This window comes from Comamonas odontotermitis (assembly GCF_014207855.1).
Lineage (GTDB): Bacteria > Pseudomonadota > Gammaproteobacteria > Burkholderiales > Burkholderiaceae_C > Comamonas > Comamonas odontotermitis_A.
This window is the reverse complement of record NZ_JACHKZ010000010.1, coordinates 1-55031: the sequence shown is the minus strand read 5'-3', so window position 1 is coordinate 55031 and position 55031 is coordinate 1. Positions and strand designations below refer to the sequence as shown.

Genomic DNA, 55031 nt, shown 5'->3' with positions numbered 1-55031 from the left:
CCCATATGCCCAGGCATATGGGTTTTTTCTTTGGCGCCCCGCCACCCGAAAGCGTCATTCAAAAGCCAGCCCAGGGCTTTACCCGGGGCCAATTTCCAGCACAATGCAGGGTGATTTTTTCATCGTGAGACTGCCAACGTGCCGCGCCCATTGCCGCCACTGCCCTGGCTGGAGCCAGACGATCCATTTCCCCCAGTGGAGCAAGCCTGGGGAGCCCATACCCCCCACCCTGGCCTGCTGGCTGCAGGCGGCAGGCTCGACAGTGCCCGTCTGCAACAAGCCTACCGGCACGGCATCTTTCCCTGGTTCAGCGGAGATTCGCCAATCCTCTGGTGGTCCACCGATCCGCGCATGGTATTGCAGCCCGCGCACTTCCGTCTGCACCGCTCACTCAGGCAAGCCCTGCGCAAAGCGGAGGCAACACCAGGTTTTGCGCTGCGCATCGACAGCGATTTCCCCGCTGTGATTCGCGCCTGCAGCCAGATCAGCCGGGATGGCCAGGACGGCACCTGGATCGTGGACGACATCCAGTCCGCTTACACCCAGCTTCACCATGATGGTTTTGCCCACAGCGTTGAAGTGTGGATGAACGAAGAGCTGGTAGCGGGGCTGTATTGTGTAGCCATCGGCCGCGCCGTATTTGGCGAATCCATGTTCACCACCATCAGCAATGGCTCCAAGATCGCCCTTGCCGCGCTGGTGGCGCTGTGCCGGCGCGAGGGGGTGACAATGATCGATTGCCAGCAGAACACTGGCCATCTGGCCTTCATGGGCGCAGCCGAAATCCCCCGCGCGCAATTTGTGGCTCACGTTGCAGAGCAGGTGCAGCAACCCGCAATGCGCTGGGAGTTTGCAGCCAGCGATTGGGCTGACATAATCCCACTATCTGAAATGACATTTCCACATACGGCACATACGGATGAGTAGGCTCAACGAACTTCCGTTGCATTCGCTGCAGTTCTATGCAACGGCACCCTACCCCTGCAGCTACCTGAGCGAGCGCATGGCCCGTTCGCAGGTGGCCACGCCCAGCCATGCGATTCAGAACGATGTGTATTCGGAGCTGATCCAGCAGGGCTTTCGCCGCAGCGGCCTGTTCACCTACCGTCCGTACTGCGACGGCTGCCAGGCCTGCGTGCCGCTGCGCGTAGCAGCACTTGATTTCAAGCCCAAGCGCCACCAGCGCCGTGCCCTCAAGGAGCACCAGAACCTGGAAGTTCGCGTACTTCCCCTGGGTTTTCTGCGCGAGCACTATGAGCTGTATCTGCGCTACCAGGCTGCACGCCATACCGGCGGTGGCATGGACGAAGACAGTGTCGAGCAGTACTCGCAATTCATGCTGCAAAGCCGCGTCAACAGCCGTCTGGTGGAATTTCGCCTGCCCGGTGCCCAGCCGCAGCAGCCCGGCCCGCTCAAGATGGTGTCGATCATCGACATCCTCAATGACGGCCTCTCAGCCGTCTACACCTTCTACGAGCCCGAGCCCCACACCAGCTACGGCACCTACAACGTGCTGTGGCAGATTGCGCAATGCCGCACCATGGGCCTGCCCTACCTGTACCTGGGCTACTGGATCGAAGAGAGCCGCAAGATGCAATACAAGGCCGATTACCAGCCCTATGAGGTCTATGTGGATCAGCGCTGGCAACCTGCCAGTTTTGCTATACATTCTGCAGCTTGATGCGCTTGCCCCTCAAGCACCACATTCTCTTTTTGCTTTTCGCCATTACACCGCCACCCAACGCATGACCAAACCACACCACGACACCGCCGCCAAACCCAGCGTGCAAGTGCTAGAGCGCATGTTCACACTGCTGGATGTGCTCGCCTCGCGCGAGGAAGCGGTGTCGCTGAAAGAGCTGAGCGAAATCACCGGCCTGCACCCGTCCACCACGCACCGCATCCTCAATGACCTGACCATTGGCCGCTTCGTCGACCGCCCCGAATCGGGCAGCTATCGCCTGGGCATGCGGCTTCTGGAGCTGGGCAACCTCGTGAAAGCCCGCATCAACGTGCGCGAAGTGGCCCTGCTGCCCATGCGCCGTCTGCATCTGGCCACGCAGCAGGCCATCAATCTGAGCATGCGCCAGGGTGACGAGATCGTGTATGTGGAGCGCAGCTTTTCTGAACGCTCGGGCATGCAGGTGGTGCGCGCCATTGGCGGCCATGCGCCGCTGCATCTCACCTCCACAGGCAAGCTGTTTCTGGCAGCCGAAGAGCCCGAGCGTGTTCGCGCCTACGCCATGCGCACGGGCCTGGCCGGCAATACCAAGAACAGCATCACCAATCTGGCTGTGCTGGAGCGCGAACTCTCCAAAACCCGCCAATACGGCCTTGCGCGCGACAATGAAGAGTTGGAGCTGGGCGTGCGCTGCATGGCAGCAGGCATTTACGACGACCAGGGCCGCCTCGTTGCCGGCCTGTCCGTTTCCGCCCCCGCAGACCGGCTGGACGACAACTGGACGAGCAAGCTGCAGGCCACCGCCACTGAAATCTCTGCCGCACTGGGTTTTGAAGAGCGCAAGTCGGCGGTAGCCCGCTGAACCATCTGCGCCACCTCGTTCTGCCCTCTTTATGAAAAAAACCTGCCAATGGCAGGTTTTTTTATAAGCCGTTGATGGCCGGCGTACAGACAAGCAGTGGTAATCCGTAGCAATCAGTGCTTGGCCAGCAATCGTCCGCCCGAGCCTTCGACCCAGTGGCGCACACGCTCGGCGTCCGCCAGACGGCTGAAGCGGCCAGCAGAATCCAGGAACACCATGATCAGCTTGCGGCCAGCCACCTGGGCTTGCAGCACCAGACAGCGACCGGCTTCAGAGATGTAGCCCGTCTTTTGCAGGCCGATGTTCCAATCGGGGTTGTGAACGAGGCGGTTGGTATTGTTGAACTGCACCGTTCGCTCGCCCACTTCCACCTGGTAAGACGGCGAGGTGGTCAGCTCACGCAGCAAAGGATCGGAGTGCGCCACATTCACCAGAGTTGCCAGATCGTGCGCGCTGGATTGGTTGGAGCTGGACAGCCCCGTGGGCTCCACATAGCGGGTATCGGCCATGCCCAGCATCTTTGCCTTCATGTTCATCTGGCCCACAAACGAAGACATGCCACCAGGAAAAGTGCGCCCCAGCGCATGGGCAGCGCGGTTTTCGCTGGACATCAGCGCCAGGTGCAGCAGCTCGCCACGCATCAAGGTCGTGCCAACGCGCAGGCGCGAGCTGCTGTGCTTTTCAGTATCCACGTCGTCTTGCGTGATGGTGATCTCTTCATCCATCGGCAAGTTCGCCTGGGAAATGATCAGCCCCGTCATCAGCTTGGTGAGCGAGGCAATTGGCAGCACGGCATGGTCATTTTTGGACAGCAGCACTTCATGCGTATCCTGATCCAGCACCAGCGCCACGCTGGACTTGAGCGCCAGCGGATCCATGACATCATGCAGCCCGGCCATCTGGCCGAAGGATTGGCGCGCTGGAGCAGCTTCCACAGCGACCAGGGCCGCCGCTGCTGCAGCGGCGCGTGCGTGGCGCCTGCCCCCCTTATCAGCCTTATCTGCCTTGCCAGCCTTGGCCACCACCGTCTTGCCCTTGGTACCCTTGCCCGCTGATTTGTCCGCTACTTTTTTGGAAGAGCCTTTGGAGGCAACTGCCTCCTTGTGCGCGCGACCATTGCGCTCGCCCTTTTGGGCAGCAGCCGCCTGCTTCTTGCCAGCCTTGGCTTCTACATGGACCTTGGCAGGGGCAGCTTTCTTTTTGGTAGCAGCATAGGCATGCGGCATACCGACGCCAATTGCCAACGCACAGATTGCAAAAATGTGTGAAAAACGACGCAAAACACTGCGGTTGGATGGCGCCATTATTCTGCTCCCTACAAAAACGATAGCTGAAGATAAAATTCGGAATCTAAAAAGTCGCGCAATTTCATTAACTTACGCGACTCTTCAATTATTTAAGTGAAATTATATTCCGAAGCCTCATCCTTGTGCAGCTACCTTCTCCGTAGGATTTTGTAACTTATTGAGCGCGGCGATGTAAGCCTTCGCCGACGCGACCACGATATCGGGGTCGGCGCCCACGCCATTGACGATACGACCGCCCTGCTGCAAGCGCACGGTCACCTCGCCCTGGCTCTCGGTGGAGCCGCTGATGGCGTTGACCGCATACAGCACCATTTCAGCGCCACTCTTGGCCTGCGACTCAATCGCCTTCATCGAGGCATCCACCGGGCCGTTGCCGGTGGATTCGCCCTTCACTTCCTTGCCATGGGCCATCAGCACCACGGTCGCCTTGGGCTGCTCGCCCGTCTCGCTCGCCTGCGCCAGCGAAACGAAGCGGAAGGCTTCGGAATCGCCATGTGTACCTTCGGTGTTGACCAGTGCCAGAATGTCCTCGTCGAAGATTTCGCTCTTGCGGTCGGCCAGATCCTTGAAGCGCGCAAAGGCGGCATTGATGTCGCTCTCGCTCTCCATCACCACACCCAGCTCCTGCAGGCGTTGCTTGAAGGCATTGCGGCCAGACAACTTGCCCAGCACGATCTTGTTGGCGCTCCAGCCCACGTCTTCCGCACGCATGATCTCGTAGGTGTCACGCGCCTTCAGCACTCCGTCCTGGTGAATGCCCGAGGCATGGGCAAACGCATTGGCGCCCACCACGGCCTTATTGGGTTGCACGACGAAGCCGGTGGTCTGGCTCACCATCTTGCTGGCGGCAACAATGTGCTGCGTGTCGATATTGACATCCAGACCAAAGTAGTCACGGCGCGTCTTGACGGCCATCACCACTTCTTCGAGCGAGCAATTGCCCGCGCGCTCACCCAGGCCATTGATGGTGCATTCCACCTGGCGCGCGCCGCCAATCTTGACGCCGGCCAACGAATTGGCAACGGCCATGCCCAGATCGTTATGGCAATGCACCGACCAGACAGCCTTGTCGCTGTTGGGAATGCGCTCGCGCAGGTTCTTGATGAAGTTGCCGTACAGCTCAGGGATGGCGTAGCCCACCGTGTCGGGCACATTGATGGTGGTGGCGCCTTCGGCAATCACCGCCTCGATCACGCGGCAGAGAAAATCCGGGTCGCTGCGGTAGCCGTCTTCGGGGCTGAATTCGATGTCTCCCACCAGGTTGCGGGCAAAGCGTACCGACATCCGGGCCTGCTCGAACACTTCGTCGGGCGACATGCGCAGCTTTTTCTCCATGTGCAGCGGGCTGGTTGCAATGAAGGTGTGGATACGTGCGCGGTTGGCAGGCTTGAGCGCTTCTGCGGCGCGGGCGATGTCACGGTCGTTGGCACGGGCCAGCGAGCACACGGTGGAATCCTTGATGATCGACGCGATGCTCTGCACGCAATCGAAATCACCGTTGGAGCTAGCCGCAAAGCCCGCTTCGATCACGTCCACCTTCAGGCGTTCCAACTGGCGGGCAATGCGCAGCTTCTCGTCCTTGGTCATCGAAGCGCCTGGCGACTGTTCGCCGTCACGCAAGGTGGTGTCAAAAATAATCAGTTGATCGCTCATCGTGTTCTCCATGGCATGGGTTTGCAGGCAGCGCTTTTGGCACCACCTCTGTTATTCAATGCGCAGCACGCCCGCAGCCGGGCTCAACCCGACAGTGTACGTGCTTTGCCTGCATTTGCTTACGCGGCAACCGTGTCGCCCGCTGGCGTATTCACACGGGTGACAGCGCCGCTGCGCGCCAGGGCGCTCATCACGGCGCGGAAGGCCGCCTGGGTAATGTTGCTGTCCATGCCTGCGCCATACAGGGTCTGGCTCTCGTTCACCCGCAACTCTACATAGGCTGCGGCCTTGGCATTGGCACCGTTCTGGCCTCCTGCGCTACCAGCGAAAGCGCCACCAGCTACGGAATGCATAGCGTGCTCACTGTAATCCAGCACCCGTACCGGCACGCCGGTAGCGCTGCTGATGGCGTGAACAAAGGCATCGATGGGGCCGTTGCCTTGTCCTTGCACCGCAATGGACTGGCCCGCAATCTGTACCCTGCCGGATACCCGCACCTCGCCCTCGTTGCTGCCTGCAGGCTCCACGCGGCATTGGGCGACGGCATAGTTGGCATCCAGCTGGTATTCGCGCTCAAAGATCTGCCACAAGTCCTTCGCCGTGAATTCAGTGCCCGTCACATCCATGGCGCGTTGCACCACCTGGCTGAACTCAATCTGCAGGCGGCGCGGCATAGTAAGGCCATATTCCTCTTCGAGCAGATACGAGATACCGCCCTTGCCCGACTGGCTGTTGACGCGGATCACCGCCTCATAGCTGCGACCCAGGTCCTTGGGGTCGATCGGCAGATACGGCATCTCCCACACATCGCCTTCGTTACGCGCCGCAAAAGCTTTCTTGATGGCATCCTGGTGCGAGCCGGAGAACGATGTATAGACCAGATCACCCGCATAGGGATGGCGGGCTGGCACGGGCAGCTGGTTGCAGTGTTCGACCTCGGCACGAATCGCATCGATGTCCGAGAAATCGAGCCCGGGCGACACGCCCTGCACATACATGTTGAGCGCCACGTTCACGATGTCGAGATTGCCGGTGCGTTCGCCATTGCCGAACAGGCATCCCTCCACTCGGTGCGCCCCCGCCAGCAGCGCCATTTCGGCACTGGCGGTGCCGGTGCCACGGTCGTTGTGCGGGTGCACCGACACCACGACTTCCGGGCGGCCCTTGAACTGCCGCACCATCCATTCAATCTGGTCGGCAAACACATTGGGCGTGGTGTTTTCTACCGTGGTGGGCAGGTTCAGGATGATGTCGCGGCCCGCACCCCAGGCAGCAATCGCGGTTTCGCAGGCCTGCAGCGAAACATCGAGCTCTGCCAACGAGAAAGTCTCGGGCGAATACTGCAAGATCCATTCGGTGCCCGGCTGGGCATCGGTCAAGGCCTTCAGGTGAGTCACCTGCGACTGCACCAGGTCCATCACCTCGGGCACGCTCATGCCAAACACCACCTTGCGCCATACGGGAGCTACCGCGTTGTAGATGTGAACGATGGCGCGCGGCGCGCCTTGCAGGGCTTCTACGGTGCGGGTGATGAGCTCGGGGCGGGCCGGTGTCATGACCTGGATCGTCACATCGGCGGGAATCCGCTTTTCCTCGATCAGCTGACGCACGAAATCGAATTCGATCTGCGACGAGGCCGGAAAGCCGACTTCGATCTCCTTGAAGCCGATCTTGACCAGCATGTCGAACATCCGCAGCTTGCGCGCCAGATCCATGGGCTCAATCAGGGCCTGGTTGCCATCGCGCAGATCGGTGGACAGCCAGATGGGTGCCTGGGTGATCTGGGCATCGGGCCAGGTGCGGTCTTGCAACTGAACGGCAGGAAAGGCGCGGTACTTGCTGGCAGGGTTCTTCAACATGGTTGTCTGGTCTTTCTCATCGAAACAAAAAGTTCGGGGGTGGAAACCAGCAACCTGCAAAAAACAGAATCGGCCCGTTGCTGGTGCAAACGGGCCGATGGATGTAGGGTGAAAACTGTGCGCGCTACTCTACCTGCCCGTTGGACATTAGTAGTAGAGCTAGGGACAGGTTTTGCATGTGGGCTACTCTAACACAGGTTTTTCGGCCTGTGCAACAGATTCTTCAATCATGGTGCAGACCGCGCTCATCGGGCTCGTCGGTCGAAGTGGCCACAATCGATACCTGCTGGCCCTTGGCACGGCGCCATGCATAGATGATGTAACCCGAGACGGAGTACGCCACAAAGATCAGGAACAGCATGGTTGCCGGCTCAATACTCACCAGCGCCAGCACCAGCACCACCACCACGAGCGAGATGAATGGCACGCTCTTGGCCATGCCCGCATCCTTGAAGCTGTAGTACGGGATGTTCGTCACCATGGTCAGCCCCGCAAACAGGGTGATGGCGAACATGATCCACGACAGGTCTTCACGGCTCGCAGGATGGCCGCCGAACAGGGCAATCACCTCGCCAAAGATCGGCACATCGCGGTGCGACACCAACAGCGCGCTGGTCAGCCAGATGAAACCCGCCACCAGGGCCGCAGCCGCTGGCGAAGGCATGCCCTGGAAGTAGCGCTTGTCCACCACGCCCGTATTGACGTTGAAGCGCGCCAGACGCAGTGCAGCGCACGAGCAATAGACAAAAGCGGCAATCCAGCCCCAGCGGCCCAGCGGGCGCAGAGCCCATTCATAAGCGATGAGCGCAGGCGCCGCACCAAAGGACACCATGTCCGAGAGCGAATCCATCTGCTCGCCAAAGGCGCTTTGGGTGTGCGTCATACGGGCCACGCGGCCGTCCAGACTGTCGAGCACCATGGCACAGAACACGCCCACGGCGGCGGCCTCAAAGCGGCCGTTCATCGCCATCACAATGGCGTAGAACCCGCCAAACAGTGCCGCCAGGGTGAAGGAATTGGGCAGCACATAAATGCCTTTGCGCCACCGGCGGTGCGCAGCAGCCGGGCCTTCTGCGCCCTGCCTGGGCTTGGTTCCGTTGTTATCCAGCATCCAATTAAACTCCAGCGCTTTCTACAACAGCGCAATCAGCTATCAATTTTATAGTTTTCTACAAAGCCAGTGCCTTGTAATGCACGGCCCCCAGTGTACCTTTACCGCTACGGCTCCCAGCCCAGGAAAACACCGCGCCAGGGTACGCCAGCAGTCAGCCCGCCATACGGCAGCCCCAGGCATCGCCGCACACGCAGCAGGTGTGTAACACGTGCTTTCCCGGTGAGCATTGCCCTACAACAAAAAGGACTGCCGAAGCAGTCCTTTGGAATCACTGGCAGCAGCCGCCTGCGCGGCCGCAGCAGCGCACTGATCAGTTGCGGGTCTGGTCCACCAGCTTGTTCTTGGCAATCCAGGGCATCATCGCGCGCAGTTGGCCACCCACCTTCTCGATCTGGTGATCGGCGGTGTTGCGGCGGCGAGCGGTCATGCTGGGGTAGCCCAGGCGGCCTTCCGAGATGAACATCTTGGCGTATTCGCCGTCTTGAATACGCTTCAAGGCATTGCGCATGGCCTTGCGCGATTCTTCGTTGATGACTTCGGGGCCCGTCACGTATTCGCCGTACTCGGCGTTGTTCGACACCGAGTAGTTCATGTTAGCGATACCGCCTTCGTAGATCAGGTCCACGATCAGCTTGAGCTCATGCAGGCACTCGAAGTAGGCCATTTCGGGCGCGTAGCCGGCTTCCACCAGGGTTTCGAAGCCCATCTTCACCAGCTCGACGGCACCGCCGCACAACACGGCCTGCTCGCCGAACAGGTCGGTCTCGGTTTCTTCCTTGAAATCGGTTTCGATGATACCGGCCTTGCCGCCGCCATTGGCCATGGCGTAAGACAGCGCCAGATCACGGGCCTTGCCGGACTTGTCCTGGTGCACGGCGATCAGGTGAGGCACGCCGCCGCCCTGGGTATAGGTGTTGCGCACGGTGTGGCCAGGCGCCTTGGGAGCAACCATCCACACATCCAGATCCGCGCGAGGCACGACCTGGTTGTAATGCACGTTGAAGCCGTGAGCGAACACCAGCGAAGCGCCTTGCTTGATGTTGTCCTTGACGTTGTCGGTGTAGACCTTGGCGATGTCTTCGTCAGGCAACAGGATCATGACCACGTCAGCGGCCTTGACGGCATCATTGACTTCCATCACGGTCAGACCGGCTTTTTCAGCCTTGGGCCACGAAGCGCCGCCCTTGCGCAGGCCGACGATGACCTTCACGCCGCTGTCGTTCAGGTTCTGTGCGTGGGCGTGGCCTTGCGAGCCGTAGCCGATGATGGCGACAGTCTTGCCCTTGATGAGGGACAGATCACAGTCCTTGTCGTAAAAAACTTTCATGGTTCGCTCCGTTGGTATCAGTCAAAAAAATCAGAAATTCAAACAACCACTTGTCAAGAATCTGCATCGTCAGGGGGCCTTGCGGTGTTTCCTGAAGCCAGCAAATAAGCTCCCGCTACAAAAGCGCCCAATCCTACTATGAGTACTAGCCAGGGGTTGGTGCGCTGTGAAGCGTTTTCGTCGGGCTCGCCAGCGGTGCCATCACACAAACGCTGCTGTGTGAAAAGGTCTTGGTTCAAGCTGCAATCCGGGTCATCGGTCTGCACCCACGCCACCACCAGCACAAGCCCCACCAGCAACAGTCCCATGCCCGCAATCTGGCGGGAATGGCGCCGCAGCTGGTGCCACCAGCGCATTACACGCGCAAGATGCGTTCGCCGCGACCGATGCCGCTGGCACCGGTACGGACGGTTTCGAGAATGGCCGAGCGGTCAATCGCACTGAGGAACGCATCGTTCTTGGATTGATCGCCAGTCATCTCGATGGTGTAGCTCTTCTCGGTCACGTCGATGATGCGGCCGCGGAAGATGTCCGCCATGCGCTTCATCTCCTCCCGCTCCTTGCCCACTGCGCGCACCTTCACCATCATGAGCTCGCGCTCGGTGTAGGCGCCTTCGGTCAGATCGACCACCTTCACCACCTCGATCAGGCGGTTGAGGTGCTTGGTGATCTGCTCGATCACGTCGTCCGACCCCGCCGTGGTGATCGTCATGCGCGACAGCGATGCGTCTTCGGTGGGCGCCACGGTGAGCGATTCAATGTTGTAGCCACGGGCCGAGAACAGACCCACCACGCGCGACAAGGCGCCTGGTTCGTTCTCCAGGAGAACCGCAATGATGTGTTTCATGAAATGAGATTCCTCTTTTCGCTGCCCTCCCCCCGCACCGGTAAGTGCAGGGCTTGGCAGGCAATAGATTCGTCAATAAAGGGATTTGCTATTGAAAAATAAGCACTCAGCGCACGATGGGCGCGCGCCGAAAGACAAATTTCTTATAGATCTTCAGCGCCCAGCAGCATTTCGGTAATACCCTTACCGGCCTGCACCATAGGGAAGACGTTTTCCGTCGGATCCGTGCGGAAGTCGATGAACACGCTCTTGCGCTCTTCACGCGCAATGCGGCGTGCTTCGCGCAGCGCGGGCTCCACGTCTTCAGGCTTCTCGACCAGGATGCCGGCATGGCCAAAGGCCTCGGCCAGCTTCACGAAGTCGGGCAGCGAATCCATGTAGCTGTGGCTGTAGCGGCCGGAGTATTCGATCTCCTGCCACTGGCGCACCATACCCAGAAAGCGGTTGTTGAGCGCGCAGATGATGATAGGCGTCTCGTACTGGCGGCAGGTGGCCAGCTCTTGGATATTCATCTGCACCGAGCCTTCGCCGGTGATGCAGAACACTTCGGCATCGGGCTTGGCCAGCTTGATGCCCATGGCGTAAGGAATGCCGACGCCCATGGTGCCGAGGCCGCCCGAGTTGATCCAGCGGCGCGATTCCTCAAAGCGGTAGTACTGCGCAGCCCACATTTGGTGCTGGCCCACGTCGGAGGTGATGTAGCAGTCCGCATCCCGGGTCATGTTCCACAGGGTTTCGACCACGTATTGCGGCTTAATGACTTCCTTGTTGTCGCGGTCATAGCGCAGGCAATCGCGGCTGCGCCAGCCTTCAATCGTCTTCCACCACGCTTCCAGGGCCGCAGCATCGGGTTTGGTCTGCGCTTCACGAACCATGGCGATCAGCTCAGTCAGCACTTCCTTGCAATCGCCCACAATCGGCACATCGACCTTGACGCGCTTGGAAATGGACGATGGATCGATGTCGATATGGATGATCTTGCGATCTGCCACCGACATGAAGTGCTTGGGGTTGCCGATCACGCGGTCATCAAAGCGCGCACCCACGGCCAGCAGCACATCACAGTTCTGCATGGTGTTGTTGGCTTCAATGGTGCCGTGCATGCCGAGCATGCCCAGGTATTTCTTGTCGCTGGCCGGGTAGGCGCCCAGACCCAGCAGGGTATGGGTCACAGGATAGCCCAGCAAATCGACGAGCGTGCGCAGCTCCTGCTCGGCGCCGCTCAGCAGCACGCCGCCGCCCGTATAGATATAGGGGCGCTTGGCAGCCAGCAGCAACTGCAGTGCCTTGCGAATCTGGCCGCTGTGGCCCTTCTTGACCGGGTTGTACGATCGCATTTCCACCGTCTGTGGATAGCCGCTGTACGCCACCTTCTTGAAAGACACATCCTTGGGGATATCAACCACCACGGGGCCAGGACGGCCGGTGCGGGCAATATGGAAGGCCTTTTTCATCGTCATCGCCAGATCGCGCACGTCTTTCACGAGGAAGTTGTGCTTGACGATGGGACGGGTGATACCGACGGTATCGCACTCCTGGAAGGCATCGGAGCCGATGGCGGTGGTCGAGGTCTGCCCCGAGATCACCACGATGGGAATGCTGTCGGTATAGGCGGTGGCGATACCGGTCACCGCATTGGTCAGGCCCGGACCGGACGTGACCAGTGCCACACCCACTTCGCCCGTGGCCCGCGCATAGCCGTCAGCGGCGTGCACGGCAGCCTGTTCGTGGCGTACCAATACGTGGTTGATGGTGTCTTGCTTGTAGAGCGCGTCGTAGATGTACAGAACGGCGCCGCCTGGGTATCCCCACAGCTGCTGAACACCTTCTGCCTGCAGTGCCTTGACCAGCACTTCGGCGCCCATGAGATCTTGTGCTTTTTGTGCGGACTGATTGGCCGCTTGTGCCGAGTTTTGTTCGGCCTTGGACATTTCCATGATCAACCTTTGCGAATTTCTCTAACGAAAAACCTCTGGTGCCCCTTGCCCAGCTCTTGTGAAGCCTGCTTGGAACTTGAGGCCAACGGACATGGGCGAGATGCTTGCGACGCCGGACCGTGACCCTTTTGCCTTGATGTGACTTGAAAACATTATCGCACTGCAACATTGGTTTGCGACAAAGTGCAGAAAAAATTTGCATACGATGCGATAATCTTGCGTTTAGCGCGGGGTTTTTTGCCACACAGGCAGGGTTTACCCGGGTACAACCACTAGCTTCCCCGCAAATAACCACGGTGTTGGGTACGATTTGGCAACAGAACGAGAACTGTCCGATTTTCTGAAAAGCGTTGAAAAGCGAGCTTTCAAGCGCTCGCTTTTTCATGTGCGCGACGAAGAAGTAGCCCTCGACATCGTGCAGGACAGCATGATGAAGCTGGCTGAGCATTACGGCGACAAACCCATTGGCGAGCTGCCCATGCTATTCCAGCGTATCCTGTCCAACAGTACGCTGGACTGGTTTCGCCGCCAGAAGACCCGCAATGCGCTCTTTACCAATATGAGCGCCTTTGAGGGGCCTGACGATGAAGGCGGCGATTTCGACCTGCTGGAGACTTACAACGCCCAGCAGGGGGAGTCCGAACAGAGTGCCGAAGACCACACCAACCGCAAACAAACACTTGCATTGATAGAAAAAGAGATACAAGAGTTGCCCGCGCGTCAACGCGAAGCGTTTTTGATGCGTTATTGGGAAGAGATGGACATTGCAGAGACTGCAGCGGCCATGGGTTGCTCGGAAGGGAGCGTCAAAACCCATTGCTTCCGAGCCATCCAAACCTTGAGCAAAGTGCTCAAGGCCAAAGGAATCGTGCTATGAACCGCCCAAACACCGCCCAACAAGTCGCCCACGCCGAAATCTTTGCCCGCCGCGTCACCGCCCGGCTGAGCGAAGCCGAGGCTGATCTGGACTATGACATCACCGAGCGCCTGCGTGCTGCGCGTGAGCAGGCACTGGCGCGTCGCAAGGTGGTACCTACCCCGGCCATCGCCCGTCACCCCGAGCAGGAATCTGCCGCTGCTGCCCCTTCCGGCAAACGCAACTGGTGGCGAGCAGTGGTGTCTGCGGTTCCTCTGAGTGCCATGGTGGCAGGTTTGACTTTCTTCAATGGCGTGCAGGCGGACGAAGGCGCGACCGAAATGGCCGAGTACGACGCCACCCTGTTGGCTGACGAATTGCCGCCAACCGCCTATACTGATCCTGGTTTTACCCAGTATCTGAAGATCGCTGCCCAACAAAAGCAGCCCACCGACAAGCATTGAGACACGATCACGACTTTGACGAGGTAGCCGCCAAGGCGCCCACCTCCTCCCTCCCCGCTCTCGCAGCCAGCATTTTGCTGGCTGCTTTTGCTGTAACTGGTATCTACGCCAGCACCCAGGCCCGCAACGTCTATGGCAGCGCGCCCAGCGATCTGGTCAGCGCCGGTGGCAACACCCGCACGGTCACACCGCGCAACGAAGGCCCGGATTGGGACAGCCTCGATACCGACCAGCAGACTACCCTGGCGCCCCTGCAAGAGCAGTGGTCCTGGCTGACAGAACAACAAAAGCGCCGCTGGCTCCTGATTGCCGACAGTTTTGACGACTTCTCGCCCGACGAGCAGTACCGCATCGGTGAGCACATGAAGGAATGGGCCAAATTCAGCCTGGTTGATCAGAGCCAGGCCCGACTGAACTATTCCAACGCCAGCAATCTGTCTGCCGAAGAAAAGCGCAAGCTCTGGGAAGACTATCAGGCCCTGAGCGTCCGCGAACGCAAACGGCTGGCGCAAGGCGGCGCCCTGCGCCCCGGTGGCGTTGCCCTGGCACTGCGCCCCAATAGCAAGACCAGCGGACGCCTGGTCAAGGTGCCGGCAGCGGCGGTGAACCCCAACCGCGCCAACCCACCCAAGATTCTGCCGCCACCCGAGATTCGCGTGCAGTCGCGCGGCGTGGTGACGCCTGTAGAGGTCGGCCCGCTGCAGGGCCCCTCTGCCAACCCCAACAACGTACCCGGCCCTGGTGGCGTGAGCCCCACCAGCATTGCGCCCCCTCCAGCGACCGCCCCCGCGGTGGAGACTGCGCCGGTGCAGGTGCCTTCACCGGTCACCTCATCGCCTCTGCCTCCGCTGGATAGCCGTCCGGCTCCGGTAGCGCCCGCTGGCGAGCCGCAGTCGCGTCTGGGCGATAGCCCGATTCATCCGCCGGCCTGACACCGGCACCATGACTGGCACCATGCCATCCACACACGCCACCGCCGCCCCCGATCAACCTGCTGCAGCCCCCCTGTTGCAGGCACCTACCCTTCGAAGGCGCATAGCGTGCTGGCTGTACGAAGGCATGCTGATGTTCGGCGTGGTCTTCATTTCGGGCTACCTCCACGGTACCCTGAGTCAGACCCACAACGCCCTGGACAACCGCCACGGGCTGCAGTTGTTCCTTTTCATCATCTTCGGTATCTACTTTGTGTGGTTTTGGCACAAAGGCCAGACACTGGCGATGAAAACCTGGCATATCCGCATCGTGGACGCCATGGGCCAGCCACTGAGCCAGCGCCGCGCACTCGTGCGCTATGCCTGCAGCTGGCTGTGGTTTCTGCCACCGCTGATCGCCACCATGCCATTCCACCTTCCCGTCGCAGAAGTTCTGGTTCTGCTGGCGGGCTGGATTGTCATGTGGGCCCTGGCCAGTCGCCTGCATCCGCAAAAGCAGTTCTGGCACGATGCACTGGCTGGCACACGCCTGATCAGCAGTGTGCCCCCTGCACCTCGCAGCAAGGCTTGACCTGGTCGCATCAGCGATTTTGGAAAAATCACTCCTAATCCATAACTGCATTACGCAGAATGCTATATTTAGAATAGCAATTATCAGCATTCGATGGCCCATCCTTGCTTGGCCTCACCGATCTGCTGCAGTGCAATATAGTTATAGTGGCGAAGTGACAGCTTGCGCCAATCTTTCCTCCGTGGGCCATACGTAAATGGCCCGCTACCCGCACTTGACTCTCGCTCACCCATAGCCCTTCCATGACTGAACCGCTTGCACCTCGCCCCCGGCAAGAGCCTGCCTCAACGCAACAGGCGCAGCAACCGCACCAGAACCCGGCGTCTGACGCATTTTTGCAGGTCAATCCGCACAAGGCGCGCAGTGGCCTCAGTCGCTTGCGGCATGCAGCCGGTTATTCCCTGCAAGGTCTGCGTGCAGGTTGGGGAGAAAAGGCCTTCCGCATGGAAGCCTTGCTGGCCCTGGTGTTGCTGCCTGCCGCCTGCTGGCTGGCACGGGACTGGCGCGAATGGGTGCTGCTGACCCTTCCAGTGTTTCTGGTGCTGATCACCGAACTGCTCAACAGCGCCATTGAAGCGGCCATTGACCGCTTTGGCCCCGAATGGCATCTGCTGTCCAAAAAGGCCAAGGACATGGGCAGTGCTGCCGTGTTCCTGGCTCTGGTATTGTGCGCTGCCGTATGGCTGGCGGCGCTGTATGAAAGATGGTTGAAATGACGATGACTTCCCCTGCTTTTTCGATGTGTGTGTACTGCGGCTCACGCCCAGGCAAGGATGCGGCATTTGCCGCCACGGCAGAGGCCGTAGGCGCCTGGATTGGCAGCCACGGGGGCCAGCTGGTCTATGGCGGTGGCAAATCGGGGCTGATGGGCATGGTGGCGCGTGCTACCCGCGAGGCGGGCGGGCGTGTCGTCGGCGTCATTCCCAAAGCCTTGGTCGACCGTGAACTGGCCAACGAGCTGTGCGACGAATTGCATGTGGTGACCACCATGCACGAGCGCAAGGCGATGATGGCAGAGCGCAGCAATGCCTTCGTCGCCATCCCCGGTGGTATCGGCACCTTTGAAGAGCTGTACGAGATCTGGACCTGGCGCCAGCTGGGCTACCACGACAAGCCTATCGGCATCCTCAACACCCAGGGCTATTACGACGGCATGCTGCAGTTTCTGCAGCAATGCGTGGGTCAGGGCTTCATGGACGAGTGGCAGATGGGCCTGGTGCAAAGCGGAAACGACCACGCCACGCTGCTGGCCCGGCTGGTGGAAGAAGCTGGCCTCTCCCACCAGAAGGATGCCCTGCGCGACGTGATCTGAACACGCAGCCTGCCGGGCCCTTTTTGATACCGTTCAAACCGCCATCAAGAATAGAAGCACAGAGCGCAAGCTACCGTTGATCTGCAGATTATTTTTATCTGAATACCAATACCAGAAAGCGCATATCGCTTCTGCTTCAATAGCAAGCAAGTGCCAAAAAAACGGCGACTGCCCTCACCAGCAGCCGCCGTTTTGCTTTCGGGCCAGGCCCGAAGGCACGCCAAAGCGTCAGTCGTTGTCTGCCACGGTCTTGGCAAAGGCAATGCCGATCAGCGAAATCACCGCCGTGCCAACGATGTACCAGGCCACGGGCACCCAGGAGCCGTCATAGGTCTTGAGCAGCCAGGTGGCCAGCAGCGGAGCCGTGCCGCCCGCCAGGGCTGCGCCAATCTGATAGCCCAGGGTGATGCCGGTGTAGCGCACGCGGGTCGAGAAAATCTCCGAAAACAGGGTTCCCAGCACGGCCGTGATCGGCGCCCACACCAGGCCCAGGCCGATGACGGTGGCGATCACCAGAGTCGCAGTCGTGCGCTGCTCCAGCAGCATGAAATACGGGAAAGTGAACACCGCCATGATGAGCGTGCCCGCTACAAACATGCGCTTGCGGCCCACAGTGTCGGAGATTCGGCCCATGACCGGAATCATCAGAGTCGTCACCAGGGTGGCCAGCGTCACGGCATTGAGCACCGAGATGCGGTCAAAGCCCAGGCTGCTGGTGGCATAGCTGACAATGAAGGTCGAGAAGATGTAGAACGGCGCTGTTTCGACAAACTTGATCGCCACGGCCACCAGCACGGCACGCCAGTGATAGCGCAAGGTTTCGATCAGCGGCATCTTGGCCACGTTGCCGCTGGCCTTGGCCTGCTTGAAAGCGGGCGTCTCGTCAATGCCCTTGCGGATCCACAGACCCAGGAACACCAGCACCGCGCTCAGCAGAAAAGGTACGCGCCAGCCCCAGGCGAGGAACTGCTCATCCGGCAAGGTACTCATCACCGTGATGGCCAGGGTTGCGAGCAACATGCCGATGGTCACACCCATCTGCGGCACGCTGCCGAACAAGCCCTTGCGGTTTTGCGGCGCATATTCGTAGGCCAGCAGCAAAGCGCCGCCCCATTCCCCACCAATGCCCAGGCCCTGGATCAGACGCAGCACGATCAGCAGGATGGGCGCCCAGATGCCGATCTGGTCGTAACCGGGCAGCAGGCCGATGAGCACGGTGGCGCCACCCATCAGCGACAAGGTGATCACCAGCGTTTTCTTGCGCCCGATGCGATCGCCAATGTGCGAGAAGATGAAGCCGCCCAGCGGACGAATGAAGAAGGTCAGCGAAAACGTCAGGTACGACAGCATCAGCCCGACAACCGGGTCGCTGGTGGGGAAGAACACTTTGCTGAATACCAAGGCAGCGGTGGTGGCGTACAGGAAGTAATCGAACCACTCGATGGAACTGCCCATGAGGCTGGCCATCAGTACGCGCTTGTTCGTGGCCGCACTTGCTGCGGGCATGGTTGGGGTTGGGCTCATGAAAAGAGAGGGGATGGGGTTGTAGAAAACAGCCAAAGCCGCCCGCGCAACACCTTGGAGGGTGCCTGCACGGGCAGAGAGGACGTCAGAAAGTCATGAAACGATGGTGGGCGCTATCAGGCAGTTGCCATGAAGGCGTCATAGGCGAGTGATGCTGCGGCCACATCTTCGAGCGCTGTGCCCACGGCCTTGTAGACCGTGATTTCTTCTGCGCTGCTGCGGCCAGCGTGCTTGCCGCGGCACAGGTCTTCCAGGGTGGCGGCCAGGCGCGTCGCCTCCCAGGCACCGCTGGCGATCGGCTCCAGAATGTCGCCCGACTTCATCAGCGCTTCGCTGGTGTCGACAAACACCGTGCCGCGTGCAAAGCAGGCATCGTCGCTCTCGCGCATGGCAGGCGTAAAGCCACCAATCAGATCCAGGTGCGTGCCCGGTTGCAGCCACTCGCCATGGATCAGCGGCGCCGTAGACAAGGTGGCGCAGCTGATGATGTCCGCCGCGCGTGCCGCCTGCTCCAGATCGGTCGCCACGCTGGCGTCCATCCCCTGCCCCTGCAGGCGCTCCACCATGGCTTGCGCTGCCTCCGGGCGGATGTCCCAGACCTGCACGTGGGCGATGTCGCGCACGCAGCGGTAGGCGTCGGGCAGCAGGCTGGCGACGCGGCCCGCGCCCACCACCAGCAGCCTGCGCGCATCGGGGCGGCTGAGCCAGCGCGCCGCCAATGCCGATGCGGCCACCGTGCGGCGCGAGGTGATGGTGTCGCCGTCCAGCACCGCCAGCGGCACGCCGGTGGTCGCGTCGTACAGGATGAACACCGAGTGCAACCCCGGCAGGCCCTTGGCCTGGTTGCCCGGGAAGATGGAGACGGTCTTGATGCCAATGCGCTTGCCGCTCTGCCACGCGGGCATCAGCAACACGATGCCGTCCTCGGCAGGCGTGCTACCCGCAATCTTGTGGTTGTGGCGCAGCGGTACCTCGCAGCCTTCGATAAACATCTGCTCCAGGCTGTCGATCAAGGGCCCAAAAGGCAGGTGCTGTACGGTGGTTATCTGGTCAAGTATCTGCATGCGGGTACGGTCGATTCAAAAATCCACTAAAGAGGAATAAATTTCGTATAGGAAATTTTATGTAGAATTGTTCACGGGTTTTCCCGAGCGGCATTGGTTTTTTCCTAGGGTTTACCCCTGTGGATGGAATGAAATACGGCCCGGGCCTGGGCTCCATAGGTGCTTGCCGGGCCCTACACTTGCTGGCGCCCAGAAGAACACGAGACATGCCTCCCTCCATGCCCGACACCCTTGCCCCATCGCACGGCAGCGCCAATGCCAACGCCACCACCGATGTGCTGGCCCACAAGCTGCGCTTGCTGCGTCGCAATGCCGGGCTGACCCTGCAGCAACTCAGCCAACGCTGTGGTATTTCGGCCTCGGCACTCTCGAAGGTGGAGCACGGCCAGCTCTCGCCCACCTACGAAAAGATCGCGGCGCTGGCGCGGGGACTGGAGGTGGACGTGGGCGAGCTGTTCAGCCCCGTGCAGCAGCCCGCGCTGCGGGCGCGCCGCAGTGTCACGCGCGCGGGCGACGGCCTTGCGCACCGCACGCCGCAGTATGCGTACGAATTGCTGCATGCCGATCTGGCGGACAAGCGCTTCATTCCCCTGCTCACCACCATCAAGGCGCACGAGCGCTCAGCGTTCCCACAACTGCTGAGCCACGACGGGGAGGAAATGGTCTATGTGCTGCGCGGCAAGGTGGTGGTCCATACCGACTGCTATGCGCCGCTGGAGCTGGCAGCCGGTGACTCCTGCTACTTTGACAGCGCCATGGGCCATGCCTGCATCTCTGGCAGCGATGAAGATGCGCAGGTGCTGTGGATCTGCTCACACACCACCATCCAGCCATAGCCGCAGGCGCCCGGCCCGCGCCGCTTTCAGATCAAACGGGCCAAAAGAGTGCACGAAGTAGCCACAGCCCACTTATTCACTTTTTAGCTGCAGGCATAAAAAAAGCGCCTTGCAACCAAGGCGCCCTTCACGTTCACGGTGCAGCCAAAGGATCAGCTGCGCGCGCGCATCAGACCGCAGCCTCGTCCAGATCGCCGGTGCGGATGCGGATCACGCGTTCGACTTCGGTCACAAAAATCTTGCCGTCACCAATCTTGCCGGTGCGGGCAGCGTTCACGATGGCGTCAACACAACGGTCCACGTCCTCGTCCTTCACGGCCACTTCGATCTTGACCTTGGGCAGAAAATCGACCACGTACTCCGCGCCACGGTACAGCTCGGTATGGCCCTTCTGGCGGCCAAAACCCTTGACTTCGCTGACCGTCAAACCCGTCACGCCCACATCGGCCAAGGCTTCGCGCACCTCGTCCAGCTTGAAGGGTTTGATAACGGCGGTAATCATTTTCATAAGTCACTCCTCGGATCGGCCAAACATACGCCGCGTGTCACGGTCACACGGCAACTGCAGCTATTGTGCGCCAAGAACTCCGCGCCCACATGGGGGCGCAGATTCAACCGCGAAAACCGTTCGTGATCGGATAGCGCCAGTCGCGGCCAAAACCGCGTGCCGACAGGCGCGGCCCCACGGCGGCCTGACGGCGCTTGTATTCGTTGACGCGGATGAGCCGCACCACGCGCTCCACATCGGCCCGCGCGTAGCCAGCGGCCACAATGCTGTCGATATCGGCGTCCTGCTCCATGTAACGCACGATGATCGCATCCAGCACCTCGTAGGGAGGCAGGCTGTCCTGGTCCTTCTGATCGGGGCGCAGCTCGGCACTCGGCGGGCGGGTGATGATGCGCTCTGGAATCGGCTCGCGCCCCGTGCCAAAGGGGTCGTTCGCATTGCGCCAGCGCGCCAGCTCGAACACGCGGGTCTTGAGCACGTCGCGGATCACGGCAAAGCCGCCCGCCATGTCGCCATACAGGGTGCAGTAGCCAGTCGCCATTTCGCTCTTGTTGCCGGTGGTCAGCACGATGGAGCCAAACTTGTTGGACAGCGCCATCAGCAAGGTGCCGCGAATGCGCGCCTGCAGGTTCTCCTCGGTCGTGTCCTCGGCACGGCCCGCAAAATCCTGCGCCAGCGCGGCCTTGAAACCCTCGAACATCGGCGCAATCGAAATTTCTTCGTACTGCACGCCCAGCCGCTTGGCCATGTCGCGCGCATCGATCCAGCTGATGTCGGCGGTATAGGGCGAAGGCATCATCACCGTGCGCACCTTGTCCGCGCCGATGGCGTCCACCGCAATGGCCAGCACCAGGGCAGAGTCGATGCCGCCAGACAGGCCCAGCACCGCACCGGGGAAACCGGTCTTGCCCAGGTAATCACGCACCGCCAGCACCAGCGCCTGCCACAGCTGCTGGTTAGTGTCGCCCTGGGGAGCGATTTCACCAGACAATTTGATAGCAGGCCCCGATGTATCGACGTGCGTGAGCAATAGCTTTTCTTCAAAGCCCGGCGCACGGGCCACCACACTGCCATCGGCGTTCATCGCAAACGAATGGCCGTCAAACACCAGCTCGTCCTGCCCGCCGACCAAGTGCGTGTACACCAGCGGCAAACCAGTTTCGCGCACACGCTCGGCCACCACCTGCTCACGCTGGCCCACCTTGTCCATCTGGAAGGGCGATGCGTTGATGACCGCCAGTACCTGCGCGCCTGCAGCCCTGGCGGCGCGCGCAGGCTGGCTGGCCCAGGCGTCCTCGCAGATCAAAAGTCCCACCTGGGTACCTGCCACGTCGAACACGCAGGTCTGCGCGCCCTCGACAAAATAGCGCGTCTCGTCGAATTCGCGGTAATTGGGCAACAGCTGCTTGCGGTAGCTGGCCAGCAGTTGGCCACCGCGCACCACACTGGCAACATTGTAGCAGCGGCCATGCGGCGCATGCAGGGCGGCTTTGGGGTGGCCTACCACGATGGTCAGCTCCGGCCACTGGCTGGAGGCATCCACCACCGTCTGCAGCGCCACCTCACAGGCGGCCAGGAACGAGGGGCGCTGGAACAGGTCTTCGGCCGCATAGCCGCAAATGGCCAGCTCGGGTGTCAGCAGCAACTGCACGCCCTCAGCCACGGCTTGGGCCGCTGCGTCAATGATCTTGCGGGCATTGCCCTGCATATCGCCCACAACGAAGTTGAACTGGGCGCTGGCGATGGAAAAATTGGACATGGTGCTTGGTGAACCTGGTGCAGCGAAGAACGTGCCTGTCTGTCTGTGCACCGCAACATTTGCATTGCGACGCGGTGAAAGCATTGATACGTTCTATGAGTCTAGCGCGAAAACCAGCCACAGCCTGGCTCGTTGGCAGCAGTCTGGCAAATCAGGCAGATCAGACATGTCCAGCCTGTCAGGCAAGTGCGCCACTAAACGGGTTTCCCCAGGCAAAATCAGAAGATTCCCCAGCAACACCCCGATAACAATGAACTTTGGCAGTGACAACCAGGCCGGCGTCTCCCCGGCCATCTTGCAGACCCTGGTACAGGCCGCGAGCGGCATCCAGTCCGCCTACGGCAACGACGACTGGTGCGCGCGCGCCGAGCAGATGCTGTGCGAGGCCTTCGACACACCGCTTAAGGCCTTTTTCGTCGCCACAGGCACCGCCGCTAACTGCCTGGCATTGTCCACCATCGCCCAGCCCTGGAATGCGGTGGTGTGCCACGACATGGCCCATATCGCGGTGGACGAGAACAGCGCGCCCGAATGGTTCACCGGCGGGGCACGCCTCCTGCCGCTTGCCACGGACAGCGGCAAGCTTCTGGCTGGCGATCTGGAGCGTTTTCTGGCCAGCTACCCGGCCAGCCCGCCGCACAACATGCTGCCCAGCGCAGTCAGCATTTCGCAAGTCTCGGAAAACGGCCTGGTCTACCAACCCCATGAAGTGGCCGCCCTTGCCGCCAGCGCCCACGCCAAGGGCCTGCGCCTGCATATGGACGGCGCACGCCTGGCCAATGCGGTGGCCGCCCTGGGCTGTCACCCGGCAGACATCACCTGCAAGGCAGGGGTGGACGTGCTCAGCCTGGGCGCCTCGAAAAACGGCGCGCTGATGGCCGAAGCCGTGGTGTTTTTTGACCAAGCGCTGGCCGAGCATTTCCGCATCCGCCAGAAACGCGCCGGGCAACTGGTATCCAAAAGCCGGCTGATCGGCGCGCAGTACTGCGCCTGGCTGCAGGATGGCCACTGGCTGCAATTGGCGCGCCACGCCAATGCGTCTGCCCGCAGCCTGGCCGATGCCCTGGTGGCGACCCGGGCGGTGCGCCTGGCCTGGCCCGCCGAGGCCAACGAGGTGTTTGCCATTCTGCCGCGCGCCCTGCATGTACAGCTGCTCTCCCACGGCGTGCGCTGCTCCGACTGGTATGACACCAGCATTCCCCGTGGCACGGCCTTGGCGGCCGACGAGATGGTGGTGCGCTTTGTTGCATCGTGGTCGTCCACCAGCGACGAGGTACAGGCGCTGGCAGACCTGGTACGGAGCCTCGCCTGATTTCCGCACCCGGGCAGAGGCACAGCACAGCAGCCACAATCGGGCCATGATCGTTTCTTCGCCCTCCCCCCTGCAACTGCGCGTGCTGCACCAGATGGCCGATGTCGACGCCGCCGCCTGGGATGGCCTGCTGGCTCTGCAGGCCCAGCCCACTCCCTTCATGCGCCACACCTATCTGAAGGCACTGGAGGACAGCGGCAGCGCCACGATTGAAACGGGTTGGCAGCCCTGCCACATCACCCTGTGGGAAGGTGACACCTTGGTAGCCGCCTGCCCGCTCTACGCCAAAACCCACTCCTACGGCGAATACGTGTTTGACTTCGCCTGGGCGCGGGCCTATGCCGACCATGGCCTGCACTACTACCCCAAGGCTGTGGCTGCCGTGCCTTTCACCCCCGTTCCAGGCAGCCGCTTGCTGGTGGCGCGACCGGCATTGCGCACTACCTTGCTGCATGCGGCGACTGCCTGGTGCCGAGAGCAAGGCCTGTCTTCCCTGCACCTGCTGTTTGCCGATACTGCAGATCTGCAGGCCGCGCAGCAGGCAGGCCTGATGCAGCGCGAGACCATGCAGTTCCACTGGCACAACCGCCACGCACGCAATGCGCAAGATGACAGCGCCCCACCCTATGCCGATTTCGACGATTTTCTGGCAGAGCTGCAGCAGGAAAAGCGCAAGAAAATCCGCCAGGAGCGGCGCAAGGTGCGCGACGCTGGCGTAACGTTCCGCCACGCAACAGGCAGCCAGATCACCACCGCTGACTGGGCGTTCTTCTACGAGTGCTACGAACGCACCTATCTGGAGCACGGCAATGCCCCCTACCTGACCCCTGCCTTCTTTGAAGCCATGCGCAACAGCATGCCCGAGCATTGGCTGCTATTTGTCGCAGAACGCAACAACCGGGCCATCGCCTGCAGCTTGGTCGCCATCAGCGGACCGCAGGGCAGCACCAACGGACAACAGGAGCCCACCGCCTATGGCCGCTACTGGGGTGCGATCGAGCGCGTGGACAACCTCCATTTCGAGGCTTGCTACTACCAGCCGCTGGAGTGGTGCATTGCCAGTGGCTATCGGCACTTTGAAGGCGGCGCCCAGGGCGAGCACAAGATGGCACGCGCTCTCTTGCCACTCTCAACGCCCAGCGCCCATTGGGTGGCCGAGCCGCAGTTTGCCCGTGCCATTGCCCATTACCTGGAGCAGGAATCCGCACACCTGCAGGCCTACCAGCAGGTGCTCCACAGCCACAGTCCGCTCAAAAGCGATTCATCCCCTGCTTGAAAGGCTCCACGCCTCCCCATTTGTAATTAGTTTTAACGATGTCGGTCATCCCGCACAACCAAGTATTGGCATGGCTGACATGGCCTGCGCCCATGCCAACACACAATGCAATCCATCACCAACGCATCTGAAGGAGATTGCATGAACAAGGATCAAGTAGTTGGCAAGATCAAGGATTTGGCTGGCGAAGCGCAGGCTGGCATTGGCAAGGCCATCAACAGCCCCGAGCAGATTGCCAAAGGCAAGGCGCTGGAGGCCGAAGGTGAATTGCAGAAGGCCGCAGGCGACGTGAAGCAGGCCGCCAAAGATGCCGTCAAAGAAGTCAAAAAGAACCTCTAAGAACCAGCCACCACGCATGTAACAGCCAAGCAAACGATAGTCACCAACTTACACAAATTTGGCTGCACTGCTCTGCCGATTTCGGGCATCATGCCTTCATCGGTTTTCACAGAACCCCTCCTTGGCCAGCCTCAGTGCTGGCATTTTTTTGCCCGGCGTTTGCACGGCAGCACCCACGCCCATCCCTCCGCACCATGCGCCTTGTGTTCTGCAGCAGACAAGGCGCCAGAGGAAAAGCAAAAGCGCCAGCCCTGCGCTGGCGCTTTTGCTTCAAAGCCGTCCCAGGCTGTTCAGGCAAAGGAGACACGACGACGAACCAAGCCTCCCCGCCCTGCCTTCACGTATCCATATTGGCAATCATCTCATCACCAAAGCGCGAGGTGCTTACTTGCGTGGCGCCGTCCATCAGGCGCGCGAAGTCATAGGTCACACGCTTGGACTCGATGGTGGCTTCCATCGAGCGGATGATGAGATCGGCGGCTTCGGTCCAACCCATGTGGCGCAACATCATCTCGGCCGACAGGATCATCGAGCCAGGGTTCACATAATCCTTGCCTGCATACTTGGGCGCCGTGCCGTGGGTGGCTTCGAATACGGCCACGCTGTCCGACAGATTGGCGCCCGGTGCGATGCCAATGCCGCCGACCTGGGCTGCCACCGCATCCGAGATGTAGTCACCGTTGAGATTCAGGGTAGCGATCACCGAGTAATCGGCCGGGCGCAGCAGCACCTGCTGCAGGAAGGCATCAGCGATCACGTCCTTGACGATGATCTCCTTGCCGTTTTTGGGATTCTTCAGGCGCAGCCAGGGGCCGCCATCGATGGGCTCGGCACCGAACTCCTTCTGTGCCAGCGCATAACCCCAGTCGCGGAAGGCCCCTTCGGTGAATTTCATGATGTTGCCCTTGTGCACCAGGGTGACGCTGGGCTTGTCATGGTCGATGGCGTATTGGATGGCCTTGCGCACCAAACGCTCGCTGCCTTCGCGCGAAACAGGTTTGATGCCGATGCCCGAAGTCTCGGGGAAGCGGATCTTCTGGCTGCCCATTTCCTTGCGCAGGAACTCGATCAGCTTGACTGCCATGTCCGAGCCTGCAGCAAACTCGATGCCCGCGTAGATATCCTCCGAGTTCTCGCGGAAGATGACCATGTCGGTCTTCTCGGGCTCGCGCACCGGCGAAGGCACGCCCGCAAAATAGCGCACCGGGCGCAGGCACACGTAGAGGTCCAGCGTCTGGCGCAAAGTCACATTGAGCGAGCGGATGCCGCCGCCTACCGGTGTGTTCAGCGGGCCCTTGATGGCGACGAGGTACTGGCCGATGGCGTCCAGCGTCTCTTGCGGCATCCATTGGTCTGCACCGTACACCTGCGTCGCCTTCTCGCCCGCGAACACCTCCATCCATGCAATGCGGCGGACATCGCCATAGGCCTTGGCCACGGCGGCGTCGACCACCTTGCGCATCACCGGGGTGACATCACGGCCCACGCCGTCGCCTTCGATGAACGGAATGATGGGCTGCGGCGGCACCTGCAGCGCTTGGCCCTCACGCGCAATGATGGGCTGGCCGCCATCAGGCAGGCGGATGTGTTGGTAAGACATGGAAACTCTCTCCAGAATCATCAGGAACCGTTCAGCGCTGCATGCCCTGGCGTGCATGCAGCAGCTTTGCTGCGAAGGATTCTATCGACATTGGCCGCCTCTGCTGTCGCGCACAGTGGGCCCGCGCTTGTCGTGCAACGCTGCACCCAGATCGTGTATAAAACCCCCACGGCGCTTTGCGCTGCCCGTTTTTTGAGAAGGCCCTGTTTCCTATGTCTTGCCTGAATTTTCTTGCCCGCAGTACCGGCGCCGCCCTGGCCCTGGGTACGGCAGCACTCAGTCTTTCTGCCGCTGCCCAGACGGCTGGCGAGCCGCAGATGAACCTGCCGCGTGCCGAGCTGTCCGTCGGCATGCACCGCATCCACGCCCAGGTGGCGCAGACACCACGCCAGCGCGAAGTTGGCTTGATGCACCGCAAGGAAATGCCTGCAGCCGAAGGCATGTTGTTCGTGTTTGAGCAGCCCGCCATGCAGTGCTTCTGGATGAAGAACACCTTGCTGCCTCTGACCGCTGCCTTTGTGGCCGACGACGGCACCATCGTCAACCTCGCCGACATGCAGCCCATGACCGAAGATTCACACTGCTCGCGCAAGCCGGTGCGCTATGTGCTCGAAATGAACCAGGGCTGGTTCAAACAGAAGGGCATTGCCGAAGGCGCCCAATTGCGCGGCAAGCCTTTCAGCCAGTAAGGTCTGCCACAGGGGCGCTGCAAGCTTCGGCTGGCACCAGCTACAGCGCACTCTTCAAAAAGCCTGTAGTGCTTGATGCCTGAGCTCAGATAGCTATCATACATATAGCAAATAAGAAGTACATTGAGCCCTGCGATTGCCGAGCACAAAAAAACACCGCAGCCCGAAAGCTGCGGTGTTTTTATGGGAGCCCGTGCCTTGCGCAAGACACGAGGTTTGTCAGACCGCCTTCACGATCTCAGATTTCGGCAACCACCTTGTTGAAGGTGGCGCTGGGGCGCATCACAGCATCCAGCTTGGCGGTATCGGGCTGGTAGTAACCGCCGATATCCACGGCCTTGCCCTGCACAGCCTTCAACTCACCAACGATCTTGGCTTCGTTGTCGGCCAGTTGCTGGGCGATAGGCGCAAACTTGGCAGCCAGCTCCTTGTCTTCGCTCTGCGCGGCCAGTGCCTGGGCCCAGTACAGCGCGATGTAGAACTGCGAGCCACGGTTGTCCAGCTCACCGGTGCGGCGCGATGGAGACTTGTCCAGATCCAGCAGCTTGCCGGTGGCCTCGTCCAGAGTCTTGGCCAGCAGCTTGGCGCGGCTGTTGTTGTTCTTGATACCCAACTCTTCAAACGACACGGCCAGTGCCAGGAACTCACCCAGCGAATCCCAGCGCAGGTGGTTTTCTTCCACCAGCTGCTCGACGTGCTTGGGAGCGGAGCCGCCAGCGCCGGTCTCGTACAGGCCGCCGCCTTCCATCAGAGGCACGACAGACAGCATCTTGGCCGAGGTGCCCAGCTCCAGGATCGGGAACAGATCGGTCAGGTAGTCGCGCAGGATGTTGCCGGTCACCGAGATGGTGTCCAGGCCGCGGGCAGCGCGCTCCAGCGTGTAGCGCATGGCGCGCACTTGCGACAGGATGTAGATTTCCAGGCCGCTGGTGTCGTGGTCCTTGAGGTACTTGTTGACCTTCTGGATCAGCTCGGACTCGTGCGGACGGTAGGGGTCGAGCCAGAACACGGCAGGCATGCCGGAGTTGCGGGCGCGCGTGACGGCCAGCTTCACCCAGTCGCGGATCGGTGCATCCTTGACCTGGCACATGCGCCAGATATCGCCCGCTTCCACGTTCTGGCTCATCAGCACTTCGCCGGTGGCGATGTCAACGATGTTGGCCACGCCGTCTTCGGAGATTTCGAAAGTCTTGTCGTGCGAGCCATATTCCTCGGCCTTCTGCGCCATCAGGCCCACGTTGGGCACGGTGCCCATGGTGCGCGGGTCGAAGTTGCCGTGCCACTTGCAGAAGTTGATCACTTCCTGGTAGATGCGGGCAAAGGTCGATTCAGGCATCACGGCCTTGCAATCGTAGGGCTTGCCATCGGCAGCCCACATCTTGCCGCCGCCGCGGATCATCGCAGGCATCGAGGCGTCCACGATCACATCGTTGGGCGAATGGAAGTTGGTGATGCCCTTGGCCGAGTCGACCATGGCCAGACGCGGACGGTGCTCCTGGCACTTGTGCAGATCGCGGATGATCTCGTCGCGCTGCGACGCGGGCAGCGTGTCGATCTTGGCGTACAGATCGGCCATGCCGTTGTTCACGTTCACGCCCAGCTCGTCAAACAGCTTGCCGTGCTTTTCGAAAGCTTCCTTGTAGAAGATCTTGACGCAGTGGCCGAACACGATGGGGTGGGACACCTTCATCATCGTCGCCTTGACGTGCAGCGAAAAGAGGATGCCCGATTCGCGGCAGTCTTCGATCTCGCGCTCGTAGAAAGCCAGCAGGGCCTTTTTGCTCATGAACATGGAATCGATCACTTCTGCATCCTGCAGCTTGACCTTTTCCTTCAGCACAATGGTCTTGCCGGACTTGGTCTCCAGCACCATCTTCACATCACGGGCCTTGTCCAGGGTCATGGACTTTTCGCCGTGGTAGAAATCGCCCTCTTCCATATGCGAGACATGGGTCTGCGACCACTGTTTCCATTCACCCATCGAGTGCGGGTGCTTCTTGGCGTAGTTCTTGACGGCGGCTGGCGCGCGGCGGTCGGAATTGCCTTCGCGCAGCACGGGGTTCACCGCCGAGCCGATGCACTTGCTGTAGCGCGCCTTGATGTCCTTTTCTTCCGGCGTGCTGGGGTTCTCAGGATAGTCGGGCAGCTTGTAGCCCTTGTCCTGCAGCTCCTTGATGGCTTCCTGCAACTGGCCCACCGATGCCGAGATGTTGGGCAGCTTGATGATGTTGGCGTCCGGCGTCAGGGTCAGCTTGCCCAGGTCTGCCAGATTGTTGGGAACGCGCTGTGCCTCGGTCAGAACATCGGGGAACTCACCGAGAATGCGGGCTGCCAGCGAAATATCACTCTCGGCCACATTGATGCCTGCCGCGCCCGCGAAGCTGCGCACGATGGGCAGGAACGACGCGGTCGCCAGGCGAGGCGCTTCGTCGGTCAGGGTGTAGATGATGGTGGGTTGCTGGGTAGTCATCTGGTCTTTCAAGTGGCAAAAGTTCGGGGGAGCGCTGCAACTGCAGGCAGTGGTCTCGTCTGCCTATATATACACATATACGCCCGCGTGAAGCCATCTTATGACGTGCGCCGCAACCAGCTCCGGGTAATCCCATCAATGGCGCAATGCAATATCACAATACGGAATTCAACGGGAAAGGATTGTCGCTGGTTTTTAAGTCTTATACAAGAGTTGCCCCAGCGAATTGATCACCCAAGGCGCCGGCATGCGCACAGGCCGCGCTGTCGCAAAGCCCTGCCACCTTCATAATGCGCGCTGCCTGCTGCACATTTGTGAATCTCCCAAACCATATACCTGCCATGACCGCTCCACGCCCCGCCACCCTGGAACTGCACGAAGCCGACGTGCAGTGGACAGCCGTGCGTGCACAGGGGCCAGGTGGGCAGAACGTCAACAAGGTGAGCAGCGCCGTGCACCTGCGCTTTGACATCCGGGCATCGCGCCTGCCCGAGGCCGTGCAGCAACGCCTGCTGGCCCTGAGCGACAGCCGCATCACGACCGAAGGCGTGATCATCATCAAGGCCCAGCAGTACCGCACGCAGGAACACAATCTGTGGGATGCCCTGCAGCGCCTCAACGCCCTGGTGGCGCAGGCTGCCGCCGTGCCCCGCAAGCGCCGCGCTACCAAGCCCACCTGGGGATCGCAGCAGCGCCGCCTGCAGGGCAAGAGCCTGCGCTCCAATGTGAAGGCGCTGCGCGGCAAGGTGGTGGATTAGGCATCCATTCAACGATCCACCAAGGCCAGCGCGGCTTCGGTGTATCTGTCACCCTGCACGCGCGACGGATCCATTGCAGCGCCAATCTCTTGCAACTCTGCACTGCTGAGCACCACGTCGGCAGCGAGCGCGTTTTCGCGCAGGTGCTGCTCGCGCCGCGCACCGGGTATCGGCACGATGGATGGCGACTGCGCCAGCACCCACGCCAGCGCCAGTTGCGCCGCCGTGAGGCCACGCGCTGCCGCCATGCGCTGCAGCGTAGCCACCAGCGACTGGTTGGCGCCCCAGGCCTCGGCCTGGAAACGTGGTAGGCCGCGGCGGAAATCGTCCTCGGACAATTCATCCGGCGCGGGCAGCTTGCCGGTCAGCGCGCCGCGCCCCAGCGGGCTATACGGCACAAAGCCGATGCCCAGTTCGGCGCAGGCCGGCAACACTTCGGCTTCAGGTTCTCGGCTCCAGAGCGAATACTCCGACTGCACGGCCGAGATGGGGTGCACGGCATGCGCCTTGCGCAGCGTGGCAGCCGACACCTCCGACAGCCCCAGAAAGCGCACCTTGCCCTGCCGCACCAGATCGCCCATGGTGCCAACAACCTCTTCTATCGGAACGGCTGGGTCGACCCGGTGCTGGTAGAGGAGATCGATTGCCTCAATCCCCAGCCGCTCAAGGGACGCCTCGACGACAGCGCGGATATGCGCGGGGCGGCTGTTGACCCCCACCATGCGCTGTGGCCCGCGCCGCTGTGGGGTCTCGGGGGCGATGTCGAAGCCGAATTTGGTGGCCACCACCACTTCGTCGCGGCGCCCTTTGAGCGATTGCAGCGCCCGGCCAATGAGCTGCTCATTGGTGAATGGCCCGTACACCTCTGCCGTGTCCCAGAAGTTCACCCCCAGATCAAGCGCACGGTGCAAGGTGGCAATGGACTGCGCGTCGTCGGCACCGCCATACGCAAAGCTCATACCCATGCAACCCAGACCGACCGCCGACACCTGCAGGCCCTGAGAGCCCAGTTTTCTCCATTGCATTTCACGTCCTTTCTACGAAAACAGCACCAGTGTGGGCCAGCGCACTGCATTTGATAATCCCTACAATGCTTGATGAATCATTGAGCAGATTTCACAAATGAAAAACCTCTCGGAAACGGGTGAAACCAGCCTCGACGCCCTTGCCGCCTTCGTGCAGGTGGCCCAGCAGCGCAGCTTCAGCAAGGCAGCCCGCCAGCTGGGTGTTACGCCCTCGGCCCTCAGCCACAGCCTTCGTCAGGTCGAAGAGGCGCTGGGCACGCGCCTGCTCAACCGAACGACGCGCAGCGTGACGCCGACGGAAGCCGGGCAACTGCTGCTGGAGCGGCTCTCTCCAGCGCTGCAGGACATCCACGGAGCGTTGCGTGAGGTGCGCGAATTGGGCGGCACGCCATCGGGCACGCTGCGGCTCAATGTGCCCCGGCAGGCCGCAAGGCTGGTACTGGCGCCGCTGCTGGCCGCATTCCACGCGCGCTGCCCGAAGGTGCTGCTGGAGATCGTCACGGACGACCGCATGGTGGATATCGTGCAAGACGGGTTCGATGCCGGCATCCGCTTCGGCGCGCGCGTGGCAGCAGACATGGTGGCGCTGCCGCTGCGGCCTGCGCCCCGCTTTCTGGTGGTAGCCACGCCTGCCTACCTTGATCTCCATGGCCGCCCCAAGCACCCACGCGACTTGGCGGCACATGCCTGCATCAACCGCCGCTTTCCGGGCAGTGCCCCCTACGCATGGGAGTTCGCCAAAAGAGGCCAGAGCCTGGAAGTACCGGTGAGCGGCCCCTTGACGCTGGATGACGACCAGCTGGTGCTGCAGGCCGCACTGGACGGCATGGGCCTTGCCTATGTCTATGACGGCATGGTGGGCGAAGCACTGTCGTCCGGCCGACTGGAATGTGTGCTGCAGGACTGGTGCCCCCAGACCGAGGGCTTTTATCTCTACTATTCGAGCCGCCGCCATGTGCCCGCTGCGCTGCGCGAACTGATACGCCTGTTGCAGGCAGCGCCCTGAAGCGCCTGCCTGGCATTGGTGGATATAAAAAGAAAACGCCTCCTTACGGAGGCGTTCGGGCTTGCCTGAAAGCAAGCCGCTATGCGCTGGAAGATCAGGCGAAATTGGCTTCAGCGAACTTCCAGTTCACGAGGCTGGCCAGGAAGGTTTCAACGAACTTGGGACGCAGGTTACGGTAGTCGATGTAGTACGCGTGTTCCCACACGTCCACGGTCAGCAGGGCCTTATCGGCAGTGGTCAGCGGCGTGCCTGCGGCACCCGTGTTGACGATGTCGACCGAGCCGTCAGCCTTCTTGACCAGCCAGGTCCAGCCCGAGCCGAAGTTGCCCACGGCCGATGCCTGGAAAGCCTTCTTGAACTCGTCGAAGCTGCCCCACTTCTTGTTGATGGCATCTGCCAGCGCGCCGCTAGGAGCGCCACCGCCATTGGGGGTCATGCAGTTCCAGAAGAAGGTGTGGTTCCAGATCTGGGCTGCGTTGTTGTAAATACCGCCGGAAGACTTCTTGACCACGTCTTCCAGTTCCATGTTCTCGAACTCGGTGCCTTTTTGCAGGTTGTTCAGGTTCACCACATAAGCGTTGTGGTGCTTGCCATAGTGGTACTCCATGGTTTCCTTGCTGTAGGCAGGAGCCAGGGCATCAAGCGCATAAGGCAGGGGTGGCAGAGTGCGTTCCATCGTCGTTTCCTCGTGGTTGGTATGGGTTGCAAAACGGGCAGCAGCGTGCGCTCCGCAAAGGGCGCCGCGCTTTCGCTGGCATCGGTCGATTGTAGAAAGGAAAATCGACCTGATGACCAATAGGGTTCAACAGAAATTCATATGACCACCATAGCACGCAGACATGGCAGTACGGGGTCAGCGGTTGCCGACAATCTACCGCCTCAAAAGCATGTCCGGAACAGTTCTGCATCGCGCAGTCGCGCGGCAACGTCAGCCCCGCCTGGCTCACACCAGCAGGCGCTGGGTGGCCACCACATCCACACTGCCATCGGCCAGTTCTGCATGCATCGCCTTGCCCGGTGTCGCCTGCGTTACTGAATGGATGACCTGGCCATCCATGCCCGTGAGCAACGCATAGCCGCGCGAGAGCACCTGCCGCGGGTTGAGCAACTCCAGCCGCGCCCCTAGCTGCTCAACGCGCTGCTGCTGCCGCTCCAGGCTGCGCGACACGCTCTTGGGGAAAGTGCTGGCCAGATGCTGCACGCGCTTGTCCTGCCCGTGCAGCTGGCTTTGCACCGCTGCCTGCAGGCGCTGTGCGCTGCGGTCCAGTCCTTGCTGCTGGCGGTGGACCAGGCCCGAGGGCCGGGCGATCTGGCGCGCCGCCATGTCCAGGCGTTGCAACTGGCGATCAATGTGCCGCTCCACCGCGTCATCCAGACGCTCCTGCACCAGGTCTAGTGCGCCCAGCCACACGTCCCGAGGCTGGCACACCAGCTCGGCGGCTGCCGTTGGCGTGGGGGCGCGCAGATCGGCGCAGAAATCGGCAATGGTGAAATCTGTCTCGTGCCCCACGCCGCTGATCAGTGGCACCGGGCTTTGCGCGATGGTGCGCGCCAGCTGCTCATCGTTGAAGGCCCACAGGTCTTCCAGCGAACCACCACCGCGCACGAGCAAGATGGCGTCAATGGCCGCCGCCGGAGCCTCATCCGTCAAACCCGCATCCAGCGCAATCTGCGCCTCCGCCAGCCGATACAGTTTTTGTAGCGCTTCAACCATCGATGGGGCTGCCTGCCCCCCTTGCACCAGGGCGGGCACCAGCACCACGGGCAATTGCGGCACACGGCGGCGCAAGGCGGTAACCACATCGTGCAGTGCAGCCGCACCCAGCGAGGTGACGATACCGATGCCGCGCGGCATCAGCGGCAACGGACGCTTGCGGGCAGCGTCAAACAGGCCTTCGGCATCCAGCTGCGCCTTGAGGCGCAAAAACTGCTCGAACAAAGCGCCCTGCCCGGCTCGGCGCATGTCCTCCACAATCAATTGCAGATCGCCACGCTGTTCATACACGCCGAGCTTTCCCACCACCTCCACCAGCTCGCCATCGCGTGGCGCAAAGCCAAGCGACTGCGCGGCGCGCTTGAACATGGCGCAGCGGATCTGGCCATTCACATCCTTGAGATTGAAGTAGCAGTGACCACTGGCCGCCCGCGAAAAGCCGCTCAGCTCCCCGCGCACCGCCACCGGATTGAAGCGCGCCGCCAGCGCGTCGCCCACGGCGCGGCACAGCGCGCCGACTTCCCACGTGCGCGGGGCGGCGGTGGCCGGAATGTCAAAGTTATCCATAAATTTGCCTCTAACGCCCCATCAACAAGCGCATTTTGCTATTCTTAACATAGCAAATCTATCCCAATCTGCACCCAATATCCTGCGGGATCGCCGGGCGCCGACGGCATGGCAGCTTGCGCTTTACAGGCGCCCATACCTGCTCATTGCCACCATCCACTCTAAAAAACAACATCGTGCAGCATTCTGACTGGTTTTGCCCGCAACTTTTGCAGAGCGAGAGGGTTGGGGCCTCCGCCCAAAGCAGGGAGCACCCAGTTCCGCACAGGAGGCAAGGCAGTAGTCCACAGCGGGCAAGGCGCCTCAGTACGTCATCCGATCGTCATACTCTGTAGCACAAAATATCGAATGCACGTACAAGATATTGATTTATAAATATTTTTATCAGCTTATTTTTTAAGCAATCTAAGAAAAACCCCGTGCTTTCAGCAATTTTTCTGGCTGATGACAGATTGCCCACAAAGTTATCCACACATTCTGTGGAAGACTCGACGCAACATGCCACCATTTCTTTCACCCTGTTGGCTGCAGGCCGCGCCCGACATGATTTTAGGCTGACAGCAGGCCACGTTGGGCCATAATGCATTGCTGAAAAAGAACGAGCGGAGAGAGATTTTGTTTTCCATTATTCAAGCCGCAGGCTGGCCGATCTGGCCTTTGATCGTCTGCTCCATCCTGGCCCTCGCACTGGTTGTTGAACGGTTTCTGGCACTGAAGACGGCCAAGGTCGCCCCCCCTAATCTGCTGCAAGAGGCGATTTCCGTCTCTGCCCACAACGTACCCAGCGCCGAAGTGGTGAACCAGCTGGGACAGAACTCTGCCCTGGGCGAGGTACTGGCCAGCGGTCTGCGTGCCATCAACAGCGAACCCCGCATCTCCGAAGCCGACCTGCGCGCCACCATGGAAAGCGCAGGCCGCCGGGTTGCCCAGAATCTCGAAAAATACCTTACAGCGATTGCCACCATTGCATCGGCCGCTCCTCTTTTAGGACTGCTGGGCACGGTCATCGGCATGATCGAAATCTTCGGCTCGCAAAGTGGCGGTGGCAACAACCCCACCTTGCTGGCCCACGGTATCTCGATTGCGCTGTACAACACCGCCTTTGGCTTGATTGTTGCGATTCCTGCGCTGATTTTCTGGCGCTATTTCCGCAGCCGCGTCGATGGCTACCTCCTCACCCTGGAGCTGTCGGCCGAACAGTTCCTGCGCCACCTGAACAAGCTGCGCCGCGGCTGATTACCTCAGGAGCCGCGCATGAACTTTCGCCCCCGCACCAAGGAAGAGCCGGAGATCAACCTGATCCCCTTCATCGACGTGCTGCTGGTGATCCTCATCTTTCTGATGCTGTCGACCACCTACAGCAAGTTCACCGAGCTGCAGCTCACCTTGCCCATCGCCAATGCCGAGCAGCTGCGCGACCGGCCCAAGGAAATCATCGTCGCCGTAGCCGCTGACGGCCGCTATGCCGTCAACAAGACGGCGCTGGAAGGCAAAACGGTTGCCGACATGGCAGCCGCTCTGCGCAGCGCCGCCACCGCCGGCAAGGACAGCGTGATCATCATCAGCGCCGATGCCATGGCACCGCACCAGTCCGTCGTCTCCGTGATGGAGGCCGCGCGCCGCGTGGGCCTGAACCAGGTCACCTTCGCTACCCAGTCAGCCGCAGGCAAATAATTGCTGCTGCAGGTCTCGGGCAACCGGGGCCTGCAGTGCTAGCATGCAGCCTGCATGACCGCCCCCCTGCCAAACGCCTCCCAGCCGTCCACCAGCCGCCCCCGCTCTGCCCGCATTACCGATGCCTGGCAGCACAAGGGATTGCTGGCACGCGCATTGCTGCCTCTTGCGTGGATCTACGCCGGCCTGGGCAGCCTGCGACGCAGCTTGTACCGGGCGGGTGTGCTTCAAAGCTGGCGCGCGCCCGTGCCGACCGTGGTGGTGGGCAATCTGATTGCGGGCGGCGCTGGCAAGACCCCTGTCACCATTCATCTAGTACAGGCTTTGCAAGCCAGGGGTTGGCGGCCTGCCGTCATATCGCGCGGCTATGGGCGCGCCACCTCGGGTAGCTCTGCTGCACTGGAAGTGACAAGGCACAGCGACCCGCGTGAGGTGGGCGATGAGCCCCTGCTGATTGCGCAGCGCACCAACGCCCCTGTGTTTGTGGCAAACAAACGTGCAAATGCAGCACAGGCAGCACTTTCGGCGCATAAAGATATCGATGTACTCATCTGCGACGATGGTCTGCAACATCTGGCTCTGGCGCGAGACCTGGAAATTGCCGTGTTCAACCGCCAGAACGTGGGCAATGGCTGGCAACTGCCGGCCGGCCCGCTGCGCGAACCCTGGCCGCGCCCGCTCGATATCGCCCTGTATGCGGGCGAGCCCCCCGTCAAGCTGGCCCGCTGCGGTGCCGCCGCCTGGCCCGTAGATCGCCAGCTGGCCGATTTCGCCATTGCGAAAGATGGCCGCCGCATCCCGCTGTCCAGTCTGCGCGGGCGCCGCATCCATGCAGTGGCCGCCATTGCCTACCCGCTGGAATTCTTTGCCATGCTGGAGGCAGCTGGATTGCCGCAGGCGCGCAGCAGTGCCTTGCCGGATCACGCAGACCTGGCCGATCCACAATTGCTGGCCCGGTTGGGATTGGTGGATTCGGGGGCACCTACAATGGAGACACCCGTGCTGCTATGCACCGAAAAGGATGCCCACAAGCTATGGCGCATTGCCCCCCAGGCTTTGGCTGTGCCACTGCAGGTGCAGATTGACCCGGCCTTTGCCTCGTATGTGCACTCCCGCCTGCATGCCCTGGTATCCGCGCCGCACACGCCCCAACCACAGAAAGATTGACTGCCGTTATGGACCCGAAACTGCTTGAACTGCTGGTGTGCCCCGTCACCAAAGGCCCCCTGCGTTACGACCGCGAGCGCCAGGAGCTGGTATCGCGCAGCGCCCGCCTTGCCTACCCGGTACGCGACGGCATTCCCGTGATGCTGGAGGTGGAAGCCCGTCCCCTGACCGACGATGAGATCGATGCCATCGCAACCCCAGCCTCCGGTGAAGGCGCCTGAGCTGCGGGATACCTATATTGGATACCTACCCAGGCAGCACGCCGCCAGGCTGCTCCCGGAGTGAGGGTATGGGCCTCACTACTTTCATAGGAAAAATAGCGGTCAGGTAAATCCCTAGTACACAGTTTTTTCCAGCTGGTCACAATTCGCTGACATTTTCGTGACACATCCAACCGTCTGTTACCAGCGGTATGGCTTTTTCATCGACAGCGAATTGCCATGCAAACCCTCATCCTGAAAAAGACCGACAAAGGCCTTGAGGCGCTACGGGCACGCGACCCCGTCCTGCCTCCGCGCATGCGTACCGCGTTCATCCTGTTCGATGGCAACAAAAGCGTCGAGCAAGTCATTGAGCTGCTCCCTGGCAACACGGGTCGCCTGCAACTGCTTGAAGACATCAAGCTGCTGATCCAGCAGGGCCTGCTGGAATTGCTGCGCCCAGCCCAGAGCGGCGAAATGGGCAGCTGGCTCTCCCATCCAACGCCTTCGCAGCCTGCAGCTACAGCGCCTGCGGCCACCGCCCCGGCTCCTGTGGCCTCTTTGGCAGACGAGCGCCAGCAAGCCGCGCGGCATGCCACTGCGCCCGTCCAGGCCAGCAAGCCGCGCGGCATGCCACTGCGCCCGTCCAGGTTAGTGATCCAACGGATCGCTATATGAAAGCCTATGCCATCGTCGGCCAGCTGGTGGGCGAGTTGGGCCTCAAGGGCTTTCGCTTGCAGCTGGCGGTGGAGAAAGCCCAGGGTTACGAAGGCTTGGTCGCCTTGTTGCCCCGCCTGCGCGAGGCCATCGATGCCAGGAAGCTGCGCGCCGTCGAAAAAATACTGCTCGCTCCCGATGCGGTGAGTGTGCCTGCCAGCAACGCGCCAACACCAGCCATCATTCCCTGACCTGGGAGCCATCGCCCCCCTCGCTACAATGGCTCTTCGCCTCTGGGTTGCATCCGTTGGGTGCAGCCCTTTTTGTTTCGCCCCTCTCCACCCGGCACACCATGGCAACCGTCCACAGCTCCGCGCCCTTCACTGTATTGATCCCCTCGCGCATGGCGTCATCGCGCCTGCCGGGTAAGCCCCTGGCTGATATCGGTGGCCTGCCCATGGTGGTTCGCGTGGCCCAACGTGCCCAGCAAAGCAATGCCCAGCGGGTGGTGGTGGCAGCCGATGATGCGCGCATTCTGGATGCCTGCAAACAACATGGCGTGCAAGCCGTACTCACCTCTGCAAACCACCCGAGCGGCAGCGACCGCCTTGCCGAAGCCTGTGAACGGCTCGGCCTGTCGGGGGACGATATCGTCGTCAATGTGCAAGGCGACGAGCCGCTGGTGGCCCCCGGCCTGATCGACGCCGTGGCACAGCTTTTGACCGACCGGCCAGAAGCCAGCATGGGCACTGTGGCGCACCCTGTGGCCAACCTGGAATCGCTGCTCAACCCGAACGTGGTCAAAGTGGTGCTCGATGCCAAAGGTCTGGCCGCCTACTTCAGCCGTGCACCCATTCCCTGGGGACGCGAGCACGTCAATGCAAGCTGGTGGAAGAACCCCAATGCCACCACCACAACCGGCTTCGCCCCCCTGCACCACATGGGCCTGTACAGCTACCGCGCCAGTTTTCTGCAGACCTTCCCCACGCTCGCGCAGGCACCTACCGAGCAGATCGAGGCACTGGAGCAGCTGCGGGCTCTCTGGCACGGCTACCGCATTGCCGTGCACATCACACAAAGCCACCCCGGCGCAGGCGTTGATACTCCCGAAGACCTGCTGCGCGTGCGCCAGATCTTCGCGTCGCAGGTATAACGGCACGCAGTCTGCCCACTGCGATATGAAGTGCTGAAATACCGACATGCAAGCGCCTCGTAAGCAAGGCGGTGCATGCTGAGAGCACGTTTCAAGGCAAGGTAATATTGCACATTCGGAGACACTACATTAGCTTGCATTTTGGTGACAATCCCCCGATGCGTGATATGCTCAAGCCCAGTTTTTTTGTGTAAAAGCGGGCTTGGCAGCCCGCTTTTGCCGTGCAAGTTTTCTAATTTCCAAGGACCGTCATGAAACTGATTCTGTTGGGAGCGCCCGGAGCCGGCAAAGGCACGCAAGCCGCGTTCATCTGCCAAAAATACGGTATTCCGCAAATCTCCACCGGCGACATGCTGCGTGCTGCTGTCAAGGCCGGCACCCCGCTGGGCCTGCAAGCCAAGGCGGTGATGGATGCAGGCCAACTGGTCAGCGACGAATTGATCATCAACCTGGTCAAGGATCGCATTGCCCATCCCGACTGCGCCAACGGCTTCCTGTTTGACGGCTTTCCCCGCACCATTCCCCAGGCGGACGCCATGAAGGCCGCCGGCGTCAAGCTCGATTACGTTCTGGAAATCGATGTACCGTTCGATGCCATCATCGAACGCATGAGCGGCCGCCGCAGCCATCCTGCATCGGGCCGCACCTACCACACCAAGTTCAACCCACCCAAGGTGGCAGGCAAGGACGACGTGACTGGCGAAGACCTGGTACAGCGCGAAGACGACAAGGAAGAAACCGTCAAGAAACGCCTCGACGTCTACAGCAACCAGACCCGCCCGCTGGTGGATTACTACAGCAACTGGGCTCGGCAGGATCCCGCCGCCGCCCCCAAATACCGCGCAATCAGCGGCCTGGGCAGCGTCGACGAAATTACCCAGCGCGCCATTGCCGCATTGGAAAACTGATTTCACACCGCAAACGATGCGAGCCTTGGCGCCTTAGGCTTTGAAACATCCAGCGCCCATACGGCAAGGCAAGCCACTATCTTTTTTGATAGTGGCTTTTTTATTGTCCTGCTTGATGGCAGCTACACAACGGTTCGGCGTTGGCGCCGCCCTTTTGCATCGCAATCTGTTTTAATAACCACGTTAAGTTTTGGCGGAAATGCTCCCTGCCCCATTCAATTCACATAACAAGGACCCAATGGCATGAAGTGGATCGTCACGGCCTTTTTGGCACTGGTGTTTGCAGTGCTCTCATTCAATGCCTTCATTGGCAACAAGCTCAGCACCCGCAGTGGCAATCGCATCATTGGCCTACTCTCCGAAATCTACGGATGGTTGATGACCACCATTGGAGGTATTCCGACGGGCATCCTTTTTGCAGTGTGCGCCGTGGGTATCGTCGTAGCAGCCGTACGCGATGGACGCCCCGCGGCTGAAGCTGAATAACCAGGCAAAACATTGCGCCTGAATCCCCCTGCTGCACATCACCGGGGTGGGTAACCCGCTCTGGCCTGAGCGCAGGCAAACGCGCTCCATCACATCTCGTATATCTCCAGCGGTAACCCATCCGGGTCGCTGAAAAAGAAGAACCGCTTGTCGGTGGCCTCGTCCCGGCGAATCTCTTCGCATTCCACGCCTTGCAGAACCAGGTAAGTGCGCGCGGCCTCCACCGCCTGCACGGCGATGGCGAGGTGGCGCAGGCCGCAGGCTTCGGGCCGAGACACGCGGGGCGGGGGTGATGGAAAAGAAAACAACTCCAGTTGCCCGCCGCCGGGTACAGCCAGATCCAGTTTCCAGGAATCGCGGGCGGTGCGGTATTCCTCGGCAAGCACGGTGCAGCCCAGAATATCGGTATAGAACGCCTTGGAGCGAGCATAGTCCGATGCAATCAAGGCAACGTGGTGTAGGCCGCAGGCTCCCAGTGGATTGCTCATATTTGGTGATTTCTGGCTTGCAAAGCGCAAGGCACAAACACCTACAGCTTCATTTTTCATAGCACTATCCATCAGTGCAGAACGCCCAGCAAGGCGAGTTGCAGGCTGATGCGCGCTTTGTAGGGATTGATCGCCACCGCAGCGTCTGCGCCCAATTGGGCCCGCGTCGGCAACCCTGCGCCGCTGATGGCACCGTCACTGCAGCGGCTGCTGCGCCACACGGCCACCCCTTGGCTGCGCGCCCGTGCCAGGGCCGGTTGTAACGCAGAGTGCACCGTACCGTCTCCCGTCGTAGCAACCACAAGGCCTTGCACCCCCTGGGCCACCAAGGCATCCACTGCAACGCCCCGCGCACCTGCATGGCTGGTGATGATTTCCACCCACGGCCAATCCTGGGGCGCAGGCAGACTTGCCATGACAAGAGTTGCCTGAGCAGGCGCGGGCATGCCACCGAGCACCTGTTCATCGCGCAGACGCACCCCATCCCCCCCCACCCAGCCGATGGCGCCTTGCTCCCCTGATGAGAAAGCCATCAGCCGATGCGGATGCACTTTTTGCAGCCACCGCGCGCTGTGCAATTCGCCGCCTCCGGTGACGGCAACCACCTCGGTCAGCAACGGCTCGCCCGAGGCGCTGCGCGCGGCAGCGGCGAAGACGGCGTCCTTGAGGTTTTGTGGCCCGTCGGGCATCAGCGCATTGGCCGGGCGCATGGCGCAGGTCAGCACCACAGGCTTGGGCAAGCGCCCCAGGCAACTGTGCAAAAACCAGGCGGTCTCCTCCAGCGTATCGGTACCGTGGGTGATGACGATGCCAGCGACCGTGTCGTCGCGCAGCGCCTTGTCGCATGCCTGCAACAGCGCCAACCACACCGATTCGTCCATGTCCTTGCTATCAATTTGCGCAATCTGCTGCGCATCCAGACTGCCTCCAGCAGCCTTTTCGATACCGGGGATCGCTGCCGCCAGGGCGCCCACCGACAGTTGAGCCGCCCGGTATTTACCCGGGCGCTCGGCGTCTTCTGCCATGCCTGCAATGGTACCGCCAGTGCCCAGGATCAAAATTTTTTGCTGCAAGGCTTGCCTCTCTGAAAAAACTGGTTAAAAATACAGGTACTGGATTGATGTACAGGTGTTTGAATGCACAGCCCATTGGCAGTGCGCTTGGCACCACAGATCACACGGAGATCTTATGCGAGACCAACCCAAACTGACCGCGCGCCAACAAGAAATTCTGGATCTGATCCAGACCGCCATCTCGCGCACCGGTGCTCCCCCTACCCGTGCCGAAATCGCCAGCAAACTGGGCTTCAAATCCGCCAACTCGGCAGAAGACCATTTGAAGGCCCTCGCCCGCAAAGGTGTGATTGAGCTGGTCAGTGGTACCTCGCGCGGCATCCGTCTCAACAACGACACGGTGCGCTCCATCAACGCAGCACGCGGCACGCGGTTTTCCTCGCCACTGGCAGGCCTCTCCACAGGGGTTGCCAGCATGGCCGCCAGCGTGGGCCGTATCGTGCAAGAACTTGCGCCGCTGTCGCTGCCCCTGATTGGCCGGGTTTCAGCCGGCTCGCCCATACTGGCGCAAGAGCATGTCGACCAGACCTACAGCGTGGAAGGCAGCCTGTTCCAGCAGCAACCCGATTACCTGCTCAAGGTACGGGGCATGTCCATGCGCGATGCGGGCATCATGGACGGCGACCTGCTGGCCGTCAAATCCACGCGTGAAGCGCGAAACGGCCAAATCATCGTGGCCCGCCTGGGAGACGATGTCACCGTCAAACGCCTGCAACGCACCAAGGATGGAATCGAGCTGCTGGCCGAAAACCCAGATTACCTGCCCATCGTCGTGCAGCCCGGCGAACCTTTCGAGATTGAAGGTATTGCCGTTGGCCTGATCCGCAACACGATGCTGATGTAAGCCAGCCTGTACCGCTAAAAATTCGACGCAGCTTCAGGTAGCGGGCGCCGGGGGAGCGATCTCACGGCCCTGGGGCCAGCGTCTGCTATGAGCAATCCTGCTGTTCTCATACACAAGGAGTTCCTATGCTCGTCGCTGCCGCACTGCGCGCCCTCGCGCCATTCTCTCTCGTTGCCGGCTCGCCCCTCTTCCACATGGTAAGCCGCACCATCACCAGCTTACCCGCCCGCCGCAGCCGCAAAGCCCACAGCGGGGCTGCCAATGACAGCCAGCATGGGGCCCAGGTGCACTGCTTTGCCGCTGCGTCATCGGCCTCAACTGCACAGCGCAGCACCAGCGGCCAACTGAGCCTGTTGGATGCGACCGATGAGAAGCCTGCCGATCCTGTTGAGCGCCCTATTGACCGCATTCGCCTGCCGCGCAAACCGGCCAGCCGCAGGCGCACCACCACGGCTGCAGCAACTGCAAGCCGTGCCTTTCTGTCAGTGCAGCGCTGCAGCGCGCAGGCGGCCAATGATGCATCCATCAAACGCTATTGGGCCAAACCCGGCAGCTTGCAGCGTGAGCGTGGCATGCGTTGGGCGATGACAGGCACCATGGCCGACATCTGCGCCGAGCTGGAGCGGCTTGAGCGCCTGGAGCACCAGCACTGCTGAGAGGCGTTGCACAGCACCCAGGAGCCTGCCAAACGCAGACCAACCGCGACACGAAAAGCCTGCCGGCGGAGTTGCGTTCGCTTGCGCTGCATGGCGTGCGGCCACCCCGCACATGAAGCCGGTTCCGCAATTGCTGCATAACCGGCTCTGCGGCCAGGCCACAAGCTCTGGCTGCACGCCGTTCAGTCGCTCTATACCCAAGAATGTAGACGGCAGCGCAGATGGCCCCACAGATGGCCGCATTGAGCGGCCATCTGTTTGCTATTCCTGCTTAATTTGCTGTGCCCGGTATTGCGTATTGCATTTGCCGGGCTGCTTCAGCCCTTGAAATCCGGTTTGCGCTTTTCCAGAAAGGCGCTGACCGCTTCGCGGTGATCCGCCGTCTGGTGGGCCAGCGCCTGGTAGGCGGCCGACAGCTCCAGAATGGATGCCAGGCTTTGGTGCATGCCCTCGCGCATGAGCTTTTTCGTCATGCGGGTGACTTGCGGCGGGTTGGCGGCAATTTCCTCCGCCAGCGCGCGGGCAGCGGGCATCAGTTCGTCATGCGGCACCACCTGCGACACCAATCCCCATTGCAGCGCAGTGGCAGCATCGATCATCCGGCCGGTCAGCGACAGCTCGGCAGCACGCGACATGCCGATCACACGCGGCAGCAGCCAGGCGCCGCCATCACCCGGAATGATGCCGACCTTCACAAAGCTCTCGGCAAACTTGGCCTTGTCCGACGCCACGCGCAGGTCGCACATGCAGGTCAGATCGAGGCCTGCACCGACGGCAGGGCCGTTCACGGCGGCAATCGTTGGCACTTCCAGGTTGAACAGCGCCAGTGGCAGGCGCTGGATTCCCTGGCGGTAGTCTTCGCGGATGCGCATGCCGTCCACGTCGCCAAACGACTGCTCCTGCATGGTCTTGATATCGCCGCCGGACGAGAACGCTGGGCCCTCGCCCGTCAGGATGACGGCGCGCACCGTGCTGTCGGCACGGATTTTCTCGATGGCGGCGAGAAACTCTTCGACTGCCGTGTTGCCGGTCAGCGGGTTGCGGCGCTCGGGTTGGCACATGGTCAGGGTGACCACATGGCCGGATTGTTCGTACTTCAAGAATGCGCTCATGGCTTGCTCCTCATGCATCGTTTGCCTGCAAGCATACGGGCAAAGCCCCTGTTGCAACGCATATCAGCTGAGAGCAATTTGATATTGGACGCGACTGACAAACCGGCCTAGTGTAGTCGCAGGTGCAGCAGCCACTGCGGCCTTCACCGCCAAAAGAGCAGGCCACTGCCAGCGCTACATCATGCATAGCAGACAGGAGACAAACATCGTGCCCAACAACCATTTTCGGAGCCGTTTGCGGCGCCATTTTCTGCACCGCGCTTTCTGCTTTGCGGCAGGCGCTGCCATTGCCGCAACGGCGCTGCACAGCCAGGCCGCCGATGCCCCGCTGCGCTGGGTGGTGCCCTACCCCGCTGGCGGCGCTGCCGACCAGATTGCCCGCATTGTGGCCCAGGACGTGGGGCAGGCCAGCGGCCAGGCTATCGTCATCGAAAACAAGGGTGGCGCCGCAGGCATGATTGCTGCAGAAACCGTACTGCGCGCCCCCGCCGATGGACAGACATTTTTCGTCGGATCGAACGCCCCACTCGTCATCAACAGTGCCATCTACGCCAAGATGAACTACGACCCCGCCAAGGATTTTGTGCCGGTAGCGGGCCTGGGCAAGGCGCCACTGCTGCTCGTCACCCGCAAGGATCTGGGCGTGCAGGACGCCAAGGGTTTGATCGCCAGGGCCCAGCAGGCGCAAAAAGAGGGCAAACCGCTCACCATGGGATCGGCCAGCAGCGGCAATATCACCCATCTGGCAGGCGAATTTGCCAGCGACCGCATGGGCTTCAAGGTGACGCATGTGCCATTTGCAGGCAGCGCCCCGGCCATCACCAGCATGATGGGCGGCAATGTGGACATCATGTTCGACGCACTGCCCTCTTCGATGCAACAGGCCATCAGTGGCCGCATTGTGCCGCTGGCGGTGCTGGACAACCAGCGGTTTCCGCAGATACCCCATGTACCGACGCTTGCCGAGCTGGGCTTTGCGGGTACCGAGGCAAGCGCGTGGTTCGGCCTGGTGGCGCGCCAGGGCACACCGCAGGCCGCCATTGATCGCATGAACCTGGCCGTCAACCAGTCGCTGGCCAAGCCCGATGTGCAGGACAAGCTGCGTCGCATAGGTGCCCAGCCGATTGCGGCAAGCGCCACAGAATGGGGCCAGTTCATTACTGCCGAGCGCGAACGGTGGATTCCTGTTGCCAAGCGCCTTGACATCAAGGCGGAATGAGTCTGCGCCGCGCAGTCGTTTTTCTCTCCAAGCCACGCCATGACATCTTTGATCCTCTCCATGCACGGCAGCACCGCCGTGCTGACCATGAACCGCCCCGAAGCCCGCAACGCGCTCGACCAGAGCATGCGCGAGGAATTCACCCGCCTCGTGCCTCAGATTCGTGACGACCGCGCCATCAAGGCTGTGGTACTGACTGGCGCGGGCGGCCATTTCTGCGCCGGTGGCGACATCAAGAGCATGCAGGCCACGGTAGCAGGCAAGCAGGACGTGTTTGACAGCCGCAACCGCATGCTGGGCCTGCACCGCTGGTTTGACGAGCTGCTTGACCTGGAAAAACCCGTTATCACCGCCGTGCAAGGCAGCGCCTTTGGCGCGGGCTTGTCGCTTGCCCTGGCAGGCGATTTTGTGCTGGCTGCGCCCAGCGCCAAGTTCTGCTGCGTGTTTGCCAAGATCGGTTTCGTGCCGGACCTGGGTGCCATGCACCTTCTGCCACGCCTGGTGGGCTTGCAGACCGCCAAGGAACTGGCCTTCACCGCCCGTGTGGTGGGAGCCGAAGAGGCACGGCAGTTGGGTATGGCGTACCGGCTGACGAGCGAGGATGTGCTGGCCGATGCCATCGCCTTTGCCGAGCGCTTTGCCAATGCGCCGACCGAAGCCATTGGCTACACCAAGCGCGTGATGAACCATTCCTTTGAAAGTCAGCGCGCCGAGGTTTTCCAGCAGGAGGCCCTTGCCCAGACGCTGTGCCGCGAAAGCGCCTTTCACCAGGAGGCCATCCAGCGCTTTGTGAACAAGCAGCCGGCGCTGTACCAGTGGCAGGACTGAGCAACACTTGAACTGCACCAGTCACTATCAAAAAAATAGCTTCTGGCACTTTAAAGATAAGCGCCATAAGCGCCAGCAGCTATCTTTAGCTTCAATCAGTATTTGACATTGACGATGGTTGCCTGCATCAAGGCCACCACCTTGGGGGCAGCGTCGATGTCTGCGGTGTAGGCGAGCAGTTCGCCCGTGCACACGGTCAGCAGCTTGCCTGCGTTCTGCACCTTGCCCACCGCCACAAAGCGCTCACCAATGGCTGGTCGCAGCAGGTTGATCTTGAATTCGGCAGTGACCACGTCATACCCCGCAGGCGCCTTGGTAAGCGCGGCATAACCCACCGCACTGTCAACCACACTGGTCACCGCGCCAGCATGCAAAAATCCGTGCTGCTGCGACAGGGCCTTGCTATAAGGCAGCGCAATCTGCACTTCGCCGTCAACCACCTGCCGCAGGCTGGCACCCATGGTGTGCATGAGCCCCTGGGCGTGAAAACTGGCGGCAACGCGGTCAAACAATTCGCTCATGGCTGTCGAATCCGAAGGAGTGAGAGGCCCAATCTACCATGCGCTACCGACTATGCCGTAGTGCGCCGTCTTGTACATGACATGGCACTGCCAAGACCGCCTCCCGCTTTGCCGCTATGCTTGCGCCATGGTTGCCCCGCAATTGCTCATCGTCTACCACACCCTCACCCAGGGCACGCTCCAGATGGCGCAGGCCGCGCGCGATGGCGCGCTGGCAGAAGGCGGTGTGGATGTACGCCTGCTGCATGCACAGGCCACCCAGCCCTCCGATGTGTTGGCTGCCAACGCCTATGTGTTTGCCACGCCGGAGAATCTGGCTGCGATGAGCGGCATGATGAAGGACTTTTTTGACCGCTGTTACTACCCGGTGCTCGATCGTATCAATGGCCGTGCCTATGCAAGCCTGGTGTGTGCGGGCAGCGATGGCCATGGCGCGGCGCGCCAGATCGAGCGCATCGCCACAGGCTGGCGGCTCAAGCCGGTGGCTGAGCCGCTGATCATCTGTACCCATGCACAGACGCCCGAGGCCATCCTGGCCACCAAGCGCATTCCCGATACCGATCTGCAGCACTGCCGCGAACTTGGCGCCGCGCTGGCGGCGGGGCTGGGGCTGGGCGTTTTCTGATCTGGTTTCTATATTTTCAATAGCAACTTGCGCGCACCAACCCAGCGCTACAGACCTCTATCATTCAGAATTACAGCAGACTGGGGCCGATCCAGCACCCGCTGCGCAGGCGCTTGGGCGGGCTTGCTGCGCACACCTGGCCGCTCACCTCCCAGCTGTCTTCCTGCACATTGAGGCCTGCAAACACCCCGTAGCCTTCGCCCGCGCAGATGGCATCACCTGCAGCCAGGCTTTCCCCCGCTTTGATGGCCCCGCTGGCGTGGATGTGCTCACCCGCACGAATGCCCCAGCCTGCATCGATATGCGATACGCCTTCGATCGCGCCGCCCACCGCGATCCCGTGTCCCGCACGCAGGGGGCCCGCTCCGGTCAGGTGCCCGCCAACGCGCAGGTTTTTCTCGCAGTGCAAGCTGTCATTTGCAATCACATCCTGCCCCACCACAGCGGAGCCGCGCACGCTGATCGCGCCTTGCGCAACCAGGTCCCAAGCCACCCGCAGATCGCCGCCAACGGTCACACCCTGCTGCACATCTACACCCCAGTCGGTGCGCAGGTGGCCACCGCAATGCAGCCTGCCACCCGCAAAAATGCTGGCGCCCGCGCGGATGTCCTCCCCCACGACGAGATCGCCGCCGCTGCGCACTCCACCACCAGCCTGCAAGGAGCGGCCCACATGCACCACACCATCTACTTCCACGCCAGCGCGTACCTGTACGCTGCCCGCAAACACGACGGCATCGGCTTCCAAGCGATCCAGCTCAAGCACGGCATTGGTAGGGCCAAAGTTGTTCAGCAACCATAGCGCATCGTCCACACGGCCAGCGGCCACCAGGGTGTCCAGCGCCTTCTGATAACTCACGCCATCTTCGATGTTGCGCACGAACCAGCGAAAACCCATTGCACAAGGGCTTTTGGAGCGCAGAAACTGCTTGGTAAATTCCATGGATTGGTCCATGACGGTCTTCCCATTCCGTGTGACGGCACGCAGTGCGTGGCCACGGGCTTGTTCCATGGCTGGGCGCCGGGCAGGTGCGCAGCCGCGATCGCGCTGGGTAGAAGCCCGGCGATACTGCGTTTGCGCAAATGAATGTGGGGGGTTATCGCCGGGCGAGGGAATGTGCGACGGGCTTGTAATTCATCCCGCGCAGCACGGCGCCTCCAGGCAGGGCAACTGGCGCGTGCGAGCAGTGCGTGGAGGCAGAAGACAACATGCGGCGCATGGTAGCAGCCAGCCACAGCGCCAGCAAATGCCCGCCGCCATGTCGCACGATGCAGCGTGGTCTTTGGCCTGTGTTTTTTCTTCAAAAGCGCAAGGCAGCTTTCATGACCAGAAGGCGAACAACTGACCAGGCAAGGCAGGTACGATACAGCCAAGCGCCCTCCTCCAACTATTCTTTACCCGCCCCATGCTCTACATCACTCTCAAAACGGTTCACCTGCTCTCCGTCATTGTCTGGCTGGGCGGCATGGCGTTCGCCCACTTCTTCCTTCGCCCTGCCGCTGCGCAACTGCAGCCGCCCGAACGTCTGCCCCTGATGCGCGATGTGCTGCAGCGTTTTTTTGCCGCCGTGCTGGTGGCTGTCGTGCTGATTCTGGCAAGCGGCCTGGGCATGATCGGCCTGGTTCACCAGATGGCCGCACAGGCAGGCGCCAAGGCGCCCATGCCGGTATCGTGGATCGTGATGGCGGTGCTGGGGATCGTAATGATGGCGGTGTTCGGTCATATCCGATTTGCGCTGTTCAAACGGCTTGATGCCGCCGTAGGCGCCAAGGACTGGCAGGCTGGCGCCAAGGCCATGGCCCAGATCCGCAAATGGGTGGCATTGAACCTGGCCCTGGGCACCGTGATTGTGGTGACTTTACGACTACCGTTCTGAGCCTTTTCATAGGCTGTAGGTGCAGTCCCAGCCCAGCTTGAGGCAAATACTGATGGGCAAGCTATTCCTGATAGGTAACAGTAAGCATTACAGCCCATTCCCCCTCAGGAGGCCATATGACACCGATGCTCACCATGCCAAGCCGCCCCTTGGTTGCCAAGCCGGGCCAAAAGAGTTTGCGCTACACCAACAAGGACAACACCGACATTCGCAAGACCTTCGAGAAGGCTCGACGGGTGCTGGCGCAGCAACACAGCAAGCATTGAAGGCACCCATACCCGCAGTCCTGAGCGCAGACTGCTTTTGCATCCGCATCAGTCCATCGCCGCGCCACTATGCGCGGCGATGTTTTTTATGCCCAACATTGATCTGGCCTGCATCAATTGCTATCAAAATAAAGTGAAATCGCAAGCGTGCATCGCATACAAGAAAGCCACCCGAGGGTGGCTTTTGGCATATCAGACCGGGCGGATAGCGTCAGATCAATAGATCCAGGGTACGCCGTAGTAATCGTGCACCTTGCGGCCGTATTCGTCCGAGTAATCCTGTGTGGTGTCGCGCCCATAGCGGGGGGCGCCTTCGAGCTGCTCGCGCGTCAAGGTCACGACATATCCACCCAGGTCGGTGTCGTACTTCAGTGTTTCCCAGGGCAATGGGTAAACATCGGTGCCCATGCCGAGAAAACCACCAAACTCCATGACGGCGTAACGAACCTTGCCCGAGAGCTTGTCGAGTACCAGGGATTCAATGGAGCCCAGTTTTTCTCCATTGGGATTGAACACGTTTGTGCCATGAACCTTGTCCGAAGAAATGACGCTGGATGCGCTGTGAATGGTATCCATGGTGTCCTCCTGTGTAAGAAGCGTTGAACAAAAGACAAAGCCATTGCACGCCTTTTGACCAGTGCATAGCTGCTACATCTGGCCTCTTCATGCGGCCATTGCTTTGTCCTGGTACCCATGCTACGTGCCCACAAACGCTTGCAGGGTAGTCGTCGTCGTGGCCCACGGGTAGGACATGCCGCGCAGCGGTCAAGCCTTGCTACAGATACACACGTTCCCAAACAAAATCAGGAGACTGGAAACAAGACGGGCGGGCGCGCAGTTCCCTTCATGCACGAGACAGATAGGTTTCCTTCCAGAGAGATACTTTGTCCTTTGCATCGAAATGCATGAGCAGCATGGCGATGAAATCTTCCCTGCGCCCATCGGTATGGGCGATCTGCACAGCCATATCCAACACCACGCCATCGTCATCCGCCACGGTGTGGATGACCCGGTATTCGATACCCGCCATGGTCGCCCTCATTCCGTTGAGAAACTCCAGGTAGTTGGCGACGTCTGCACGGTAGTGTCGGCCATTGGGCTCAACAATGAAATCTTCTCCAAAGCACTGCCTGACCTGCGTTTCGGTCAACAAAGCATCGTGCCGGAGATGCGCCCTGTTCCAGTCCAGAACAGCATGCGCCAGCTGGATGTTTCGCTCCCTTTTTGTACCCATACCCAAAATCGTATTGATGGATCCGTTGCTTGCCAAGCCGAAAATGACCGCAGGCGCACCTGCTCCATGCGGGCCGCGCGCTACCGCGAATCGGGCTGTTGGCCACCATGGAGGTAGCCGGTCAGCATGTCGATGATAGCCTGCTCGGTTTTCTCGATCGGGTGCGGAGTGCCCGGAGGGATGATGGCGGCATGAATCAATGATTCCATGCTTTGCAGAACAACCCAGGCGGCCAGGCTCAAATCCTGGGGCACCAAGCCATCCCGGTGCGCTTCCAGCAACTGGTGAACGCGCGCGTAAATGCTTTGGTCTGCAGGGCTTTGGTCAGGCGGGGCATCAAAGAACGGAAACTCTTTCTCCAGCACCCTGTGCAGCTCAGGCGCGATCTGGTGAGCCGCCATCCATGCACGCACGATGGCGGCCAATTGCGCCCGTAGCCCCTGCGAAGGCATTCCGGCAAGAACCGCCTCCATGGCTGCATGCATTTCTGTGGCGTGCCGCTCATGCAGTGCCGAGATCAGCGAATCCTTGTTGGGAAAGTACTGGTACACCGAACCCACGCTGACGCCCGCGCGTTCTGCCACCAGATTGGTGTTGGTGCCTGCGTATCCGCGCTCGCTCAGAACATGAGCCGTTGCTTCAAGAATCGAGTCCACCAACGCACGAGAGCGGCTTTGGCGCGGGATACGGCGGGGCTGGGGCAAGTCGGGCATGGGCTTATCCAAACGCGAGTTTTCAATATGAGCTATCACTCATATTATTTCAAATATCGAGCAAATGCTCATATTTGGAGTAATCGATGCCTTTTCGCATCCATGTCACACCCGCGGCGGCCGTTGCTGTTGTACACGTTGCCGCACATCGCCCCACTGGCACGGCTTTTCTGCGGGCCCGCATGATCACCGAAGCATGCCATGCTTGAGGCCGCGCCAAAGCCCCAAACGAGAAGAGCCGCTGCAATCGTGCAGGCAGTCCATTCCGTTACACCCCATATGCGTCGAATCACCATAGGTGGCGACGAGGTAGCAGAGTTTCTGGATGCCGAGGGAATCAGCGACCCGGCAGCCTGGGTCAAGGTCTTTCTACCTTCTGGCGAAGGTCGTGCCTATACGGTGCGAAGCATTGACCACAAAGCGGGAACCTTGGATCTGGATTTCGTTCTGCATGGCGCGAATGCCGATTCCGGCCCCGCCTCTGCCTGGGCATCCCAAGCTGCGGTTGGCGAGCAACTGGCAATTGCAGGGCCACGCAGCGGAGGCTTTTTTCTGCCTGGCGATGCAAGCTGGGTAATGCTGGCGGGCGACGCTACAGCCTTGCCCGGTATCCAGAGCATTGCAAGCAGCTTGCCCGCAGGTATCAATGCCAAGGTTTATATCGAGGTACTCTCCACCGAAGACCAACAGCCTGTTGAAAGCCCCGCCAGGCTGCGCATCCAATGGATCAATGCACAGGCCAAGCACGGCCTCGGCTTGTGTCAGTCGCTGTTGCACCGCCCCTTGCCAACGGGGCCGGGCTACATCTGGATAGCGGGAGAGTCTACCGCCATCCGAAGGCTAAAGCAGCACTACCTTCAGGAGCGGGACATTCCGCGCCGCTGCCTCAGCGCCAAGGGGTATTGGAAGGCTGGAGAGGCCGATCATCGGGATGCCTAAGCGCAGCACCACAACCGACCAGCAGCCGACAAGCTCATGGAGTGGCACCGGATGACGCCATCCGGATAAAGTCGCTCGGCACCCGCCCAAGCCGCTTGCGGAACATGGTGGAAAACGCACTGGGGCTGTCGTAGCCAAGATCAAGCGCCACCTGTGTGACCGACTCTCCGGAAGACAGCCTGGGCAATGCAGCCAGCAGACAGGCTTGCTGCCTCCAGGCTCCAAAGCTCATGCCCGTCTGCAGCCTGAACAATCGGGTGAAGGTGCGCAAGCTCTTGTGCAGTTGCTCTGCCCATTCCTGGGGCGCTGCCTGGATGTGAGGCGATTTGAGAAAGGCCTTGCACAGCCGTGCAAGTGCCTGATCCTGCGGAATCGGTGCGAACAACGGCATCGTCTGCGCCATGCGCACCTCATGCAAAAGCAATAGCGCCAGCGCGCCATCTCGCCCTTGCTCGTCATACAGCGCAGGCATGCCCAGCGAAGCCAATAGCAACTGGTGCAGCAGTGGGGTGATCACCAGCACCTCGCAATGCGCCGCTTCCCGCGGTGCGGCGCCGGGCTCGATATAAAGGCTGCGCGTGCTGACGCCTTGCATGCGCACCCGGTGGCGTTTGCCCGCCGGAATCCACACACCGCTGTACGGTGGGATGACCCAAGCGCCGTCGTCGGTTTCCACCTCCATCAACCCCATCATCCCATACAGCACCTGCGCGCGGCGATGGGTATGGGTGTCCAGCAGTGTGCCAGGCGGATAGTCGGTACCAATGGCCAGCAACGGCCGTGCCACTGCGTCCACCGAATCAAGCGAGATGTTGTGCATCAGAAAGGTTTGGCTGAAACGAAAGGATTATTGGCCATCCTTCGAATGCTAGCCAAAGACTGCTCCTCTATCGTGAGGTTTTACAACATCACGACGACTTCTTTCCATGTATTTTCTGCTGCTGTTTTTTGGGCTGCTCGCGGGCACAACCACCGTATTGTTTGGCTTCGGAGGCGGCTTTGTGGTCGTTCCCGTTCTGTACTCCACGCTCTTGGCAGTCTACGGCGCCGATAGCGAAATCGGACACGCCGCCATGCATATTGCCGTCGCCACCTCGACCTGCGTGATGATTTTCGGAGCCGCAATGGCGGCTTTGTTGCACAAATCCGGGCCGCAGCGGTAGTAGGCTCGGATGATGAGTGAGACGAACTGGGGTCGGCGCAAGTACCGCACCACAAACTG

General features: G+C 60.9%; 58 protein-coding genes and 1 pseudogene. 34 read left to right on the top strand and 25 right to left on the bottom strand.

Features of this window, described 5'->3' with window-relative positions; all coding sequences use genetic code 11:
• Positions 1–138: 138 nt before the first annotated feature.
• From aat to HNP33_RS09875, 3 genes are all read left to right on the top strand, one after another.
• The gene (gene aat / locus HNP33_RS09885) at positions 139–927 is read left to right on the top strand and encodes a leucyl/phenylalanyl-tRNA--protein transferase (protein ID WP_325064922.1); all 789 of its coding nucleotides are present in this window, start codon (positions 139–141) and stop codon (positions 925–927) included.
• On the top strand, positions 920–1681 hold the full coding sequence (locus tag HNP33_RS09880) for an arginyltransferase (protein WP_184707837.1): 762 nt from the start codon (positions 920–922) through the stop codon (positions 1679–1681). The genes aat and HNP33_RS09880 overlap by 8 nt, the downstream gene beginning before the upstream one ends.
• A 64-nt stretch (positions 1682–1745) precedes the next feature.
• The gene (locus HNP33_RS09875) at positions 1746–2543 is read left to right on the top strand and encodes an IclR family transcriptional regulator (protein ID WP_184707834.1); all 798 of its coding nucleotides are present in this window, start codon (positions 1746–1748) and stop codon (positions 2541–2543) included.
• 113 nt (positions 2544–2656) lie between these two features.
• Here HNP33_RS09875 and HNP33_RS09870 read toward each other — a convergent pair whose 3' ends face one another.
• From HNP33_RS09870 to HNP33_RS09840, 7 genes are all read right to left on the bottom strand, one after another.
• On the bottom strand, positions 2657–3847 hold the full coding sequence (locus HNP33_RS09870; protein ID WP_418903833.1) for a serine hydrolase: 1191 nt from the start codon (positions 3845–3847) through the stop codon (positions 2657–2659).
• Positions 3848–3964: 117 nt separating this feature from the next.
• Positions 3965–5503, bottom strand: a complete 1539-nt coding sequence (locus HNP33_RS09865) for a 2-isopropylmalate synthase (RefSeq protein WP_184707829.1) — start codon at positions 5501–5503, stop codon at positions 3965–3967.
• Between the two features lie 119 nt (positions 5504–5622).
• Positions 5623–7362 carry a 2-isopropylmalate synthase gene (leuA, locus tag HNP33_RS09860; RefSeq protein ID WP_184707827.1) on the bottom strand — a complete coding sequence of 580 codons (1740 nt, stop codon included), beginning with the start codon at positions 7360–7362 and terminating at the stop codon, positions 5623–5625.
• A 223-nt stretch (positions 7363–7585) separates the two neighbouring features.
• A complete protein-coding gene (gene pssA / locus HNP33_RS09855; RefSeq protein WP_184707825.1) occupies positions 7586–8473 on the bottom strand; it encodes a CDP-diacylglycerol--serine O-phosphatidyltransferase in 888 nt (295 codons plus the stop codon).
• 313 nt (positions 8474–8786) lie between these two features.
• Complete coding sequence (gene ilvC / locus HNP33_RS09850; protein ID WP_184707823.1) at positions 8787–9803, bottom strand: ketol-acid reductoisomerase; 1017 nt, start codon at positions 9801–9803, stop codon at positions 8787–8789.
• 355 nt (positions 9804–10158) lie between these two features.
• Positions 10159–10650 (bottom strand): acetolactate synthase small subunit, encoded by a 492-nt coding sequence (ilvN, locus tag HNP33_RS09845; RefSeq protein ID WP_184707821.1) that lies wholly within the window; start codon positions 10648–10650, stop codon positions 10159–10161.
• A gap of 143 nt (positions 10651–10793) precedes the next feature.
• Complete coding sequence (locus HNP33_RS09840) at positions 10794–12587, bottom strand: acetolactate synthase 3 catalytic subunit (protein WP_184707819.1); 1794 nt, start codon at positions 12585–12587, stop codon at positions 10794–10796.
• 310 nt (positions 12588–12897) lie between these two features.
• Between HNP33_RS09840 and HNP33_RS09835 the strand changes: the two genes are divergently transcribed.
• The 6 genes from HNP33_RS09835 (at position 12898) to HNP33_RS09810 (ending at position 16722) form a co-directional block, all read left to right on the top strand.
• Positions 12898–13464, top strand: a complete 567-nt coding sequence (locus HNP33_RS09835; RefSeq protein WP_184707817.1) for an RNA polymerase sigma factor — start codon at positions 12898–12900, stop codon at positions 13462–13464.
• A complete protein-coding gene (locus HNP33_RS09830; RefSeq protein ID WP_184707815.1) occupies positions 13461–13907 on the top strand; it encodes a DUF3619 family protein in 447 nt (148 codons plus the stop codon). Before HNP33_RS09835 ends, HNP33_RS09830 begins: the two co-directional genes overlap by 4 nt.
• Positions 13904–14839: a DUF3106 domain-containing protein gene (locus HNP33_RS09825; RefSeq protein WP_184707813.1), complete on the top strand. Its 936-nt coding sequence runs from the start codon at positions 13904–13906 to the stop codon at positions 14837–14839. The genes HNP33_RS09830 and HNP33_RS09825 overlap by 4 nt, the downstream gene beginning before the upstream one ends.
• Before the next feature lie 22 nt (positions 14840–14861).
• The gene (locus tag HNP33_RS09820; RefSeq protein ID WP_184707811.1) at positions 14862–15410 is read left to right on the top strand and encodes an RDD family protein; all 549 of its coding nucleotides are present in this window, start codon (positions 14862–14864) and stop codon (positions 15408–15410) included.
• Positions 15411–15652: 242 nt separating this feature from the next.
• Positions 15653–16126 (top strand): diacylglycerol kinase, encoded by a 474-nt coding sequence (locus tag HNP33_RS09815; RefSeq protein WP_184707809.1) that lies wholly within the window; start codon positions 15653–15655, stop codon positions 16124–16126.
• Positions 16127–16128: 2 nt separating this feature from the next.
• Positions 16129–16722, top strand: a complete 594-nt coding sequence (locus HNP33_RS09810; protein WP_184708086.1) for a TIGR00730 family Rossman fold protein — start codon at positions 16129–16131, stop codon at positions 16720–16722.
• Between the two features lie 228 nt (positions 16723–16950).
• Here the strand turns inward: HNP33_RS09810 and HNP33_RS09805 are convergent, their stop codons facing one another.
• Complete coding sequence (locus HNP33_RS09805) at positions 16951–18246, bottom strand: MFS transporter (RefSeq protein WP_233464466.1); 1296 nt, start codon at positions 18244–18246, stop codon at positions 16951–16953.
• Between the two features lie 116 nt (positions 18247–18362).
• Positions 18363–19310 carry an ornithine cyclodeaminase family protein gene (locus tag HNP33_RS09800; protein WP_221452041.1) on the bottom strand — a complete coding sequence of 316 codons (948 nt, stop codon included), beginning with the start codon at positions 19308–19310 and terminating at the stop codon, positions 18363–18365.
• Between the two features lie 206 nt (positions 19311–19516).
• On the opposite strand from HNP33_RS09800, the gene HNP33_RS09795 reads away from it, so the two are divergent.
• A complete protein-coding gene (locus tag HNP33_RS09795; protein WP_221452040.1) occupies positions 19517–20146 on the top strand; it encodes a helix-turn-helix domain-containing protein in 630 nt (209 codons plus the stop codon).
• A 169-nt stretch (positions 20147–20315) separates the two neighbouring features.
• Here the strand turns inward: HNP33_RS09795 and glnK are convergent, their stop codons facing one another.
• Together glnK and HNP33_RS09785 are read right to left on the bottom strand one after the other, a co-directional pair.
• Entirely contained in the window at positions 20316–20654 is a 339-nt protein-coding gene (glnK, locus tag HNP33_RS09790; RefSeq protein WP_184707805.1) for a P-II family nitrogen regulator, read from the bottom strand.
• Positions 20655–20757: 103 nt separating this feature from the next.
• Complete coding sequence (locus HNP33_RS09785) at positions 20758–22413, bottom strand: NAD+ synthase (RefSeq protein WP_184707803.1); 1656 nt, start codon at positions 22411–22413, stop codon at positions 20758–20760.
• A gap of 250 nt (positions 22414–22663) precedes the next feature.
• Between HNP33_RS09785 and HNP33_RS09780 the strand changes: the two genes are divergently transcribed.
• From HNP33_RS09780 to HNP33_RS09770, 3 genes are all read left to right on the top strand, one after another.
• Complete coding sequence (locus HNP33_RS09780) at positions 22664–23725, top strand: threonine aldolase family protein (protein ID WP_184707801.1); 1062 nt, start codon at positions 22664–22666, stop codon at positions 23723–23725.
• 46 nt (positions 23726–23771) lie between these two features.
• Entirely contained in the window at positions 23772–25001 is a 1230-nt protein-coding gene (locus HNP33_RS09775; protein ID WP_184707799.1) for a GNAT family N-acetyltransferase, read from the top strand.
• Positions 25002–25142: 141 nt separating this feature from the next.
• Positions 25143–25340 carry a CsbD family protein gene (locus HNP33_RS09770; protein WP_184707797.1) on the top strand — a complete coding sequence of 66 codons (198 nt, stop codon included), beginning with the start codon at positions 25143–25145 and terminating at the stop codon, positions 25338–25340.
• 337 nt (positions 25341–25677) lie between these two features.
• Here the strand turns inward: HNP33_RS09770 and icd are convergent, their stop codons facing one another.
• Positions 25678–26940: an NADP-dependent isocitrate dehydrogenase gene (gene icd / locus HNP33_RS09765; protein ID WP_184707795.1), complete on the bottom strand. Its 1263-nt coding sequence runs from the start codon at positions 26938–26940 to the stop codon at positions 25678–25680.
• A 212-nt stretch (positions 26941–27152) separates the two neighbouring features.
• Between icd and HNP33_RS09760 the strand changes: the two genes are divergently transcribed.
• The gene (locus tag HNP33_RS09760) at positions 27153–27629 is read left to right on the top strand and encodes a DUF192 domain-containing protein (RefSeq protein ID WP_184707793.1); all 477 of its coding nucleotides are present in this window, start codon (positions 27153–27155) and stop codon (positions 27627–27629) included.
• Between the two features lie 238 nt (positions 27630–27867).
• Here HNP33_RS09760 and HNP33_RS09755 read toward each other — a convergent pair whose 3' ends face one another.
• The gene (locus tag HNP33_RS09755) at positions 27868–30099 is read right to left on the bottom strand and encodes an NADP-dependent isocitrate dehydrogenase (RefSeq protein ID WP_184707791.1); all 2232 of its coding nucleotides are present in this window, start codon (positions 30097–30099) and stop codon (positions 27868–27870) included.
• Positions 30100–30440: 341 nt separating this feature from the next.
• Between HNP33_RS09755 and arfB the strand changes: the two genes are divergently transcribed.
• Positions 30441–30857 (top strand): alternative ribosome rescue aminoacyl-tRNA hydrolase ArfB, encoded by a 417-nt coding sequence (arfB, locus tag HNP33_RS09750; protein WP_184707789.1) that lies wholly within the window; start codon positions 30441–30443, stop codon positions 30855–30857.
• Between the two features lie 8 nt (positions 30858–30865).
• On the opposite strand, the gene HNP33_RS09745 is transcribed toward arfB, so the two are convergent.
• Complete coding sequence (locus HNP33_RS09745) at positions 30866–31882, bottom strand: aldo/keto reductase (protein ID WP_184707787.1); 1017 nt, start codon at positions 31880–31882, stop codon at positions 30866–30868.
• A gap of 97 nt (positions 31883–31979) precedes the next feature.
• Between HNP33_RS09745 and HNP33_RS09740 the strand changes: the two genes are divergently transcribed.
• Positions 31980–32888: a LysR family transcriptional regulator gene (locus tag HNP33_RS09740; protein WP_184707785.1), complete on the top strand. Its 909-nt coding sequence runs from the start codon at positions 31980–31982 to the stop codon at positions 32886–32888.
• Positions 32889–32982: 94 nt separating this feature from the next.
• Here HNP33_RS09740 and HNP33_RS09735 read toward each other — a convergent pair whose 3' ends face one another.
• Positions 32983–33564, bottom strand: a complete 582-nt coding sequence (locus tag HNP33_RS09735) for a superoxide dismutase (protein ID WP_184707783.1) — start codon at positions 33562–33564, stop codon at positions 32983–32985.
• A gap of 267 nt (positions 33565–33831) precedes the next feature.
• Complete coding sequence (xseA, locus tag HNP33_RS09730) at positions 33832–35169, bottom strand: exodeoxyribonuclease VII large subunit (RefSeq protein WP_184707781.1); 1338 nt, start codon at positions 35167–35169, stop codon at positions 33832–33834.
• A gap of 615 nt (positions 35170–35784) precedes the next feature.
• On the opposite strand from xseA, the gene HNP33_RS09725 reads away from it, so the two are divergent.
• The 9 genes from HNP33_RS09725 to HNP33_RS09685 all read left to right on the top strand — a co-directional run bounded on the left by HNP33_RS09725 (position 35785) and on the right by HNP33_RS09685 (position 41414).
• Positions 35785–36405, top strand: coding sequence for a MotA/TolQ/ExbB proton channel family protein (locus HNP33_RS09725; protein ID WP_184707779.1), 621 nt, complete (start codon positions 35785–35787; stop codon positions 36403–36405).
• 18 nt (positions 36406–36423) lie between these two features.
• Positions 36424–36843: an ExbD/TolR family protein gene (locus tag HNP33_RS09720; RefSeq protein WP_184707777.1), complete on the top strand. Its 420-nt coding sequence runs from the start codon at positions 36424–36426 to the stop codon at positions 36841–36843.
• A gap of 54 nt (positions 36844–36897) precedes the next feature.
• Entirely contained in the window at positions 36898–38010 is a 1113-nt protein-coding gene (gene lpxK, locus HNP33_RS09715) for a tetraacyldisaccharide 4'-kinase (RefSeq protein WP_184707775.1), read from the top strand.
• An 8-nt stretch (positions 38011–38018) separates the two neighbouring features.
• The gene (locus HNP33_RS09710; protein WP_184707773.1) at positions 38019–38231 is read left to right on the top strand and encodes a Trm112 family protein; all 213 of its coding nucleotides are present in this window, start codon (positions 38019–38021) and stop codon (positions 38229–38231) included.
• Between the two features lie 219 nt (positions 38232–38450).
• Complete coding sequence (locus HNP33_RS09705) at positions 38451–38888, top strand: hypothetical protein (RefSeq protein WP_184707771.1); 438 nt, start codon at positions 38451–38453, stop codon at positions 38886–38888.
• The gene (locus tag HNP33_RS09700; protein ID WP_184707769.1) at positions 38885–39118 is read left to right on the top strand and encodes a hypothetical protein; all 234 of its coding nucleotides are present in this window, start codon (positions 38885–38887) and stop codon (positions 39116–39118) included. The genes HNP33_RS09705 and HNP33_RS09700 overlap by 4 nt, the downstream gene beginning before the upstream one ends.
• A gap of 101 nt (positions 39119–39219) precedes the next feature.
• Entirely contained in the window at positions 39220–40020 is an 801-nt protein-coding gene (gene kdsB / locus HNP33_RS09695) for a 3-deoxy-manno-octulosonate cytidylyltransferase (RefSeq protein ID WP_184707767.1), read from the top strand.
• A gap of 251 nt (positions 40021–40271) precedes the next feature.
• On the top strand, positions 40272–40928 hold the full coding sequence (gene adk / locus HNP33_RS09690) for an adenylate kinase (RefSeq protein WP_184707765.1): 657 nt from the start codon (positions 40272–40274) through the stop codon (positions 40926–40928).
• A gap of 243 nt (positions 40929–41171) precedes the next feature.
• Positions 41172–41414: a hypothetical protein gene (locus HNP33_RS09685; RefSeq protein WP_184707763.1), complete on the top strand. Its 243-nt coding sequence runs from the start codon at positions 41172–41174 to the stop codon at positions 41412–41414.
• 89 nt (positions 41415–41503) lie between these two features.
• Here the strand turns inward: HNP33_RS09685 and HNP33_RS09680 are convergent, their stop codons facing one another.
• Together HNP33_RS09680 and HNP33_RS09675 are read right to left on the bottom strand one after the other, a co-directional pair.
• A complete protein-coding gene (locus tag HNP33_RS09680) occupies positions 41504–41902 on the bottom strand; it encodes a VOC family protein (RefSeq protein ID WP_184707761.1) in 399 nt (132 codons plus the stop codon).
• Between the two features lie 71 nt (positions 41903–41973).
• Entirely contained in the window at positions 41974–42975 is a 1002-nt protein-coding gene (locus HNP33_RS09675; RefSeq protein ID WP_233464465.1) for an asparaginase, read from the bottom strand.
• 115 nt (positions 42976–43090) lie between these two features.
• Between HNP33_RS09675 and lexA the strand changes: the two genes are divergently transcribed.
• Positions 43091–43819 (top strand): transcriptional repressor LexA, encoded by a 729-nt coding sequence (lexA, locus tag HNP33_RS09670; protein WP_184707759.1) that lies wholly within the window; start codon positions 43091–43093, stop codon positions 43817–43819.
• Between the two features lie 125 nt (positions 43820–43944).
• Complete coding sequence (locus tag HNP33_RS09665) at positions 43945–44475, top strand: hypothetical protein (protein ID WP_184707757.1); 531 nt, start codon at positions 43945–43947, stop codon at positions 44473–44475.
• 317 nt (positions 44476–44792) lie between these two features.
• Here HNP33_RS09665 and HNP33_RS09660 read toward each other — a convergent pair whose 3' ends face one another.
• Positions 44793–45587: a crotonase/enoyl-CoA hydratase family protein gene (locus HNP33_RS09660; protein ID WP_184707755.1), complete on the bottom strand. Its 795-nt coding sequence runs from the start codon at positions 45585–45587 to the stop codon at positions 44793–44795.
• A gap of 235 nt (positions 45588–45822) precedes the next feature.
• Between HNP33_RS09660 and HNP33_RS09655 the strand changes: the two genes are divergently transcribed.
• Both HNP33_RS09655 and HNP33_RS09650 read left to right on the top strand, forming a co-directional pair.
• Complete coding sequence (locus tag HNP33_RS09655; RefSeq protein ID WP_418903834.1) at positions 45823–46806, top strand: Bug family tripartite tricarboxylate transporter substrate binding protein; 984 nt, start codon at positions 45823–45825, stop codon at positions 46804–46806.
• 39 nt (positions 46807–46845) lie between these two features.
• The gene (locus HNP33_RS09650) at positions 46846–47634 is read left to right on the top strand and encodes an enoyl-CoA hydratase/isomerase family protein (protein ID WP_184707751.1); all 789 of its coding nucleotides are present in this window, start codon (positions 46846–46848) and stop codon (positions 47632–47634) included.
• A gap of 95 nt (positions 47635–47729) precedes the next feature.
• Here the strand turns inward: HNP33_RS09650 and HNP33_RS09645 are convergent, their stop codons facing one another.
• Positions 47730–48155, bottom strand: coding sequence for a PaaI family thioesterase (locus HNP33_RS09645; protein WP_184707749.1), 426 nt, complete (start codon positions 48153–48155; stop codon positions 47730–47732).
• Between the two features lie 127 nt (positions 48156–48282).
• On the opposite strand from HNP33_RS09645, the gene HNP33_RS09640 reads away from it, so the two are divergent.
• Entirely contained in the window at positions 48283–48780 is a 498-nt protein-coding gene (locus tag HNP33_RS09640) for a flavodoxin family protein (RefSeq protein WP_184707747.1), read from the top strand.
• Between the two features lie 70 nt (positions 48781–48850).
• Here the strand turns inward: HNP33_RS09640 and HNP33_RS09635 are convergent, their stop codons facing one another.
• Positions 48851–49723, bottom strand: coding sequence for a hypothetical protein (locus HNP33_RS09635; protein ID WP_184708077.1), 873 nt, complete (start codon positions 49721–49723; stop codon positions 48851–48853).
• A 463-nt stretch (positions 49724–50186) separates the two neighbouring features.
• Here HNP33_RS09635 and HNP33_RS09630 point away from each other — a divergent pair, with 463 nt between their 5' ends.
• The gene (locus tag HNP33_RS09630; RefSeq protein ID WP_184707745.1) at positions 50187–50657 is read left to right on the top strand and encodes a CopD family protein; all 471 of its coding nucleotides are present in this window, start codon (positions 50187–50189) and stop codon (positions 50655–50657) included.
• A 116-nt stretch (positions 50658–50773) separates the two neighbouring features.
• The gene (locus HNP33_RS09625) at positions 50774–50923 is read left to right on the top strand and encodes a hypothetical protein (protein ID WP_184707743.1); all 150 of its coding nucleotides are present in this window, start codon (positions 50774–50776) and stop codon (positions 50921–50923) included.
• A gap of 216 nt (positions 50924–51139) precedes the next feature.
• Here HNP33_RS09625 and HNP33_RS09620 read toward each other — a convergent pair whose 3' ends face one another.
• From HNP33_RS09620 to HNP33_RS09610, 3 genes are all read right to left on the bottom strand, one after another.
• Positions 51140–51499 carry a PRC-barrel domain-containing protein gene (locus HNP33_RS09620; RefSeq protein ID WP_184707741.1) on the bottom strand — a complete coding sequence of 120 codons (360 nt, stop codon included), beginning with the start codon at positions 51497–51499 and terminating at the stop codon, positions 51140–51142.
• A 268-nt stretch (positions 51500–51767) separates the two neighbouring features.
• Complete coding sequence (locus HNP33_RS09615; protein ID WP_233464464.1) at positions 51768–52193, bottom strand: nuclear transport factor 2 family protein; 426 nt, start codon at positions 52191–52193, stop codon at positions 51768–51770.
• A 44-nt stretch (positions 52194–52237) separates the two neighbouring features.
• A complete protein-coding gene (locus HNP33_RS09610) occupies positions 52238–52870 on the bottom strand; it encodes a TetR/AcrR family transcriptional regulator (RefSeq protein ID WP_184707739.1) in 633 nt (210 codons plus the stop codon).
• Positions 52871–53149: 279 nt separating this feature from the next.
• On the opposite strand from HNP33_RS09610, the gene HNP33_RS09605 reads away from it, so the two are divergent.
• A complete protein-coding gene (locus HNP33_RS09605; RefSeq protein ID WP_233464463.1) occupies positions 53150–53809 on the top strand; it encodes a siderophore-interacting protein in 660 nt (219 codons plus the stop codon).
• A gap of 34 nt (positions 53810–53843) precedes the next feature.
• On the opposite strand, the gene HNP33_RS09600 is transcribed toward HNP33_RS09605, so the two are convergent.
• The gene (locus HNP33_RS09600) at positions 53844–54629 is read right to left on the bottom strand and encodes an AraC family transcriptional regulator (protein WP_184707735.1); all 786 of its coding nucleotides are present in this window, start codon (positions 54627–54629) and stop codon (positions 53844–53846) included.
• 106 nt (positions 54630–54735) lie between these two features.
• Between HNP33_RS09600 and HNP33_RS09595 the strand changes: the two are divergent.
• Positions 54736–54960: pseudogene (locus HNP33_RS09595) on the top strand (TSUP family transporter); the annotation flags it as partial.
• Positions 54961–55031 lie beyond the last annotated feature (71 nt).

Coding starts and splice junctions, on each gene's coding strand:
- HNP33_RS09800 (WP_221452041.1), bottom strand. CDS start 19,310: ATGCAGATACTTGACCAGATAACCACCGTACAGCACCTGCCTTTTGGG.
- ilvC (WP_184707823.1), bottom strand. CDS start 9,803: ATGAAAGTTTTTTACGACAAGGACTGTGATCTGTCCCTCATCAAGGGC.
- HNP33_RS09820 (WP_184707811.1), top strand. CDS start 14,862: ATGCCATCCACACACGCCACCGCCGCCCCCGATCAACCTGCTGCAGCC.
- kdsB (WP_184707767.1), top strand. CDS start 39,220: ATGGCAACCGTCCACAGCTCCGCGCCCTTCACTGTATTGATCCCCTCG.
- HNP33_RS09740 (WP_184707785.1), top strand. CDS start 31,980: ATGAAAAACCTCTCGGAAACGGGTGAAACCAGCCTCGACGCCCTTGCC.
- HNP33_RS09810 (WP_184708086.1), top strand. CDS start 16,129: ATGACTTCCCCTGCTTTTTCGATGTGTGTGTACTGCGGCTCACGCCCA.
- HNP33_RS09635 (WP_184708077.1), bottom strand. CDS start 49,723: ATGGAATTTACCAAGCAGTTTCTGCGCTCCAAAAGCCCTTGTGCAATG.
- HNP33_RS09785 (WP_184707803.1), bottom strand. CDS start 22,413: ATGTCCAATTTTTCCATCGCCAGCGCCCAGTTCAACTTCGTTGTGGGC.
- HNP33_RS09875 (WP_184707834.1), top strand. CDS start 1,746: ATGACCAAACCACACCACGACACCGCCGCCAAACCCAGCGTGCAAGTG.
- arfB (WP_184707789.1), top strand. CDS start 30,441: ATGACCGCTCCACGCCCCGCCACCCTGGAACTGCACGAAGCCGACGTG.
- HNP33_RS09760 (WP_184707793.1), top strand. CDS start 27,153: ATGTCTTGCCTGAATTTTCTTGCCCGCAGTACCGGCGCCGCCCTGGCC.
- HNP33_RS09605 (WP_233464463.1), top strand. CDS start 53,150: ATGCGTCGAATCACCATAGGTGGCGACGAGGTAGCAGAGTTTCTGGAT.
- icd (WP_184707795.1), bottom strand. CDS start 26,940: ATGTCTTACCAACACATCCGCCTGCCTGATGGCGGCCAGCCCATCATT.
- HNP33_RS09720 (WP_184707777.1), top strand. CDS start 36,424: ATGAACTTTCGCCCCCGCACCAAGGAAGAGCCGGAGATCAACCTGATC.
- HNP33_RS09815 (WP_184707809.1), top strand. CDS start 15,653: ATGACTGAACCGCTTGCACCTCGCCCCCGGCAAGAGCCTGCCTCAACG.
- HNP33_RS09880 (WP_184707837.1), top strand. CDS start 920: ATGAGTAGGCTCAACGAACTTCCGTTGCATTCGCTGCAGTTCTATGCA.
- glnK (WP_184707805.1), bottom strand. CDS start 20,654: ATGAAAATGATTACCGCCGTTATCAAACCCTTCAAGCTGGACGAGGTG.
- HNP33_RS09775 (WP_184707799.1), top strand. CDS start 23,772: ATGATCGTTTCTTCGCCCTCCCCCCTGCAACTGCGCGTGCTGCACCAG.
- HNP33_RS09795 (WP_221452040.1), top strand. CDS start 19,517: ATGCCTCCCTCCATGCCCGACACCCTTGCCCCATCGCACGGCAGCGCC.
- HNP33_RS09610 (WP_184707739.1), bottom strand. CDS start 52,870: ATGCCCGACTTGCCCCAGCCCCGCCGTATCCCGCGCCAAAGCCGCTCT.
- HNP33_RS09735 (WP_184707783.1), bottom strand. CDS start 33,564: ATGGAACGCACTCTGCCACCCCTGCCTTATGCGCTTGATGCCCTGGCT.
- HNP33_RS09840 (WP_184707819.1), bottom strand. CDS start 12,587: ATGGAAATGTCCAAGGCCGAACAAAACTCGGCACAAGCGGCCAATCAG.
- HNP33_RS09620 (WP_184707741.1), bottom strand. CDS start 51,499: ATGGATACCATTCACAGCGCATCCAGCGTCATTTCTTCGGACAAGGTT.
- xseA (WP_184707781.1), bottom strand. CDS start 35,169: ATGGATAACTTTGACATTCCGGCCACCGCCGCCCCGCGCACGTGGGAA.
- ilvN (WP_184707821.1), bottom strand. CDS start 10,650: ATGAAACACATCATTGCGGTTCTCCTGGAGAACGAACCAGGCGCCTTG.
- HNP33_RS09755 (WP_184707791.1), bottom strand. CDS start 30,099: ATGACTACCCAGCAACCCACCATCATCTACACCCTGACCGACGAAGCG.
- HNP33_RS09665 (WP_184707757.1), top strand. CDS start 43,945: ATGCTCGTCGCTGCCGCACTGCGCGCCCTCGCGCCATTCTCTCTCGTT.
- HNP33_RS09870 (WP_418903833.1), bottom strand. CDS start 3,847: ATGGCGCCATCCAACCGCAGTGTTTTGCGTCGTTTTTCACACATTTTT.
- HNP33_RS09700 (WP_184707769.1), top strand. CDS start 38,885: ATGAAAGCCTATGCCATCGTCGGCCAGCTGGTGGGCGAGTTGGGCCTC.
- HNP33_RS09630 (WP_184707745.1), top strand. CDS start 50,187: ATGCTCTACATCACTCTCAAAACGGTTCACCTGCTCTCCGTCATTGTC.
- HNP33_RS09830 (WP_184707815.1), top strand. CDS start 13,461: ATGAACCGCCCAAACACCGCCCAACAAGTCGCCCACGCCGAAATCTTT.
- HNP33_RS09710 (WP_184707773.1), top strand. CDS start 38,019: ATGGACCCGAAACTGCTTGAACTGCTGGTGTGCCCCGTCACCAAAGGC.
- leuA (WP_184707827.1), bottom strand. CDS start 7,362: ATGTTGAAGAACCCTGCCAGCAAGTACCGCGCCTTTCCTGCCGTTCAG.
- HNP33_RS09685 (WP_184707763.1), top strand. CDS start 41,172: ATGAAGTGGATCGTCACGGCCTTTTTGGCACTGGTGTTTGCAGTGCTC.
- HNP33_RS09770 (WP_184707797.1), top strand. CDS start 25,143: ATGAACAAGGATCAAGTAGTTGGCAAGATCAAGGATTTGGCTGGCGAA.
- HNP33_RS09805 (WP_233464466.1), bottom strand. CDS start 18,246: ATGAGCCCAACCCCAACCATGCCCGCAGCAAGTGCGGCCACGAACAAG.
- HNP33_RS09705 (WP_184707771.1), top strand. CDS start 38,451: ATGCAAACCCTCATCCTGAAAAAGACCGACAAAGGCCTTGAGGCGCTA.
- HNP33_RS09600 (WP_184707735.1), bottom strand. CDS start 54,629: ATGCACAACATCTCGCTTGATTCGGTGGACGCAGTGGCACGGCCGTTG.
- pssA (WP_184707825.1), bottom strand. CDS start 8,473: ATGCTGGATAACAACGGAACCAAGCCCAGGCAGGGCGCAGAAGGCCCG.
- HNP33_RS09745 (WP_184707787.1), bottom strand. CDS start 31,882: ATGCAATGGAGAAAACTGGGCTCTCAGGGCCTGCAGGTGTCGGCGGTC.
- HNP33_RS09645 (WP_184707749.1), bottom strand. CDS start 48,155: ATGAGCGAATTGTTTGACCGCGTTGCCGCCAGTTTTCACGCCCAGGGG.
- HNP33_RS09865 (WP_184707829.1), bottom strand. CDS start 5,503: ATGAGCGATCAACTGATTATTTTTGACACCACCTTGCGTGACGGCGAA.
- HNP33_RS09640 (WP_184707747.1), top strand. CDS start 48,283: ATGGTTGCCCCGCAATTGCTCATCGTCTACCACACCCTCACCCAGGGC.
- HNP33_RS09650 (WP_184707751.1), top strand. CDS start 46,846: ATGACATCTTTGATCCTCTCCATGCACGGCAGCACCGCCGTGCTGACC.
- HNP33_RS09660 (WP_184707755.1), bottom strand. CDS start 45,587: ATGAGCGCATTCTTGAAGTACGAACAATCCGGCCATGTGGTCACCCTG.
- adk (WP_184707765.1), top strand. CDS start 40,272: ATGAAACTGATTCTGTTGGGAGCGCCCGGAGCCGGCAAAGGCACGCAA.
- lexA (WP_184707759.1), top strand. CDS start 43,091: ATGCGAGACCAACCCAAACTGACCGCGCGCCAACAAGAAATTCTGGAT.
- HNP33_RS09780 (WP_184707801.1), top strand. CDS start 22,664: ATGAACTTTGGCAGTGACAACCAGGCCGGCGTCTCCCCGGCCATCTTG.
- HNP33_RS09680 (WP_184707761.1), bottom strand. CDS start 41,902: ATGAGCAATCCACTGGGAGCCTGCGGCCTACACCACGTTGCCTTGATT.
- HNP33_RS09625 (WP_184707743.1), top strand. CDS start 50,774: ATGACACCGATGCTCACCATGCCAAGCCGCCCCTTGGTTGCCAAGCCG.
- lpxK (WP_184707775.1), top strand. CDS start 36,898: ATGACCGCCCCCCTGCCAAACGCCTCCCAGCCGTCCACCAGCCGCCCC.